The organism is Pseudonocardia oroxyli, assembly GCF_900102195.1.
Lineage (GTDB): Bacteria > Actinomycetota > Actinomycetes > Mycobacteriales > Pseudonocardiaceae > Pseudonocardia > Pseudonocardia oroxyli.
Window position 1 is genome coordinate 1 of record NZ_FNBE01000024.1, and the last position, 45270, is coordinate 45270.

At 67.4% G+C, this 45270-nt stretch carries 42 protein-coding genes and 1 pseudogene; 14 read left to right on the top strand and 29 right to left on the bottom strand.

Going from position 1 to position 45270, the window contains the following annotated elements:
- From BLS43_RS27270 to BLS43_RS27395, 25 genes are all read right to left on the bottom strand, one after another.
- Positions 1-266, bottom strand: a 266-nt coding sequence (locus BLS43_RS27270) for a transposase (RefSeq protein WP_143030262.1), incomplete at its 3' end; no start/stop codon positions are given.
- A gap of 66 nt (positions 267-332) precedes the next feature.
- Positions 333-1250, bottom strand: a complete 918-nt coding sequence (locus tag BLS43_RS27275) for an NAD-dependent epimerase/dehydratase family protein (RefSeq protein ID WP_093089618.1) — start codon at positions 1248-1250, stop codon at positions 333-335.
- A 10-nt stretch (positions 1251-1260) separates the two neighbouring features.
- Complete coding sequence (locus BLS43_RS27280) at positions 1261-2115, bottom strand: helix-turn-helix domain-containing protein (protein WP_245707869.1); 855 nt, start codon at positions 2113-2115, stop codon at positions 1261-1263.
- 79 nt (positions 2116-2194) lie between these two features.
- Complete coding sequence (locus BLS43_RS27285; RefSeq protein WP_245707871.1) at positions 2195-2572, bottom strand: 2-keto-4-pentenoate hydratase; 378 nt, start codon at positions 2570-2572, stop codon at positions 2195-2197.
- An 851-nt stretch (positions 2573-3423) separates the two neighbouring features.
- On the bottom strand, positions 3424-4764 hold the full coding sequence (locus tag BLS43_RS27290) for an FAD-dependent oxidoreductase (RefSeq protein WP_093089584.1): 1341 nt from the start codon (positions 4762-4764) through the stop codon (positions 3424-3426).
- Positions 4761-6317 (bottom strand): phenylacetic acid degradation bifunctional protein PaaZ, encoded by a 1557-nt coding sequence (paaZ, locus tag BLS43_RS27295; RefSeq protein WP_093089585.1) that lies wholly within the window; start codon positions 6315-6317, stop codon positions 4761-4763. The genes BLS43_RS27290 and paaZ overlap by 4 nt, the downstream gene beginning before the upstream one ends.
- A 9-nt stretch (positions 6318-6326) precedes the next feature.
- A complete protein-coding gene (gene fdxA, locus BLS43_RS27300; protein ID WP_093089586.1) occupies positions 6327-6668 on the bottom strand; it encodes a ferredoxin in 342 nt (113 codons plus the stop codon).
- A 27-nt stretch (positions 6669-6695) separates the two neighbouring features.
- Entirely contained in the window at positions 6696-8108 is a 1413-nt protein-coding gene (boxB, locus tag BLS43_RS27305) for a benzoyl-CoA 2,3-epoxidase subunit BoxB (protein ID WP_093089587.1), read from the bottom strand.
- A 1-nt stretch (position 8109) separates the two neighbouring features.
- Positions 8110-9834 carry a 2,3-epoxybenzoyl-CoA dihydrolase gene (gene boxC, locus BLS43_RS27310; protein ID WP_093089588.1) on the bottom strand — a complete coding sequence of 575 codons (1725 nt, stop codon included), beginning with the start codon at positions 9832-9834 and terminating at the stop codon, positions 8110-8112.
- Positions 9835-9996: 162 nt separating this feature from the next.
- On the bottom strand, positions 9997-10473 hold the full coding sequence (locus tag BLS43_RS27315) for a MaoC family dehydratase (protein WP_342741211.1): 477 nt from the start codon (positions 10471-10473) through the stop codon (positions 9997-9999).
- Positions 10458-11291 (bottom strand): ABC transporter permease, encoded by an 834-nt coding sequence (locus BLS43_RS27320; RefSeq protein ID WP_176921585.1) that lies wholly within the window; start codon positions 11289-11291, stop codon positions 10458-10460. The genes BLS43_RS27315 and BLS43_RS27320 overlap by 16 nt, the downstream gene beginning before the upstream one ends.
- Positions 11288-12145 (bottom strand): ABC transporter ATP-binding protein, encoded by an 858-nt coding sequence (locus BLS43_RS27325; protein ID WP_093089589.1) that lies wholly within the window; start codon positions 12143-12145, stop codon positions 11288-11290. Before BLS43_RS27325 ends, BLS43_RS27320 begins: the two co-directional genes overlap by 4 nt.
- A gap of 73 nt (positions 12146-12218) precedes the next feature.
- Entirely contained in the window at positions 12219-14306 is a 2088-nt protein-coding gene (locus tag BLS43_RS27330) for an acetate--CoA ligase family protein (RefSeq protein ID WP_176921586.1), read from the bottom strand.
- On the bottom strand, positions 14303-14734 hold the full coding sequence (locus BLS43_RS27335) for a Zn-ribbon domain-containing OB-fold protein (RefSeq protein ID WP_093089591.1): 432 nt from the start codon (positions 14732-14734) through the stop codon (positions 14303-14305). Before BLS43_RS27335 ends, BLS43_RS27330 begins: the two co-directional genes overlap by 4 nt.
- Positions 14731-15885, bottom strand: a complete 1155-nt coding sequence (locus BLS43_RS27340; protein ID WP_093089592.1) for a thiolase C-terminal domain-containing protein — start codon at positions 15883-15885, stop codon at positions 14731-14733. Before BLS43_RS27340 ends, BLS43_RS27335 begins: the two co-directional genes overlap by 4 nt.
- Positions 15878-16804: an SDR family oxidoreductase gene (locus tag BLS43_RS27345; protein WP_093089621.1), complete on the bottom strand. Its 927-nt coding sequence runs from the start codon at positions 16802-16804 to the stop codon at positions 15878-15880. The genes BLS43_RS27340 and BLS43_RS27345 overlap by 8 nt, the downstream gene beginning before the upstream one ends.
- Before the next feature lie 14 nt (positions 16805-16818).
- Positions 16819-17967, bottom strand: coding sequence for an acyl-CoA dehydrogenase family protein (locus tag BLS43_RS27350; RefSeq protein WP_093089593.1), 1149 nt, complete (start codon positions 17965-17967; stop codon positions 16819-16821).
- Between the two features lie 54 nt (positions 17968-18021).
- Complete coding sequence (locus BLS43_RS27355; protein WP_093089594.1) at positions 18022-19110, bottom strand: ABC transporter substrate-binding protein; 1089 nt, start codon at positions 19108-19110, stop codon at positions 18022-18024.
- 182 nt (positions 19111-19292) lie between these two features.
- Positions 19293-20165: an ABC transporter substrate-binding protein gene (locus BLS43_RS27360; protein ID WP_176921587.1), complete on the bottom strand. Its 873-nt coding sequence runs from the start codon at positions 20163-20165 to the stop codon at positions 19293-19295.
- Between the two features lie 26 nt (positions 20166-20191).
- Positions 20192-20479 carry an acyl-CoA dehydrogenase family protein gene (locus tag BLS43_RS27365; RefSeq protein WP_093089596.1) on the bottom strand — a complete coding sequence of 96 codons (288 nt, stop codon included), beginning with the start codon at positions 20477-20479 and terminating at the stop codon, positions 20192-20194.
- A 585-nt stretch (positions 20480-21064) separates the two neighbouring features.
- Positions 21065-21508 carry an amidase family protein gene (locus BLS43_RS30305; protein WP_176921588.1) on the bottom strand — a complete coding sequence of 148 codons (444 nt, stop codon included), beginning with the start codon at positions 21506-21508 and terminating at the stop codon, positions 21065-21067.
- Between the two features lie 194 nt (positions 21509-21702).
- Positions 21703-22566 carry an enoyl-CoA hydratase/isomerase family protein gene (locus tag BLS43_RS27380; protein ID WP_093089598.1) on the bottom strand — a complete coding sequence of 288 codons (864 nt, stop codon included), beginning with the start codon at positions 22564-22566 and terminating at the stop codon, positions 21703-21705.
- Entirely contained in the window at positions 22566-24161 is a 1596-nt protein-coding gene (locus tag BLS43_RS27385) for a class I adenylate-forming enzyme family protein (protein WP_093089599.1), read from the bottom strand. The genes BLS43_RS27380 and BLS43_RS27385 overlap by 1 nt, the downstream gene beginning before the upstream one ends.
- Entirely contained in the window at positions 24158-24994 is an 837-nt protein-coding gene (locus tag BLS43_RS27390) for an enoyl-CoA hydratase-related protein (RefSeq protein ID WP_093089600.1), read from the bottom strand. Before BLS43_RS27390 ends, BLS43_RS27385 begins: the two co-directional genes overlap by 4 nt.
- 1 nt (position 24995) lies before the next feature.
- Positions 24996-26030, bottom strand: coding sequence for an NAD(P)H-dependent flavin oxidoreductase (locus BLS43_RS27395; protein WP_093089601.1), 1035 nt, complete (start codon positions 26028-26030; stop codon positions 24996-24998).
- Positions 26031-26145: 115 nt separating this feature from the next.
- Here BLS43_RS27395 and BLS43_RS27400 point away from each other — a divergent pair, with 115 nt between their 5' ends.
- From BLS43_RS27400 to BLS43_RS30315, 5 genes are all read left to right on the top strand, one after another.
- Positions 26146-26712: a MarR family winged helix-turn-helix transcriptional regulator gene (locus BLS43_RS27400; protein WP_176921589.1), complete on the top strand. Its 567-nt coding sequence runs from the start codon at positions 26146-26148 to the stop codon at positions 26710-26712.
- A gap of 48 nt (positions 26713-26760) precedes the next feature.
- Complete coding sequence (locus BLS43_RS27405; RefSeq protein ID WP_093089603.1) at positions 26761-27936, top strand: CaiB/BaiF CoA transferase family protein; 1176 nt, start codon at positions 26761-26763, stop codon at positions 27934-27936.
- Positions 27936-28943 carry a CoA transferase gene (locus BLS43_RS27410; protein ID WP_093089604.1) on the top strand — a complete coding sequence of 336 codons (1008 nt, stop codon included), beginning with the start codon at positions 27936-27938 and terminating at the stop codon, positions 28941-28943. Before BLS43_RS27405 ends, BLS43_RS27410 begins: the two co-directional genes overlap by 1 nt.
- 629 nt (positions 28944-29572) lie before the next feature.
- On the top strand, positions 29573-29713 hold the full coding sequence (locus BLS43_RS30310) for a hypothetical protein (RefSeq protein ID WP_176921591.1): 141 nt from the start codon (positions 29573-29575) through the stop codon (positions 29711-29713).
- 167 nt (positions 29714-29880) lie between these two features.
- Positions 29881-30618, top strand: a complete 738-nt coding sequence (locus BLS43_RS30315; RefSeq protein ID WP_176921592.1) for an NAD(P)/FAD-dependent oxidoreductase — start codon at positions 29881-29883, stop codon at positions 30616-30618.
- Between the two features lie 44 nt (positions 30619-30662).
- Here BLS43_RS30315 and BLS43_RS31790 read toward each other — a convergent pair whose 3' ends face one another.
- Positions 30663-30887 carry a transposase gene (locus BLS43_RS31790; protein ID WP_425438583.1) on the bottom strand — a complete coding sequence of 75 codons (225 nt, stop codon included), beginning with the start codon at positions 30885-30887 and terminating at the stop codon, positions 30663-30665.
- Between the two features lie 226 nt (positions 30888-31113).
- On the opposite strand from BLS43_RS31790, the gene BLS43_RS27435 reads away from it, so the two are divergent.
- From BLS43_RS27435 to BLS43_RS27475, 9 genes are all read left to right on the top strand, one after another.
- The gene (locus BLS43_RS27435; protein ID WP_143030259.1) at positions 31114-32304 is read left to right on the top strand and encodes an ABC transporter substrate-binding protein; all 1191 of its coding nucleotides are present in this window, start codon (positions 31114-31116) and stop codon (positions 32302-32304) included.
- A gap of 74 nt (positions 32305-32378) precedes the next feature.
- Positions 32379-32957, top strand: coding sequence for a VOC family protein (locus tag BLS43_RS27440; protein WP_093089609.1), 579 nt, complete (start codon positions 32379-32381; stop codon positions 32955-32957).
- 114 nt (positions 32958-33071) lie between these two features.
- Positions 33072-33935: a branched-chain amino acid ABC transporter permease gene (locus BLS43_RS27445; protein ID WP_093089610.1), complete on the top strand. Its 864-nt coding sequence runs from the start codon at positions 33072-33074 to the stop codon at positions 33933-33935.
- A 2-nt stretch (positions 33936-33937) separates the two neighbouring features.
- A complete protein-coding gene (locus tag BLS43_RS27450) occupies positions 33938-35770 on the top strand; it encodes a branched-chain amino acid ABC transporter ATP-binding protein/permease (protein WP_093089611.1) in 1833 nt (610 codons plus the stop codon).
- Positions 35755-36480 (top strand): ABC transporter ATP-binding protein, encoded by a 726-nt coding sequence (locus BLS43_RS27455; protein ID WP_093089612.1) that lies wholly within the window; start codon positions 35755-35757, stop codon positions 36478-36480. Before BLS43_RS27450 ends, BLS43_RS27455 begins: the two co-directional genes overlap by 16 nt.
- Before the next feature lie 387 nt (positions 36481-36867).
- A complete protein-coding gene (locus BLS43_RS27460; protein ID WP_245707874.1) occupies positions 36868-37641 on the top strand; it encodes an SDR family NAD(P)-dependent oxidoreductase in 774 nt (257 codons plus the stop codon).
- 52 nt (positions 37642-37693) lie between these two features.
- A complete protein-coding gene (locus tag BLS43_RS27465) occupies positions 37694-39310 on the top strand; it encodes an FAD-dependent oxidoreductase (RefSeq protein WP_143030260.1) in 1617 nt (538 codons plus the stop codon).
- A gap of 580 nt (positions 39311-39890) precedes the next feature.
- Positions 39891-40736: an SMP-30/gluconolactonase/LRE family protein gene (locus BLS43_RS27470; protein ID WP_093089615.1), complete on the top strand. Its 846-nt coding sequence runs from the start codon at positions 39891-39893 to the stop codon at positions 40734-40736.
- Between the two features lie 383 nt (positions 40737-41119).
- Positions 41120-42928, top strand: a complete 1809-nt coding sequence (locus BLS43_RS27475) for a flavin-containing monooxygenase (RefSeq protein ID WP_093089616.1) — start codon at positions 41120-41122, stop codon at positions 42926-42928.
- Positions 42929-43238: 310 nt separating this feature from the next.
- Here the strand turns inward: BLS43_RS27475 and BLS43_RS27480 are convergent, their stop codons facing one another.
- From BLS43_RS27480 to BLS43_RS27485, 3 genes and pseudogenes are all read right to left on the bottom strand, one after another.
- On the bottom strand, positions 43239-43469 hold the full coding sequence (locus tag BLS43_RS27480; protein WP_425438582.1) for a hypothetical protein: 231 nt from the start codon (positions 43467-43469) through the stop codon (positions 43239-43241).
- A gap of 48 nt (positions 43470-43517) precedes the next feature.
- A complete protein-coding gene (locus tag BLS43_RS30320; protein ID WP_176921594.1) occupies positions 43518-43691 on the bottom strand; it encodes a hypothetical protein in 174 nt (57 codons plus the stop codon).
- 636 nt (positions 43692-44327) lie between these two features.
- Positions 44328-45123, bottom strand: a pseudogene (locus BLS43_RS27485) (IS3 family transposase); the annotation flags it as partial.
- Between the last annotated feature and the right edge of the window lie 147 nt (positions 45124-45270).

Below are 45270 nucleotides of genomic sequence, written 5' to 3' on the forward strand. Positions count from 1 at the left end.
CACCGCAGATCGAACGTGAGTGCCTCGACCGCCTCACGGTCCGAAAGACCGTGCAGGGTCTGCAACACCAGCACCGAGGCCACCACCTCGACCGGCACCGACGGCCGACCCCGACCCGCGGCGAACAGGTCGGCGAACAACTCGTCCGGAAACAACTCCCGGCGGTGCGCGGCCAGGAACGCGAACATCCCACCCGAAGGGAGCAGATGCCCAGCCACGGACTCGACATCGAGCAACTCACGCTGCGGATCAGACCGTCCCTGCACCCCGACAGCCTCCCAGCCGGGCGAGATCAACACCCGATCCCACGCCAGCGGATTTTCAGCAGTCTCCTAGGCGTCGTGGTCGCGCAGCCACGCGACGTAGTCCCGAACAGCCCGCTCGACGTCGTACTCCGGTACGAAACCCGTGTCCTGCTGGAGCCGGGTGATGTCGAGGTGGCCACCGGGCGCCCCGCCCGGGGGCAGGCTCAGGTCCGCGCCGGGGACGGCCCGGTTGATCGCGTCGACCACCTCGGCGTAGCGCACGAGACTGCCGCTGGAGATGTTGTAGACCGAGTGGCTCAGCCGCTCGGCCGCCATGAGCAGCGCGATCGCGCGGCCGCAGTCCTTCACGTAGCAGAGGTCGGTGGCGTCGTCGGCGCGCGCGGGCGGCCGCGGCGGGGTGAGATCGGGATCCTCACCGCGAACGGCCGCCGTGAGCAGCCGGGGCAGCGCGAAGAACGGGTTGTCGCCCACCCCCAACGGTCCCCAGATCGTGCCGATCCGCAGATTCACCGCACCCGGTCCGGCCAGCGTGGTCCACAGCTCCGCGGTCCGCTTGAACACCGGGATCTGATGGGCCGCGACGGTCGGCAGCGGGGAGTCCTCCTGCCACGGGGTGTCGGGGACGCCCGCGTACGCGGCGATGGTGCTCGCCACCGCGAACCGCCCCACCCCCCAGGCTCGGGCGGCGGCGAGGGCGTTGAGGAGTGCGCTCGACTCGGCTCGCAGGTACTCGACGGGATCGGGGGTGTCCCAGGGCGCGGCGGCGAGATGCACGACGCCACTGATCGCATGCCGCTTCCCTAGATCGAGGAACGCCTCGGCGTCGGTGGTGTCCAGCGACTCGACGACGACGTCCTCCTCCGGGAGGAAGTCGGGCAGCCGGGTGGTGCGGTGCGCGGTGACCACGACCGACTCGCCGAGATCGAGCAGCGCCCGTGCGGTGTGCGAGCCGATCGAACCGAGCCCGCCGGTCACGAGGATCATGGCCGCGACGCTAGGCGGGGCGGGCGGGCGGCTCTTGTACGGAACGGCCATGACCCGGTCGATGTCCCCGCCGCCGCAGCATCGGCAGGTAGGCGGCCGTGTGATCGTGGTCGTCCGCTCCGCCGCAGGCCTCCCGGTACTGAGCGAGGAAGACCCCCGGCGTCACGCAGGCGAGCCTGCGGCACTCCCGGGTCAGGTGCGCCTGGTCGTGGTAGCCCACCTCGACCGCCCAGCCCGCCAGGTCGCCGGGCTCGCCCCGGTCGACGGCCGCCTGGACGCGCGCGGTGAAACCGCGGAAGCGCAGCAGCCGCTGCAGTTCCTTCGGTCCCACCCCGGCCGCGGCGTGACACCGCCGCCGGAGCTGGCGGTCCGAGATCCCCCAGCCTGCCGGGAGGACACCCGCCCGCCAGGGCATCAACCGCCTGACGACCTCGTCCACCAGAGGATCGGTCTCCTCGCCCCTCCTCGCGAGGAAGCCCTGCAGCCGGTCGAGCGCCACCTGCGGCGAGGGCGCGCCGCCGAGCAGATCGGTGAGCCGAGCCTCGTCACCCCAGAGCAGGCCGGTCGTCAGGTCTTCGTCGACCAACTCCCCGGCGGGCAGCCCCGCGAGCCCGCCGAGCGCCCCGGGCCGCACCCGCACCCCGACGACGACGCCGCCCGCGGGGATGACCCGGTGCGTCGCCGAGGTCAGCGGCCCGAGCAGCCGGGGCGCCTCCCCGAGGACACACCGCAGCTCGGCCCCGCCGTGCGGCACGTACCGCTGTCGGATCGGCGCGTCGCCCACCTGCTGGACCCACACCGACGAGACCAACGGGGCGAGGGCGGGCGAGGGCGCCCGCTCCAGGAAGGACGATCCGCCGGCCACACCCCTCATGATGGCTCACGAGGAGGCCTGCCGCGCGTGAGTACGACACGTGGCGACGAGCTGCCGACTCACCGGATGCTCAGCGGCAGCCGAGCTCCAGGGAGCCGAGGCGGTCGATGGTGGCGGTGACGACGTCGCCGGGGCCGACCGGGACGGCGGCGGTGAGCCCGCCGGAGAGGACGACCTGTCCGGCGGTGAGGCCTTCGCCGTCGGTGGCGAGTCGCCGGACGAGCCAGGCGACGGCTGCGGCGGGGTGTCCGAGGGAGGCGGCGCCTGCGGCGGTGGCCACGACCTGTCCGTTCTTCTCGAACACGACACCGACCAGGCGCAGGTCGATGCCCTCGACGGGAACGGGGGCGCCGACGACGAACCGGGCGGCGGAGGTGTTGTCGGCGACGACGTCGGCGGTGGTGAACCGGTAGTCGAGGAAGCGGGAGTCGAGGACCTCGATGCCCACGGACTCCCTGAGACGGGAGCGACGCTAGGAGGCGGCGGGGCGATCGGCAGTCCGCTCTCCGCTCGACTCGGTCCAGTTCTCGCACGGACCGACGAGTGAGCGGAGCGCGCCGCCGACGTCCGCGGCGAGACCGCGCGAAGCGGATGACGGACGGCGCGAATCGGCTGTCCCGCCCCCGCCACCGGCTTAGGATGTCCCGGAACTCCGGCGACCGGCCCGGTGACCGGGGCCGAGTTCGTCACGGTGTCGTGATCAGCGCGGGAGGACCGTGAGGTGACAGACCGGACCCGAACCGGACGGGCCTGCTCGCCGAGCCGGAGCCCCCGACGGGCACGCTGGTGCGCACGAGCGACGTCGACGAGGCCAGCGCGGCCATCTCGCGCGCCTATGCACCCAACACGCTGCAGATCGCCGGCCGCCCGAGCCGGTTCGAGATGCGGCGGTGGACCGCCGGCATGCCCGGGGTGGAGTTCGGTTACGTCGAGCTCGGCACCGACGTCCGGCTCTACGCTCCCCCGCCGCGCTACCACGTCGTCGTCCTCGCCGGCGTCGGGCACGTTCGCGTCGGCCAACGAGGTCCACGGCCCGGTACTTGCGCGGCCCCTTGTGCCGGCCGATCTCGCGGCCGGCCCGCGCGATCTGGGAGATCGACTCCCCACGCGACCAGCGGGCCTACAGCTGCTGCCTGTCCTCGTCCGACATCCCCGGACGACCCGGCTTCGCCACCGCCCGCACCTCCACCATGATCATCTATCACGGTGTTGCGCTGACCGGTTGAGTCCAAGGCGGCCCGTTTGAGGATCGTTCTCCAGCTCCGACTCAAGGTCGGAGTCCGCCCGAGCGGGGGAAGGTCACCCTGTGTCCATGCCGAATCTCTGTGGACCCGCGTGAATGAGCATCGACGTGAGGTCGTGAACCTTCACCCGGCCTCGGCCGGAGTCGTGGCCCAGCGTGCCTTCGTAGGCTTCGAGCCGGAGCCAGCCATCCCAGTCGGTCACCTGTATCTCGCGCTCGGCCAGCAATGACAGGAGACCGCCCCCACGGGATCGCGCATCCGCCGGAAGGTCATCCAAGACCGCCGCAGCCGTCTCCGCGCCGTCCGGACGGTTGCTTCCGATGACGCCGACCGGTCCGCGCTTGAGCCAACCCGCGACGTAGACCCCCGGCACCGACGCACCGTCCGCGAGGACCCGGCCCGCGTCGTTCGGCACGGTCCCGGTGGCCTCGTCGAAGGGCAGGCCCGGCACGGCGGCACCGCGGAAACCGACGGCGGTGACCACCAGGTCGACTGGCAGAACGGCCTGCTCCCCCGTCGCGACGAGGCGCTCCTCGTGCGGGGCGGTGTGCTCGACCACGATCCGCTCGACGCGCCCGTCCCCCGCGATCTCCCGCGGCGCGACGCCGAAGTGGAGGTGCAGTCGCCGTGACCGGTTCCTGGGCGGAGTCTCGACGAAGGACTGGAAGATCTCCAGGTTCTGCCGGACCCTCTTGTCGGTGGCGCTGTCCGGCTCCGGGACCGGGACACCGCCGGTGTGCAGGACGACATCGACGTCCGCGAGCTCGGTGAGCTGGAACAGCTCGGCGGGGGTGAACTTCGCCTCCGCGGGTCCACGCCGCACGAGAACATGGACGTCGCAAACCCGGCTGCCCGCCAGCGCGTCGAACACCCTGGCGGGCACGTCCGTGTCGCGCAGCTCGCCGGCCGTCCGGCTCAGCACCCTGGCGACGTCGAGCGCGACGTTCCCCGCGCCGACGACCGCGACACTGCGCGCCTTCAGGTCGTAGTGGGTCACCGCCACGTCCGGATGACCGTTGTACCAGCGCACGAACTCGCCCGCGCCGAGGACACCGGGCAGATCCTCGCCGGGCACACCCAGCCGCCGGTCGTGCTCGGTTCCGGAGGCGTATACCACGGCATCGTAGAGCTCGACGAGCTCGGCGTGGGACACGTCGCGCCCGACCTCGACGTTGCCGAGGTAGCGGATCTCGTCGCGGGCGAAGGGCTTGGCCAGCACCTTGGAGACGATCTTCATCTTCGCATGGTCCGGCGCCACCCCGTAGCGGACCAGCCCGAACGGCGTCGGCAACCGGTCGATCACGTCGATCGCCATGGGAACCTTCGAGGCGACGAGCCCGGCGACCGTGTAGAGCCCGGACGGACCGGACCCGACGACGGCGACCCGGGGGCTCACCGTCCGCCTCCGCGAACTGCGGCGAGCGCGGCGGGAGAACCCTGCACCGCGATCCGCTGTAGGTGGTGGTGGACGGACTCCAGCCCGCCCAGCTCCGCGCCACCGCCCGCCCGCCCGGGACCGCCGTGCAGCAGCCCCGGCAACGGTGGGCCGTGGCCGGTCGACTCGGGCGCGGAGTCCGTGTCCAACACGAGCACCCGGCCGTGCCACGGAGCGAGCCCACGCACCATCCGGGCGGCGAGCTCGGCGTCCGCCGTCACGAGCGACGCCGCCAGGCTGCCCCGGCCACGGGCCGCCAGCGCCACAGCGTGGTCGGTGTCCCGGTAGCCGAGGACGGTGCTGACCGGGCCGAACGCCTCGATCGAGTGCGCCTCCGGGGCCTCGGAATCGGCGGCGTGCAGCAACACCGGGGCCATGAAGGCACCCCGCTCAGGGTCCGCATCCACCGGATCGACCTTGTTCGGGTCCCCGAATGCGATCGAGGCGGACCGGGTCAGCCCTTCCACTGCCGCCCGTACATCCGTCCGCTGAGCCAGCCCGGCCAGCGCACCCATGGTGACGCTCTCACTGGTCGGCGCGCCGACGACCACCTTCGCAAGTGCGGCCGACACAGCCTCCAGCACGGGGTCCACCAGGTGCTCCGGGACCAACGCACGGCGGATGGCCGTACATTTCTGGCCGGCCTTGACTGTCATCTCCGTGACGAGCTGGTCGGTGAACAGCCCGAACTCGGCGCTGCCCGGCGACACGTCCTCACCCAGCACCGAACAGTTGAGCGAGTCCGCCTCGGCCGTGAATCGCACGGCCTCGCGCAGCACCGCCGGGGTGGCCCGCAGCCGCTCCGCGGTCGCGGCCGATCCGGTGAACGCCACCGAGTCCTGCGGACCGAGGTGGTCCAGCAGGTCACCGGCCGACCCGCACACCAGCTGGAGCGCGCCCTCCGGAAGCAGGCCCGACTCGATGATCTTGCGGACGACCAGCTCGGCGAGATATGCCGTGGGGGTCGCAGGCTTGACGATGGACGGCACTCCCGCCAGCAACGCCGGCGCCAGCTTCTCCAACATCCCCCAGACCGGGAAGTTGTAGGCGTTGATCTGCACCGCCGCACCCAGCCGTGGAACGGCGAGGTGCTGCCCGACGAAGCCGCCCGCCCGCGACAGTGACTGGGGGTCGTCCACAACCAGCACCGAGTCGTCCCCGAGCTCCCGCGCGCCCAACGCCGCGTACGCCGACAGGACACCGATGCCCCCGTCGACGTCGAACTTCGAGTCGAACAGGGTGGCTCCGGTGCGGTGCGAGAGCGCGTAGAACTCCGGGCGGTGCTCGCGCAGCGCCCCTGCCAGCGCCTTCAGCAACGCAGCCCGCTGCGCGAAGGTGGTGGCCCGCAGCGCGGGGCCACCCACTTCCCTCGCGTGCTCGGCGACGGCAGCCATGTCCAGCCCCGCGCTGGACACACTCACGATCTCCTCACCGGTGACGGCGTCGACCACCGGGACGCCGTCCGCGCCGGCGGTCCACCGTCCACGCGCGTACGACTCGAGTGCAGTACCCATCGGTGCCTCTCAGCCTTCCTTCCGGTAGGAGGCGATGAAGTCCGTGTCGATCCCCACCGGCCCGAGGTCGTTCGCGCCACCGGGCAGGCCCAGCGGCGCGTCACGCCCCGGGAGGACGTCCTCGAAGAAGCGGAGACCGTCCGCGACGAACTCCTCCTGACCCGCGGGCACCGCACGGTCCTGAGAGATGGCCTCTACCGGGCACGCCGGCTCACAGGCCCCGCAGTCGATGCACTCGAGCGGGTTGATGTACAGCTTGCGGCTGCCCTCGTAGATGCAGTCGACAGGACACTCGTCCATGCACGACCGGTCCATGATGTCGACGCACGCCGCGGCGATCACGTAAGGCATGACGGCTCTGTCCTTCCTCGGATGACCTCAGGAGAGGTGGACGTACTCGTACTCGAACGGCTTGCCGTTGATGCCGGTGGTCGGCGGTGCGATCCAGCCGGCGATCTTCCCGGGCTCGTACACCGGCCGCATCAGGCTCTGCACGTGCGCCTTGTCCGCGGCGGACGGCAGCCAGCAGTCCTCCTCGGCCTTCCACGCGTCCGGCCCGACGACCCCACCGGACGGGGTCACGTGGTGTTCGGAGAACAGCCCCACCTGCCGGTTGAACCCGACATGCGGCAGCGAGAGCCTGGTGTCCAGCCCCGCCCTCTCGATCACTCGGTTCCAGCGCGTCAGACCGTTCTCGCAGTCCTTGACGTACTCGTTGCGCAGGTCGAGGTTCAGGGCGAGCAACGCGGACACCTCATCCGAGGCGATCCGCCCGTCCCGCACGGAGGCGATGGAGAGAGCGCCCTCGGTCAGCTGGTGGTCGTCCTTGCGGCGCTCCTCCTGCCAGCGGCCCTTGAGCCCGGCGGTGAAGTAGTTGGCCGCGTTCGTGGACCGCTCGGAGCCGAACAGGTCCAGCGACACCGAGTAGTGGAAGTTCACGTACTTCTGGATCACGTCCAGCGGCACCCCGCCGTGCGGGGCGATGTCCGCCGTGTCGTGCTCGCGCATCAGCTCACAGGTCCGCGTGACCACCCGGTCGATACCGGTGGTGCCCACGAACATGTGGTGCGCCTCCTCCTTCAACATGAACTCACACGTCCGGCTCAACGGATCGAACGCCGACTCCTTCAGCGTCCCGAGCTGGTACTTGCCATCCCGGTCGGTGAAATAGGTGAACATGAAGAACGACAACCAGTCCGGCGTCTCCTCGTTGAACGCCCCCAGGATCCGCGGGCTGTCCAGGTCACCGGAGTTACGCTGCAGCAGCGCCTCCGCCTCCTCGCGGCCGTTGCGCCCGAAGTAGGCGTGCAGCAGGTACACCATCGCCCACAGGTGCCGACCCTCCTCCACATTGACCTGAAACAGGTTGCGCAGGTCATAGAGCGACGGCGCGGTCTCCCCCAACCGCCGCTGCTGCTCCACCGACGCCGGCTCGGTGTCACCCTGGATCACGATCAGCCGCTGCAGATCCGCCCGGTACTCCCCGGGCACCTGCTGCCAGACCGGCTCGCCCTTCTGCTCCCCGAACGCGATCCGCCGGTCGTCTCCCCGCTCGGCCAGGAACACACCCCAGCGGTACTCCTCCATCGCGACGTGCCCGAACTGCGCCCAGCCCTCCTTACCCACGTCCACGGCCGTGCGCAGGTACACGTCCTGCGTCGGGACGGCCGGGCCCATGGTCTTCCACCAGCTCAGGAAGTTCGGCTGCCAGGACTCCAGCGCCCGCTGCAGCCTGCGGTCGCTCGCCAGGTCGACGTTGTTGGGGATCTTCTCGCTGTAGTCGATCGACATGTCAGACCCTCTTCCGGTCGAACTCGGCCTTGCGTCCCGTGCCGTACCTGCGCAGCGCACCCGCCTCACCGGAGGCGTTGGGCCGCACGAAGATCCAGTTCTGCCAGGCGGTGAGCCGGGAGAAGATCCGCGACTCCATCGTCTCCGGCCCGACGAACCGGTGGTTGGCCTCCATCCCGGTCAACGCGTCCGGGGAGAGCGAGGCCCGCTCCTCCAGCATGATCCGGATCTCGTCCTCCCAGTCGATGTCGTCCGGGGCGTCGGTGACCAGACCCAGCTCCAACGCCTCGGCGGCGGGGATTGCGCGACCGCTCTCGCGGACCAGCCAGGCGAGGTGGTCCGCGTCGCCGTAGAAGCGGCTCTCCACCCGGCCGATGCCGTTCGACATGGGGTAGCCGGCCAGGTTGCTCTCGGTCAGCACGATCGTCGCAGGGGTCTGTCCCTCCTCAACGGTGCCGTCGAGCATGTACTGGCGGTCACTCGCGAACGCCAGCTCCAACAGCACACCGGCGAAACACGAGCCAGGCTCGATCAACGTGATCAGGCTGCGCGAGGTCACGTCGAGCCGCTTGAGGACCCGCTTGAGGTACAGGTCGATCTCGTTGACGAGCCAGTCGTCGCGGTGAGCCGCCAGCAATGCCTCGTAGCCCAGGACGCGCGCGCTGTCGCCCTCGGTGCGGATGAGCCAGGTGCCGAGTTCGAGCTCGTTGGCACGCAGCCGCAGGACCAGGTCGTCGAGCTCACGGGTCATCGCGAGGGTCCAGAACGTGTCCCCCGCCTCGTGGATCGCGTCCAGCGACTCGGGGGCGTCGGTCTCCGGACCCCGGACGGTGACGTTCACCAGACCGGCCGGACGGTCGAACGTCGCCGTCACGTAGCGGTAGGCGATGCTGTCCGCGGACATGGTCGGGGACAGCGGTGTGAGCGCGATCCCCTGTGTGGTGCCCTGCGCGGTGCGCGCCCGAGTCGACGCTGCCGCGACCTCCGCGGCGCGCTCGGCGATGGTCTCCGCCCACACGCGCTTGGGGATCGCCTCGTCGACGAGCTTCCACTCCACCGCCTGCTTGCCGCGGATCCCCTCCGGCTTCGTCGCGAAGACGTCTGCCCGGTCCTTGCGCACCCGACGCTTGTCGATCACCCGGGTCAACCCACCCGTCCCGGGCAGCACGCCCAGCAGCGGCACCTCGGGCAGCGACACGGCCGAGGAGTTGTCGTCGATCAGCAGGATCTGCTCGCAGGCCAGCGCCAGCTCGTACCCGCCGCCCGCCGCCGTGCCGTTGACCGCCGCGATCCACGTCTGGCCCGAGTTCTCGGTCGCGTCCTCGATCCCGTTGCGGGTCTCATTCGTGAACTTGCAGAAGTTGACCTTCCACGGATGCGTACTCTGAGCCAACATCCGGATGTTCGCGCCCGCGCAGAACATCCGGTCCTTCCCGCTGGTCACCACGATCGCGCGCACCTCGGGGTACTCGAATCGCAGCCGCTGGGACGCGTCGTAGAGCTCGATGTCCACGCCGAGGTCGTAGCTGTTCATCTTCAGCGCGTAGCCGGGCACAAGCCCACCCGCCTCGTCGATGTCCAGGGTCAGCGTCGCGACCTCGCCGTCGACCGCCAGCCGCCAGTGTCGGTAGCGCTCTGGCGCCGTGTCGAAGGTGACCGCCGGCGAGGTCGCCGATGGCAGGCGCTCCTCCTCGACCTGACGGACAGCATCGGCCGTGACAGACATGTTCCAGACCTCCCGTGGTGGTGTGCCTCTCCGATGTTCTACGAAATTGTGTCGTTGCGTCAAGTTGCTGTCGCATATTTGTTTCGTGACCCGAGACATGCCGGAAACGGCGAAGCCGGGTGCGGTCGGTTCGACCACACCCGGCTCCCTCTCCCGGGGCCATCAGACGTAACGGCGAGACACCATCGTCGCCACGCACGCGGGCTTCCGTTGTCCCTCGACCTCGACGGTCAGCACGGTCTCGATGTGGACTCCACCGCTGATCTCGCGCACACTCGCGATCCGAGCCCCGCCCCGCACGCGCCCGCCCACCGGAACCGGTGCCGGGAAGCGGACCCTCTCGACCCCGTAGTTCACGCCCATCCGAAAGCCCTCGAACGCCACGAGGTCCGCCATGAACAGAGGCGACAGCGACAGAGTCAGGAAGCCGTGCGCGACGGTCACCCCGTACGGCCCGTCGGCGGCGCGGGCGGGGTCGACGTGGATCCATTGCCGGTCGCCCGTCGCCTCGGCGAAGGCGTCGACGCGCTGCTGGTCGACCAGGACCCAGTTCGACCAGCCGAGATCGCGACCCGCCATCTCCAGCGCAGCGGCGGGTCCCGCCACCACGACCGGCGTGGTCGTCAGCGCTTCCGCCACGGCACCAGCACCCCCTCCAGTCCCTTGACGAGGAGCGCGAACAGGAATCCCAGCAGCGAGATGACGACGAGCCCGACATACATGTTCTCGACCTGGAAGGTCTGCCACGAGTTCCAGATCAGGAAGCCGAGGCCGCTCTTGGCGCCCAGCATCTCGGCCACCACGAGCAACATCAATGCCATCCCGAACGCCAGGTTGAACCCGGTGAGGATGAGCGGCAGCGCACCGGGGAAGGCGATGGTCCGAAACACCTGCCACCGGCGCGCGCCGAAGTTGGTCCCGACGTCGTGGTAGATGGGTGCGATCTCCCGGACGCCCGCCACCGTGTTCACGGCGATCGGGTAGAACACCCCGACTGCCACCACAGCGATCTTCGATGCTTCGCCCAGCCCGAAGACCAGGAGGAAGAGCGGGAAGATCGCGCTCTTGGGCACCGGGTAGGTGGCGGCGATGATCGGGTCGAGCGCCGCGCGCAGCTTGCGGGACAGGCCCATGGCCAATCCCAGCAGAAGAGCGGGAACGCCACCGATCAGGATGGCGATGAGCAGGCGGCGCACGCTGACCCACGTGTGCTCGACCAGCTCCCCGGAGGCGAGCATCTCCACCCCGCGAACAACGATCGCGCTGGGCGCCGGGAAGAACCGGGTGTCGATGATCCCGACCTGGGCCAGCGCCTCCCACAGCACGAGCACAAGAACCGGCGTCGCCACGGCCAGGAAGCGGTCGCTGCCCAACCACGCCGTCCGCGACCGGCGCGGCCGGACCGGAGGCGGCGCACCCGCGTCCTCGGTCCTGGGGCCGGCGTCCAGCGCGGTCACGACCTGCCCCGCAGACTGGCGAGCTGCTCGCGTTCCTGGGCCTCGAGCACCTCGGAACGCAGCGAGCCCCAGATCTCGTGGATGAGCTCGCCGTACTCGGGCTGTGCGCGCAGCTCGAGTACCTCGCGCGGTCGCTCGAACGGCACGTCGACGATCTTCTTGACCCGACCGGGCCGGGAGGTCATCACCATGACCCGGTCTCCCATCGTCACCGCCTCGTCGACACTGTGGGTGATGAACACGACCGTCTTCTTCGTCTCGTCCCAGATGCGCAGGAGCTCGTCCTGCAACAGCGTCTTGTTCTGCTCGTCGAGGGCGGAGAACGGCTCGTCCATCAGGAGGATGTCCGGGTCGTTGGAGAACGCCCTGGCGATCGAGACCCGCTGGCGCATGCCTCCGGACAGCTCGTGCGGGTAGGAGCGTGCGAACCGGGTGAGCCCGGTCTTGTCGAGGTAGTGGCCCACGATCTCGCGGATCTCCGCCTTGGGCCTGCGGCGCATGGTGAGGCCGTAGGCGGCGTTGTCCCACACCGTCATCCACGGGAAGATCGAGTCACCTTGGAAGATCATCGAGTGGGCCGGCAGGTCTCCTCCAGGCTCCGCGATGTCGATCACGCCACCGGACGGCGTCTCCAGGCCCGCCAACATCCGCAGCAGCGTGGTCTTGCCACATCCGCTGGGGCCGACGATGACGAAGAACTCCCCGGTGCGGATCTGGAGGTCCAGCCGATCCACGGCAGTGACCTCAGATCCGCGCCGGGTGAACGTCTTGACGAGCTCCCGGACGTGGATCCGTTCCGACGGAGAGGTGGGCGCGGGCGGTGGCAGGTCAGCGGTGACCGTCTTGTTGGCCATGGTGGTTCATCTCCTACTCGACGGGCACAGCCGTCTCGTATGTGGACCCGATTGGCTCGGGGACAGGTGTCGATCAGCGCCGCAGACTGACCACGGCGTCGAGTGCGCGGACCTCCCCCGAGTCGGTGACCACGAGGGGGTTCACGTCGAGCTCACGCACGTGCTCGCGAGCAGCCCATGCGAAGTCGCCGATGCCCGACACGACCCGGGCGACTTCCGTGAGCACGTCGGGCCGGTCCGCCCCGACGTGTGACCTGCAGAGGTTCTCCACCTCGGCGGTGGTCGTCGGCAGCAGGCGGAACTCGACGTCCGCGAGCTCCTCGACGCGCGACCCGCCCCGCCCGACGGCCAGCACCGGACCGAACGTGTCGTCGTCGTAGACCCCGACGAGCAGCTCGCGTTCCGGCCGCACCATCTCGGAGACCAGGACACCGTCGAGCACCGCGGTCGGAGCCGCGGCTCGGACCGCGGCCAGGATCTCGCCGTACGCGGCAGTCAGCTCCGCCGCGTCCGCGACATCCAGGCGCACGCCACCGACCGCGGCCTTGTGGGCGAGATCGGGAGAGACGATCTTGACGGCCACCGGGTAGCCGACCTCGTCCGCCGCCGCGAGCGCCTCGTCCAGGGTGTGGGCGTGGCGCTCCCGCGGCAGCGGCAGCCCGTGCTCGGCGAGCAAGGCCTTCGACGCGGCCTCGTCGAGTAGGCCGTCCACGGTTCCGAGGTCGACCACGACACCCGCATCCGGCACCGCCGCGACCGGCCGGGACACCAGGTCGGCGCCGCGCAGGGCGCGGACGCAGGCCTCGATGTCGTCGAAGCAGGGGACGCCACCCGCGGACCGCAGCCGGGCCACGAACTCGGCGTTGTCCGAGCCGCTGAACCACGCGACGTACAGCGGGATGCCTGCCACCTCGGCCGCGGCGAGCAGATCGTCGGCCGTGCTCTCCGCCGACGCTCGGAAGCGGGACGCCAGGGGAACGACAAGAGCGTCGACCCCCGGGTCGGCACCCACCACCTCGGCCACGAGCGCGAACACGTCGAGCCTGCGCTGGGTCGCGCCCGCGGTGTCCACCGGGTTGGAGATCGCCCCGAACGGCAGTTCCAGGGCCGCCAGGCCGTCCTGGGTGGCCCCGGCGAGCACCGGGACCTCCAGGCCTGCTCGGACCAGAGCGTCCGCGGTGACGGCGCCGAGCCCGCCCGAGATGCTGACCACGCAGACCCGGCGCACCGGCCTCCCGATCTCGGTGCCCAGGAACACCATCGGGGTCTCGACGAGCTCGTTCAGGCTGTCCACCTGAACCGCCCCGGCCTGGAGCAGGGCCCCTCGGTACAGCGCCGGGGTACCCGCGAGCTTCGCGGTGTGGCTCAGCGCGGCCCGCGCACCCACCTCGGTCTCGCCGACCTTGAACACGACCACGGGCTTCCCCGCCAGCCGCGCGGTCCGGCATGCCTCGGCGAGCGCCCGTCCGTCATGCGCACCTTCCAGGTAGAGGGCGATCACCTCGACGCGCGGCTCCGCGGCCAGCGCGGTGATGACGTCGGCCGCCGTGGTGACGCTCTCGTTGCCGGTGGACACGATGTGCGAGATCCCGACACCGCGGTCCGAGGCCCGCACGGCCAGGCTGCCCGCGATCGCCCCGCTCTGGCTGACGATCGCGAGTCCCCCGGGCCGGAGGTCGGTGCTCTCGAGGATGGCGAAGTTGCCTGCCCACGCCCCGTTCAGGATGTTGACGACACCCAGGCTGTTCGGACCGCCGACAGCCAGGCCGTACTCGTCGGCGACCTCGCGCAGCGCGGCCTCGTTCGCGTCGCCCTCGGGTGTCCCGGCCTCCCCGAAACCCGAGCTGAGCACCACGAACGCCTTGATCCCGCGCTCGGCACACCCGCGGACCGCAGTCACGGCCGCGGCAGCGGGCAGGGCGATCACGGCGACGTCGTGCGGCTCGAGCTCGGCGATCGACCGGGTGGCCCGGATGCCGTCGATCTCGTCGCCGCTCGGGTGCACGACGGAGATGCGGCCCGCGAAACCGCCGCGCCGCAGGTTCTGCAGCACGGCGTACCCGCCGACCTTGCTCTTGCCGGGCGCCGGGCGGCTGACCCCGACCAGGACGATCGACGACGGGTCGAGCAGGGCCTCGAGCGCCCCGTCGGTCCCCGTCACGACGGCCTCCAGAACGGGACCGAGAGACCCTCCGCGACCCGGACCCCGTAGACCTCGACCTCGAGGCCGATGTGCACCTCGTCGACCGGGACGTCGGTGATGGAGCCCATCAGCCGGACACCCTCCTCGGTCTCGACGATGGCGACGACGTAGGGCAGCCGCTCCTTGAAGTAGGGCACCCCCATCTGGCGGATCACGGTGAACGTGTGGACCGTCCCGCGGCCGGATGCGGGGGCGAAGTCGGGCCGGTTGTCCGGCGGGTACATCTCCGGCGGGCGAGGGTAGTGCTGCCACGTCCCGTCGGGGAAGCGCTGCAGGACGAACTCGCCGCGGTCGAGCGCGGCGAAGAAGGGCCGGGAGACCCCGTCCACCTCCGGTACCGGAAGGCCGGTGTCGATCGCGTCGACGACGTCCACGGCGGTACTCATCGAACGGGCTCCTTTCCGAGCAGTGTGACCCCGATGCAGGACAGCCAGCCCCCGGAGCCGGCCGCGATGGCGACCGAGCAGTCCGGCACCTGGAGCCTCGCCTTGCCGCGCAGCTGGCGCACGGACTCGGTGAGCAGGAAGATCCCGCGCAGGCCAGGGTGGCACGACGACAGGCCGCCACCGTCGGTGTTGACCGGCAGGCTCCCTCCGTACCGGATGTTGCCGTCCTGTACGAAACCTCCGGACTCCCCGGGCTTGCAGAAGCCGAGCCCCTCCAACAGCATCAGCACCGTGATGGTGAAGCTGTCGTAGATCATCGCCATGTCCACGTCGGCCGGGGTCAGTCCGGCCTCGCGGAAGGCGTCCCTACCCGCCTGCACTGCACCCGAGCTGGTGAAGTCCGGCATCTGGACCGGGTTCCAGTGGGTCTGCGCCGTGCCGGTGCCGAGGATGTGCACCGGCTGGGAGGGCAGGTCCTTCGCCCGCTCGCGGGTCGTCATCACGACGGCGCCGCCGCCGTCGCTGATCACGCAGCAGTCGAGCTTGTGCAGCGGGTCCGCGATCATCCGCGAACCGAGCACGTCGTCGACCGTGATGGGGTCTCGGTACATCGCCTCGGGGTTCGAGGCAGCGTGGTGGCGCATGTCGACCGCGACCTGGGCCATCGCCTCCGGTGTGGTCCCGTAGACGTGCTGGTGGCGCTGGGCGATGAGGGCGTAGGAGCCGACGGTCGTGTTGCCGTAGGGGGCCTCGTACTGGCCCCAGGTGGCGGGCTCGCCCGCGGTGGCAGGGCCGGTGCCCAGGCTGCGCCCGGCCCGGCTCAGCAGGTCCGAGCCGTAGGTGATCAGGACGGTGTCGGTGTAGCCCGCGCGGATCGCCGCCGCCGCGTGCTGGACGTGGTACTCGAAGGACGAGCCGCCGGTCCATGCGCCCGAGAGATAGCGGTAGTTGAGTCCGAGGAACTCGGCCATGTCGGGCAAGCGCTCGTTCGCGCAGAAGTAACCGTCCACGTCCGCCATGGTCAGTCCGGCGTCCTCGAGGGCGCGCCCGGCAGCGAGCGCGTGGTGCTGGCGCTGGCTCAGATGTGGGGCCTTGCCGAGCTCGGATTCGCCGATTCCGACGATCACAGGCTCGCGGTCGTGTTCAGGCATTCGTGCGCTCCACCTTCAGCTCCGCCTTCTCCGTGCCGCGCACGGGAACCGGCTCGGGCGCCTTCGCCAGCAGGGACCTGACGATCGGGCCGATCTCGTCCTCGGTCAGGTCTCGCTCGACCTGCTCCTCGACGTCGAAGCGCCAGCCGCCGACCACCGACACGCGCCCCCCGGTCAGGGAGAAGACGCGGCCGGTCACGTCCGAGGAGTCCTCGTCCGCCAGCCATGCCACCACGCGTGACACGTGCACCGGGTCGAACCGGTCGAATCCGCTGTCCTCGCCCATCTGGGAGGCGAACAGCTTCTCGGTCATGCGGGACCGCGCGATGGGGGCGACCGCGTTGACCGTCACTCCGTAGCGTCCCAGCTCCGCGGCGAGCGCCAGGGTGAGCCCGGCGATGCCCGCCTTGGCGGCCACGTAGTTGGCCTGGCCGATGTTGCCGAACAGACCGGCGCCGCTGGTGGTGTTGATCAGCCGCCCGCTGCTGTCCTGTCCGCTCTTGGACAGGGCACGCCAGTGGTCCGCTGCTCGCCGGGACAAGCAGAAGGTGCCCCGCAGGTGCACGGCGATCACCGAGTCCCAGTCCTCCGGGGTCATGTTCACGAACATCTTGTCGCGCAGGTTGCCGGCGTTGTTCACGACGGCGTCCAGACGCCCGAAGGTGTCGACCGCGCTCGCGACCATTCGGCCCGCGGCCTCCCAGTCCGAGACGTCGCTGGTGTCGCCCAACGCCTGCCCGCCCGCTGCGCGCACCTCGGCGGCGACTCCATCGGCCACCGACTCGCCCTCGTCGGTCGTGCCGAAGTCGTTCACGACGACCGCGAACCCGCGGCGGCCCAGCTCGAGAGCGTGGCTGCGGCCGATGCCGCGCCCGGCACCGGTCACGATCGCGACCCGGCGGCTCATGTTCTCTGCCATGCCCTGCTTCTCCCTCACAGCGCCAGCGACTTGGCGATGATCAGCTTCATGATCTCGCTGGAGCCGCCGTAGATTCTGGTCACCCGCGCGTCGGCGTAGAGCCGGGTGATCTCGTACTCGAGCATGTAGCCGTAGCCGCCGTGTAGTTGCACGCAGCGGTCGACGATGCGGCCCTGCGCCTCGGAACAGAACAGTTTGACCTTCGCCGCGTCGGCGGCCTCGAGACGTCCCGCCAGCAGCTCCTCGACGGCCCGGTCCAGCAGGACCTGGGCGGCCTCGAACTCGGTCTCGGACTCCGCCAGCATGAACTTGGTGTTCTGGAACCGGGAAAGGCTGCCTCCGAACACCTCGCGCTGGCGCACATAGTCGATGGTCCGGTCGATCGCGGCCCGTGCCTGCACCACCGCGTTGACGGCGATCTGCAGCCGCTCGACGCCGAGGTTGGATGTGAGGTACTCGAAGGCCCGCCCCTCGTCGCCCAGCCGATTGGCCACGGGCACCCGTACATCGTCGAAGAACAGCTCCGCGGTGTCGGTGGCACGGACGCCGAGCTTCTCGAGCTTGCGGCCCCGGCTGAAGCCCGGGGTGCCGTCCTCCACCACGATCAGCGAGAGCCCCGCCCGGCGGTTGTCCGCCTCCGTCGAGGTCCGGGCGGCGACGATCACCAGACCTGCGTTGATACCGCCGGTGATGAAGGTCTTGGCGCCGTTGAGGACGTAGTGATCGCCGTCGCGCACGGCGGTCGTCCGGATGCCCGCCAGGTCGGAGCCCGTCCCCGGCTCCGACATGGCGATCGAGGTCATCGTCTCACCGGAGGCGATGCCCGGCAGCCAGCGAGCCGCCTGCTCGGCGGTGCACAGCCGCAGGTAGTACGGCGTGGTCACGAAGAGATGGACCGGAATGCCCCCGAGCGGGGCTCCCAGCTTCGCCGCCTCCTCCATGAGCACGTAGGGGAAGCGGAAGTCGTCCACCCCGCCACCGCCGTACTCGGTCGGGACCGCAGTGCCGAGCAGCCCTTGCTCGCCGGCCCGGCGGTACGCCTCCTTCGGCACCAGACCCGCGGCGGTCCACTCGTCCGCATGGGGGGCGAACTCCTTCTCGAGGAAGGAACGGGCGAGGGACCGGAAGTCCTCGTGGTCCTGCTCGAAGAGAGGTCTGTGCATCGTGCGTCTCCTCCGCCCGGTGGCACCGGGCCTTTCCGTGGTGGTTCGGGGCGTTCAGCCTTTGGTGTACGGCCCGAGACCCTGTGCCGCCCGCTGGACGAACGACAGGTCGAGGGAGTCCTGCAGGTTCATGGCGGGGTTCGTCAGCCAACCGCCCTGGCGGAAGAAGTCGAGATCCTTCTGCAGACTGGCGCTGTTCGGCTCACCCGACGGATCGACCCCGTTGACGACGATCGCGCGCAGGGTGTCCGCGGGGACCTGGGTCCGCTCGGCGAGTACCTCGATCACCTTCGGCGCGTTCGGCCCGCTCAGCTTGCCGTCGGGCCCGATCGCGTCGTTGTAGGCCCGCACCCCGCGCAGATACGCGCGCATGAACCGGTCGGCCACCTCCGGCTGCTCGGCGGCGAACCGCTCTCCGTAGAGGACGACGCTGGTCTGCTGCTCGGGATACATCGAGTCGGACTCGGGGAGTCGCACGGCGGCACCGCTGTTGAGCGCGGCGGTGACGAAGGGCTCGGTGGTGACGCTCGCGGCGACGCTCCCGTTCTCCAGGGCTGCCATATGCTGGGAGCCCGTGAGGTAGGTCCTGTTGACGTCCTGGAGCGTCAGCCCGGCCTGAGCCAGCCCAGCGTTCAGGAAGGCCGAGGTCGACGAGCTCTCCGCGTAGTCGGCGACCGGGCGCCCCGCGAGGTCGGCGGGCTTCGTGACCTGCCCGCTGTCGTAGAGTGACTTCGCGACCAGGATCGCCATGTAGCTGGCCTGGTCCTGGATCCGGCCCTTGTCCGCGACGATCCGGACCTGGACCCCGCGGTCGATCGCGTTGTACAGCGCGGCCGTGGCTCCCGACGCCCCCACCTGCAGGTCGCCGGTACCCAGCGGGGCGATCATGTCGCTCGCCGAGGCGAAGTTGGTCAGATCGACCTTGATCTGCTCCTCGGAGAAGTAGCCGAGCGCATCCGCCAGGTAGAAGGGGGCGTCACTCACCGCTCCACTGATCCCGACCCCCACGGTGGCCTGCTCGCCCCCGGTGTCGCCAGACGAGCAGGCCGCGACCAGGGACACCGCCAGGATCCCCGCGGCGACCGCACCGATCCTGCCGAACAGTCCCGACGGTCGGGGACCGCTCCGGTGGATCATTCTCATGACATCACTCCCCAGCACTCCGTCGTGTCGGAAGACGTGCCCTGCCTGCACACGGGTAGGGCCGCAAGCCGCTGCCCAGGCACCCACTCCATGTGCTTCGTGGCACGAAACATCCCCACCTTCGCGCGTCGGATATGGCGTGTCAAGAGTGGTATCGGCTGCGACTCGGCGTCACCGAGCCCTCACCGCGAGGCGGGAGGGCTATAGGGTCCCAGCTCCGCGCTCGCCTTCTGGGCGAAGCCGAGGTCGATGCAGTCGTCGAGGGAGACCCCCGGGTTCGTCAGCCAGCCACCCGCCGCGTAGAAGCGGATGTCGCGCTCGATCCCCTCCCGGTTCATCGCTCCGTCCGGGTCGACGCCGTTGACGGTGATCCTGCGCAGGACATCCTCCGTGGCACCGGTCCGCTGCGCGAGGATCGGCACGACCTGGCTCGCAGCGGGACCGGTGAGTCGCCCGTCGGGGCCGACGGCGTCGCTGTAGGTGCGCGCAGCACGCAGGTAGGCCACCATGAAGCGCTGTGCGGCGTCCGCGTCCTCGCTGATGAACCGCTCGCCGTAGAGGAGGACGCTCGTCTGCTGGTTCGGGTACATGTCGTCCGACTCGGGCAGCCGGACGGCGATGCCCTGGTCGATCGCTGCGGTGCCGTAGGGCTCCGGCGTCACGCTGGCCACCACACTGCCGTTCTGCAACGCCGCCGGGTGCTGGGCACCGGTGATGTAAGTGCGGTTGACGTCCGCGATCGTGAGCCCCACCTTCTCCAGCCCCGCGTTGAGGAAGGCCGAGGTCGTCGAGCTCTCCTGGTAGTCGGCCACGGGCCGACCGCGCAGGTCTGCCATGGAACGGATCTCACCGGAGTCCCAGAGGCGCTTGTCCACCAGGATCGACTCGTAGCTTCGGCCGGGGATCACCCGACCCTTGTCGGCGACCATCCGAACCCCGACCCCGCGATCGATCGCGTTGTAAAAGGCGGCGGTCGCCCCGGAGGCGCCGACCTGGAGGTCGCCGGTGCCGAGCGGCGCGATCATGTCGCTGGAGGCCTTACCGTCCAGCGCCATTGCCGGCACGACATCGCCAGTCCCTCTCATGTCGCCTGGTCGCGACGTGTCCCGCCGCGATGGTGGGTGGCGATCGCCCTGGCGATCCCCATCCTCTGCATCTCCGAGCTTCCTTCGTAGATCTCCAACACCCGCTGGTCCCGGTACAGACGTTCGACCGGATGGGGCTTCGCGTAGCCTTCGGCGCCCAGCACCCGGACGGCGGCATCGACCGCGCGGTGCGCGACCTCGGTTACATAGACTTTCCCCATCGAGGACGCGGTCCGGTCGGGGCCGGAGCCCCGGTCGGACCGGGCGGCCTCCCACGTCATCATCCGAGAACCCGAGCCGGCAGGCGCAGCGAGCCGGCCAGCCCCGTCCACGCAGTGAGCACCGACCCCGCCCTGTCCACCCCGTCCGAGCACTGGATCACTCGGTACCGGATACGGCCCCCTCCGTCGTGGAGGAAGGCGAGCGTGGCACAGCCGGGAGAACAGCACGTCGACGTCGGTGAACCACTCCAGGCCGCACTCTGGCGGGCCCGCTCCCGCTGCGAGTTGACGAGATCACGAACGGGCATGGGCTCCGCGCCAGGATGGCTCTGCACCGTCTGGGCCCGCAGCGTGGTGGTGATTCCGCGAAGACATCGTCGAGCGGGACCGCCGGAGCCGTACGGGAGACGATCGCGCCCGCGTCGGCGAGCCGGTCCGCCGCCCGCCGGACTGCGACGACGACCACGGGAGCCGTCGTCGTGACCGGGTGTTCGTCGAGGACGGCGACCCGCAGTCCCCGCGGAACGTCCGAACGGGCGCGAGGCAGCGCGACCGACCACGCCGCCCCGTCCCCACCCGACGGGCCCGCGAGCACGTCCATCAACAGGCCCAGGTCAGCCGCGATGTGCCCGATCGGCCCGAACGCGTTCATGTCGGGCCCGGGTCGAACGCCGTCAGCCCGGTCGCGACCGCCACGGCCGAGGCGCCCGAGGAGCCGCCCGAGGTGCGGGTGTGATCCCAGGGGTTGCGGGTCACACCGAAGACGGGGTTGTGGGTCTCGAGATCAGCCGACCACATCGAGCAGTTGATCTTCCCGACCAGCACCGCGCCCGCCTCGCGCAGCCGCCGCACCGCGGGCGCGTCCTCGACCGGGACGTGGGTACGCAGCTCCGGAGCTCCGGCGGTGCTCGGGATCCCCGCCGTCTCGATCGCGTCCTTCACGGTGAACGGCACACCGTGCAGCGAGCCGACCGGCCTACTGCTCGCGAGCTCCCCGTCTCGACGGGCGGCCTCGTCCAGTGCTCGGTCGGCAGCCACGGTGACCACGGCGTTCTCGGACGCCCGCGCGATCCGGTCGAGGGTGATCCGCACGAGCTCGCGGCTCGAGACCTCGCACGGACGCGACCGGTTCCGCCACCGTCGCCCGACGGCCTGCGCTGCGGAGTGCGACCAGCCCGACCACCGCGCACAGGCTGATGACCGAGAGGACGATGACGAAGGCGTCCTTGCTTCCCAGGACACCCAGGAGCGCCACCGATCACGGGACCGAGCGGTGGTGGTGGTGTTCAGTCCGAGGTGTAGTGACGCTGTCGGCTGGCGAACGCCTCGCGCGTCCCCGTCCGTGCCCGCTCCTTGAGGAAGTTGAACTCGTCGTCCTCGAAGCGCAGATTGGTACCGAGCGTGTGCCCGACGTACCCGCGCGCGAACTGGTCGCTGCCGCCGAGGGAGTCCATCGCCATCTGCCACATCGCCCGTCCCGTGACCAGCGCGTCCCGCGGATGCTGGGCGATCCGGTGTACCCAGTCCTCGACGGTGCCTTCCAGCTCGGGGAATGGGACGGACCTGTTCACCAGGCCCATGTCCCGCGCCGTCGGGCCGTCGAAGTCGTCCCCGAGGAGCAGCAGCTCGCGGGCCCTCTTGGGTCCGTACTGCAGGATCTGCGAGTTGAGGTGCCAGGTGTTGCCCGCGAGGCCGAGCCGCTGCTCGGCGTGGCTGAACCGTGTGTCGTCCGCGGCGACCGCGAGGTCGACCAGCTCGACGAGGTACAGCCCTGCCCCCGTGCACACGCCGTGGACCTGGGCGATCACCGGCTTGAGCGCGTACTGGAAGGCCTTGTAGTTCTCGCCCAGCCTGCGGTCTCTGGCGAGTCGCTTGCGCTGGCTGGGGCGGCGCGGGCGACTCCCGTCCTTCCCCGGTTCGAGACCGTAGGACGAGGCGGCGTCGTTGTAGTCGTGGCCAGAGCAGAAGGACTTCCCGCTGCCCTTGAGGACGATCACCTTGATCTCGTCGTCGTCCTCCAGGCTGTGCAGGGCCTCCACCAGGATGTCCAGGTCGCCGAACCGCAGTGCGTTGTGCTTCTCCGGCCGGTTCATGACCAGCCGCCCCACGGCGCCGTCCCGTTCAACCAGGATCGGGTCGAGGTCACCCATCAGACGTCTCCCTCGGTGTCGGTGGGCCACTGCTCGCGCACCGCGCGGCGCAGGACCTTCCCAGATGCGTTGGTGGGCAGCGGGCCCACGGTGAACCACCAGCGGCTCGGCACCTCGTGGCGGGCCAAGGTGCGGGCGGCGTGCTCGGCGAGATCCCGCTCGGTCGCCGACGCACCGGGCTGCAGCACCACGGCCGCCGCCACGACCTCGCCCAGGTCCGGGTCCGGCAGGGGCACCACGGCGACCTCGGCGACGTCCGGGTGGGACGCGACGCCCTCCTCGACGTGGACGGCGGCGATGTTCTCCCCGCCGCGGATGATGATGTCCTTGCTCCGACCGGTCACGTAGAGCCAGCCCTCGTCGTCCAGGCGGCCCAGATCGCCGGTGGAGATCCAGCCGTCCGCATCGGTCAATGGGGTCGGATCCCCCAGATAACCGTCGGTCATGGCGGGCGTCCGCGCGCGGATCTCACCGGACCCGTCCGGTCCGGCGCCGTCGATACGCAGCTCGACGACCGGCAGCGCTCTCCCTACTGCGCCCGGCCGGGCGGAAAGCTCACGACCCGAGCCTGCGGCGAGGATGCCGCCCGCCTCGGTGAGCCCGTAGAGGCTGCCGACTCGCGACCGCACGCCGGAGAACCGAGACCCGACACGCTCGCGGAGCTGCGGTGAGATCGCGGCACCACCCATGGGCACCGACGACACGCTGCTGGTGTCGTAGCCGTCGAAGCCGGGATGGTCGAGGACCCGCGAGACCATCGTGGGGATCGCCCCCCAGACACGGACGCGCTCGGTCTGGATCATCTCCAGCACCTCGGCGGGGTCGAACTTCCCCCGGAGCAGCGCGATGCGTCCGCCCGAGATCATCGTGGTGATGCTGACCTGGATCCCGGCCAGATGGAACAGCGGGGCGGTGAGCAGCCCAACAGTGCCCGGGTGGTCCTCGGACAGCTCATCAGGCAGCCGTCCGGTCAGCGTGAGGACGTTCTGGATGTTCGCCACGACCGAGCGGTGCGACATGAGCACGCCCTTGGGGATGCCTGTGGTTCCGGAGCTGAACATGACCAGCGCAGGTGCGTCCTCGACGGGCCGGGCGAGGACGAGCTCAGCCGGCTCCGGGCGGTCGACCACGGCGCGCACCTCGCCGAACCCGACGGTGGGAACCGACGGGAGCTCCCGGTCGGTCACCGCCAGCGTCGGCTCGAGCGCCGCCACGATCGCCGCCACCTCGGCGTCGCTCCACCACGCGTTACCCAGGGCCGCGACCGCGCCGATCGACTGCACAGCCCAGAAGGTGACCAGCCAGTCGATGCTGTTGAAACCCGACAGGAACACGGTGTCCCCGGACTTCAGCCCGCGGTCCCGCAGCAAGCCGGCCACTCGGGCCACCGCGTGCTCGTTGTCGGGACCGGTGAACCGGCGCTCACCCTGCACGAACAGTTCGCGGTCCCCCCACCGGCGCCGTTCCAGGAGCAGCTCGCCCACCGAGCGCGGGCGCTGTCGGTAGACGAGGCAGGAGTGCCCGTGCACCGTGGCCCGCTCGACCTCGCGCCCCCAGCGCCGCTCCGCGACCCCCGTCGCCTCCGTCGCCGTCACGCCTGCTCCCGACCGGGGCGGAAGCTCGGCTCGCGCCGCCCGAGGAACGCCGCCACGCCCTCCTTGTAGTCCGGTTCACGCATCATCGTCCCGATCAGCCGCTTGCTCTCCTCGACCGCGGCCCGCGCGTCGGGGCTCAGCGCGTCGGCCCAGATCTGCCGCTTGGCCGAGGTGACCGAGGCGGGCGAGACCGCGGCGAGACGGTGGGCATAGGTGCGCACCGCGGCGTCGAACTCCTCCGCCGGGAACACGCCGTTCAGGAAGCCCATCCGGTCGAACTCCTCGGCGCGCACCACGCGGCCGGTGAACAGGACGTCAGTGGTGTGCGTCATGCCGATCAGCCTCGGCAGGATCCACGACAGCCCGTACTCGGCGGGGAGGCCGAGCTTCGGCGCCGCCGTGGTGAACTTCGCCCCGGCGACCGCGAAGCGCAGGTCGCAGAACGCAGCGAGGGCCACGGCGATGCCCGCACACGCACCGTTGACCGCGGCGATCATGGGCTTACGCAGGCCCAGCTGCCACGCGAGGTCCGAGTCGAACTCCGGGCGGACCCCGTAGCCGGGGTTCGCGGGCTCGGCGGACAGCCCCGGGTCGTAGTGTTCCCTGCCGACGTAGCCACTCAGGGCCTTGGGGTCGGCCCCGATGCAGAACGTGGTTCCGGTGCCGGTGAGCACGATCACGCGGACCATCGGGTCGTTCTCCAGCTGCGCGCAGATCCAGCGGAACTCGTCGTGCATCCGGCCGGTCCATGAGTTGCGTCGCTCGGGCCGGTGCAACCACACCGTCGCCACCCCGGCGTCGTCGACCTCGTAGCGGGTCACCTTCAGTTCCATGTCACCACTCCCCCGACGACGGCCGAGGCGCACCGAGCGCAGCGGCAGCGTCGTTCACCATCTGCTCGACCAGCTCCGCGGCCGAGACGGTCTCGGTGATCCCGCTCGCGACCTGCCCCATCAGGACGAGCCCACGCTCGACGTCGCCCTCGATCTGCGCCAGCCGCATGGCCGAGATCTTCTCGGCGGCGTGCGCCGTTCCGGCGGCCTGCGCGGCGGCGATGTCGTCCGCGCCCTTGTTGTGCAGCACCCGGCACGGACCGAACACCCCGTCGATCACCATGTCCTGGCTCTCCCCCGCGGCGAGCACAGCCTCCCGGTAGCCGGCGCTCCACTGGGTGTTCTCCGTGGTCACGGCGAACCGGGTACCCAGAGCCACAGCGTCCGCACCCAGGCACAAGGCGGCCGCGAGACCACGGCCGTCACGGACCCCGCCGGTCAGGACCACCGGAACGTCCACCGCGTCGGCGATGTTGGGCACGAGAACGAAGGTGTGCATCCGACTCGTCGGCGCGTGACCGCCCATCTCGAATCCCGCGGCGATCACCGCGTCCACTCCGGCGGCAGCGGCCTTGCGCGCGTGGCGCGTGGAGCCGACCTTGTGCTGGTGCAGCAGACCCTCGTCGTGCAGGCGGGCGGTCAGTCCCTCGGGGAACCCGGCCGAGGTCGTCACCACCCGGAGCTGCCGCTCGATCGCGTTGTCCGCCCGACGAGCCTGGAGCACGGTGTCCAGATACCGCAGGGCGGAGGCCGCCACACCGCCACGACGCTGCCCGATCGGGATGTTCACCGCGAAGGGTTGCGAGGTCTGGGCGGCACACTCCTCGACGCTGCGTCGCAGCTCGACAGCGGCCTCGTCGAGGTTTCCGACGGCGCCGGGCACACTCACCGTGCCCAGGCCACCGGCCTCGGACACCGCCGCCGCGAGTCGCGTGGTCCGGAACGGACCCATGCCCTCCTGGACGACGGGATGTCGGACGCCGATCAGCCGCGTGTAGCGGTTCTCGAGCGGGCAGGTCACGACCCGTACCGCCATGTCGACGCATGATGCTTCGTTGCACGAACCACATGTGGACTGTCACCGATCAGTCGACCTCTGTCAAGGTGCCCGGAGCCCGTCTGACTGCTTCGTCCCCCTATACGCTCTCACCATGAGCGCGGACCCCGACCCCGACCTCGATCGCGAGCTGATCAGCCTCGTCGTCGAGCGGAACCCCGCGACGCTCACCACCGAGCAGGTCGCCGCCGCAAGCCGCATTCCGCTGACCATGATCGGAAGCCGACTGCGGGAGACGACGGGGCCTGCAGCCCTGACCGCACCTCAAAGCCTCGTCCTCAGCCAGCTGACGGCGGTCGAGTCGCTGCCAATCACGGACCTGGCCAACGCCGATGGACGAGCGGTGTCGACGATGACGGAGATCGTCGGCCGCCTCAGCAGAGCGGGCTTGGTGCGCAAGCACAACGGCACCGAGGATCGTCGACAAGTACTGGTGAGCATCACGGAGGAGGGCAGGCGAGCCCTCGCGGAGAGTCGCATCCTTCGCAATGAGTGGCTGACCCGCAGGATCACCGAACTCGGCGAGCACGAGCGGGTGGCGCTCGCAGCTGCGCTGCCTGCGTTGTGGCGAATCGCCGGCGCAGACCCCGAGATCTGGCCCCGCGTGCCACCCCGCTCGGACCGCGTGAGGCGCACCCGCCGCTCAACGCAGGCGGACTAACCCATCCCGCCCTTGACAGGGTAGACACCGGCCTCGCACTATCGAAAAATGTTTGGGGCACCGAAACACTTTCCTGGGGGCGGCGCCGTAGCCGACCTCGACTGGCTTGCGGGCCTTCGTGTGATCGAGGTGACGACCGGAGTGGCGGCTCCCCTGACCGGTCGGATACTCGCCGAGCTGGGCGCTGACGTGATCAAGGTCGAGTCTCGCGCGAAGCTCGACGTCAACCGGGTCCGCGTGCCAAATGCCGCGACCGCCGGCATCGCCGACGAGGAGACCCTGCGGCTGGAGGGATTCGGCCTGCTGCACGAGGCCAGCGCGAGCAAGCGCAGCATCCGGCTGGACCTCAAGAACCCCCGGGGCAAGGACCTCTTCCTGCGGCTCCTCGACACCGCGGACGCCTTCGTCCAGAACTTCGCGCCCGGCTGGCTCGAGCGGCTCGGGCTGTCGGTCGGCGGCCTGCTCGACCGCAACCCGCGCCTGATCGTGGTGTCCGCGACCGGCTACGGCCAGGAGGGGCCGCTGAGCAGCCAGCGCGCCTACGCACCGATCATGAGCTCGCTCGCCGGGATCGAAGGGCTGATCGGCTACGAGGACGGGGATGTCGTCGGCGCCTCGGCGACCGCCTTGGCCGATCTGAACTGCTCCTTCTACGGCGCGTACCTGGCCCTCGCCGCCCTCCACGGGAGGACCGAGACCGGGGGCGGACGTCACCTCGACCTTTCCCAGACCGAGGCCTGCGCCGCACTCGTCGGGGAAGCCATGATCGAGTATGCCCGCGCGGGCAAGTCCCCGGGACCGGTCGGCAACGCCACTCCGCGGGGTGACCGTGAGGTGGTCCCCAGCGCGGACGGCGGCTGGGTCGTGATCGAGGGCCTCGCCAAGGACTCCGACGAGTACCGCGATCTGCTCGCTGCGGGTCGGCCGCGCGAGGACCTCGTCTCCTCTCTCCGGGCGCGCGGGATCCGCGCCACGCCGGTCCTGAGCCCCGACGAGGTCGTCGCCGACGAAGGCTTCCGGGAGCGCGGCATGTTCCAGCAGGTCGAGCATCCGGTACTGGGCCCGCTCACCACCTCCAGCATCCCCTGGCATCTGGACGGGGCGGTCCCCCGCGTCCGCAGCTCCTCCCCGTTGTTCGGCCACGACACCGCAGCGGTGATGGCCGAGCTCGGCCTCAGTCCGGCGGAGATCGCGACGCTCGAGACCGACAAGGTGCTCTACTGATGTACGACTCGATGGCAGGCGTGACCGTGGTCGAGGTCGCGGGCACGCGGACGGCTCGATTCGCGGGCAAGCTCCTGGCCGACGTCGGGGCGACGGTGGTGCGGGTGTCGGGCTCGGAGCCCGACCCCTACTTCGATCTGCGTAAGGCCTCCACGCGGTCCACCGTGACCGAGCTGCTCGCCGGGGCCGACGTGCTCGTCACCGACCTGCCCGACTCCGAGCTCGCCGAGCTCGACCTCGACCCGGCCGAGCTGCGTGTCCGCTACCCGCGGCTAGTCGTGACGCTGCTGTCCGCGCTCGGCCGCACCGGGTCTCGGGCCGGGCTGGACGCCGGCGAGGCCGCCATGCAGGCCGCCTCCGGTTTCCTCCACCTCACCGGCTACCCGGACCGCGAGCCGCTGCTCGTCCCGTACGGACTCGGCGAGCTGCAGCTGGGGATCAGCGGCGCGGGTGCGAGCGCCGCCGCGGTGTGGCGGGCTCGCGCCGCAGGAACCGGGGCTCTCGTCGAGATCAGCGGTGCGGAGGTCCTCGCCTCCTACGTCCGGATCTACGGCGCCGTCGGGAACTACTACGACATCGCGCTCGTCCGGGACGGCCGACGCGCACCCGGCTCGGGTGGGCGCTGGCCGTTCGGCCTGTTCCCCTGCAAGGACGGGTACGTCGCCTTGATCGCACGGACGGCGCCCGAGTGGGACCGGTTCCTCGAGATGCTGGGGAGCCCGGGCTGGGCGAAGGAACCCCGGTACACGGATGTGCGGGCCATGGCCATCGACTATCCGGACGAGGTCGACGCCTTGGTGCAGCCGTGGCTGAACGCGCGCACCCGAGACGAGCTGCTCGCCCTCGCCCAGGAGTACAAGGTCCCGATGGCGCCGGTCCGCCGTATCGACGAGCTGACCGCGGACATTCAGATGGGGTACCGCGGGTTCTTCGAGAGCGTCCCGCTCGACGGCGGCGAGGCCGACATCCCCGGACGGCCGTGGGTGGAGACACTCGCTCCGCACTGACCGACGGCCGGCGAGAGGAGAGGCGGGCGCGGACGCAGATCCGCGCCCGCCTGTGCGTGCCAAGGCGCTCGCTTCACCCCGAACACAACCCATCATGCGAGACCTCGGCATCGGACCAGCAGAGTCCGGGCTGATCAGCAGCTCGTTCTTCCTTCTGTTCAGCCTGAGCACGATCCTCGTCGGGTTCCTGGCCGCGCGAGTCTCGTCGCGCTGGGTGCTCGCGGCGATGGCCTTCATGTGGGCCCTGACCCGGGCCCCGTCTTCCTCTCGGGTGTCACGGTGCTGACGAGCACGCGGATCCTCCTGGGCGTGGCGAAGGGCCCGAGTCTCCGATCGCCACGGCCGCCGCGCACTCATGTTTCCCCGGGAACGGCGCGGGCTCGCCACCCGCCTGGATCAGCTCGGGTACAGCGATCGCCAAGATCGCGGCCGCACCACTGCTCATCTTGGTCATGATCGCCCACGGATGGCGGTGGGGGTTCCTGCCCCTCGCCATCGTGAGCGTGGCCTGGGGCGTCGCGTGGCTGCTGGTCGGAAGGCGGCCTCGGGTACTCACGGGTCAGCGCCGGATTCCTCTCCGCACTCCCCAGCGTCTCTTCGCTGGTGTTCATGGTCGTCACGGGTGGGCGGTGGTCGACGAGATCCGCGATCAGGGCGACCGAGCGGTCTCGAACGCCGACGACGTCTCGGATCGGGATGCTGCGGGGCGGCTGATCGGGCCGACGATGTCCGCGTCGGGCATTCACGGCAACGCGTGCTCGGCCCGGTGATCACGGGCCTGATCGAGAAGGCCGCCCCGACGCAGACATCCAGGGCTCCCCCGAGAGCCGATCGGGCAACGTGTTTGCCTCCCCGAGAGAGCACCGCCCGGACCGCGACGACCGAAGGCACCCACTCTGTCCGACGCCCTGGCGCCCCGCTCACTCCTACCCTCGCCATGCTCGCCGCCGCCTACCTCGCCGTCACCCGCGCCCGCGAGAACAACGTCGAAGCCGAAAGAGGGGGACCCAGCGCCGGTCGGCGCACGCTGATCCGGTTGTCGGCCAACGAGATCCCCGCCTCCTCGCCGCACTCGCCTTCGACCCACACGCCTGCCTCGACCACGTCACGCACTGGTCGCACTGGCGCCGCGAACGCCAACAACAGGCCCGCGACAGTCACTACCGCAGACGCGGCGAGCGACCACCCGACTGATCAACTGCTGTTGCAGTACCAGCACCGACTGATGTGCAAGCTGCCCGGCTTCCACTACCAGTACCTGAGCGCGTTCAACCGGGACAACGTCACCCTGGTCGACACCGCGGGAACCGGCGTCGAGCGCATCACCCCGGCCGGGGTGGTCGCCGCGGGCCGGGAGTACGAGATCGACTGTCTCGTCTTCGCCACGGGGTTCGACGTCGGGCGCGGGTGCATCCGGTCCTCCGGCATCGACGTCACCGGAGCCGACGGCGCGGACCTCGCCCAGACCTGGGCGGGCGGCATGCGCACCCTGCACGACTTCCTCGCCCACCGGTTCCCCAACCTGCTTCTGCATGGGCGCCACCCACTCCCTGCTGGCAAAGGCCGAGCACATCGGCTACGTCGTCAGCACCCTGCTCAAGGACGGCCACACCCGGGTCGAGGCCACCCTGGAGGCCCAGCAGCGGTGGGGTCGAGCTCATCGACTCCTTCGTGACCCCGGAGTCCTAGAGTTCCAGCGCCAGTGCATCCCGAGCCACTTCAACAACGAGGGCAAGGCGGGCGACCCCAACGCCCTCCACGCCGGGCGCTACCCGGACGTCGAGGGCTACCAGCGAATCCTCGAGGAATGGCGGTGCTGGCTGGGATGGGTGCGGTGCCGGCGAGCATGGCGAACGCGCCGTCGTCTCGGCAGCACCCCCGATGTGACCAGGCGGCGAGGATGGTGGCGGCGGTCATCGGCCCAACCCCGGGTGGCGGGAGCAGTTCCGGAGGTCAGGACCGTGCGGTGGCCCGGATCGCCCACTCACGCGATCACGACATCCGGCGCAATTCGGGACGTCTTGTTGGTCGCCGGACCGCCCACGTCCGTGCGCCGGTCGTCCGGAGTCGGTGTGACGCTTGACTCACAGCGCACACATGAAATACGGTTTCATACCACGACGGATCTGGCTGTGTGGTCCCAGCGGTTCCGAGGTCTTGAGGAGACAACGTGGTGATCCAAAGGGCTGTTGGCGCAGCACTGCTGTGCGCGGTGCTAGCGATGTCAGGATGTGCGTCGTCTGGTACGTCCGATTCCAGCGGGGATGCCGATGACTTCGTGCTCTACGCGAGCATGGCGTTGACCGGACCGATCGCCGGGCCCGTCGGGGCTCAAGCCGCTGGCTTGAAGGCTGGGGTCAGCGCCGTCAACAAGGATGGCGGAATTGACGGACGTCAGATCAGGCTGGTGCTCAACGATGATGGAGGCGACCCGGGACGGGCCACCACCCTACTGCAGGAGCAGCTGGACAAAGGTCCGATCGACCTCGCGATCCCGGGTTCTATCAGCAACGTCGCTCTAGCTGCAGTTCCCATCCTCACTCGGGAGAAGATTCTTTCCACTGGGTTCCACGCCGCCCTCCAAGACGCTGCAAAATACCCCTACGAATTCAATTTCTCTCCCCCGATGCCGACTCAGACTCAGGGTCTGGTCGATGAGATCGTTGCGCGAGGCTTCAAGAAGGTCGCGCTGTTGCACGCCAACGACGCGACGGGCAACCTCGTGGCGGACTCTTACGAGCGGCAGCTTGCCGGCGCCGGCCTGTCGCTGACGACCGAAGGATACGCACTTGCCGACGTAGATATGACAGCACAGCTGCAGGCTTTGCAGGCTAAGAATCCGGACGTCTTCATCTTCCAAGGCTTTGGCCCGCTGGCTGGGTACATCCTGAAGGACCGCACCAAGCTAGGCTGGGATATTCCTACTTACGGCAACACCGAGGTTGGCTCGATCGACCTCACTGCAGTGAGCTCGCCCGCGGATTGGAAGAACTTCCAAGTGCTCGCGATGTACTCGGGCTCCGCGGCCGTCCCGCGCACCGCTGGTTACACCCAGATGACGGATGCTCTCAAGGAGGCGGGGGTAACGATTAACCAGGCCCTTCCGCAATACGCTGCCTTCTGGGACATTCCGCACTTCGTCAAGAGGGTGTGGGAATCAGCCGACAGTAAGAACCCAGACGCGTTGGTCAAGGCTTGGCTTCAGCTCGACGAAAAGGCAACTCCTGACTCGCCCTTCGTCTTTATGTCTCGCCTTAGGTTCAGCCCCGAAAGCCATAGTATCGACATTTCACCCGAGGAAGCGGTGCGCATTCTCACGCCGGGTCCGCTTGTGGACGGCCAGATGCAGGGAAGACCCTGATCGGAATCAGTGCGCGCGCCTTGCGCCATGTCTTCGACCCGCTTGGAATTCGACGCGCCCGCCCATATTTGAAAGTGAAGGACTACATGTTCCGCGAAATTCGTCAAATGGCTTACATGTGCACCTCAGAGACTTTCGACGCGACCCTCCGCTACTGGCAGGAGGCCGCCGGGGCGGGCCCCTTTTGGACCATCGAGGCCAGGCCGGAAAATCAGATATATCGCGGAAAACCAACCGCCGGAGCCATCGAAGCGGCAATTGGCTATGTAGGCAATCAGCAGGTGGAGATCATTCGCCCGTTGAACGACGCACCGTCCCCATGGACGGACGCACTGCAGTCGGCATCGGATGTGCCTCCGGCAGGGCTGTTCCACCACTTCTTGCTCGAAACCGATGATTTTGACCGGGCTGTCGCTGACTTGCTCGCGGCCGGCGCGCGTGACGGGCTCACCGCCGAGGTAGTCGGCGGACGCCGAGTGGCGTATGTCGACGCGCAGGCAACCTTCGGCTGCTGGGTCGAGGTCATGCAGTGGCAGCCCTTCAGCCCGGTGGTCGCAAGCCTCATGCGCGACCGGAGCCGCGACTGGGACGGAACCAACCCCCGACGCTCATACCTGGAGGTCATTGAAGAGGCACAGGCTCGAACCTCGTAGAGACTACCACCGGCGTCGTCGGACGAAGACACCTCTATCACATCCTAAGCGTCAGCGAGGAACTGTGCCGAAGACTCTATTGACTTATCGGTTGCGAGCGCCGGGCCGCGACCGATGACGACGCTCTGGGCCGGCCTAGTCGTCGGCGCCATCTATGCTCTCGTGGCGGTCGGGTACAACATCGTGTATATCGCGTCCGGCGTCTTCAACTTTGCGCAGGCGCAGTTCGTCATGGTCGGCGCTTTTACCGCGTCGGTCGCCGCCACCACAATTGGACTACCGCTATGGGCGGCAATCATCGGGGCAGCGATCGTTGGTGGAATAATCGGTGCGCTCGAGGAGATCCTCGCGATCCGCTGGTTACGTGGACGCGGCGCGCACAACGAGTTGGTCACAACATTGGGCGTCGCGACGTTGCTGTCGGGGCTGGCGCTGGCAATCTGGGGTTCGTTACCACGCCCACTCGGATACTTCGAAAATGCACGTGTCTTGGATCTGCTTGGTGGCCGTGTTGTCGTCACCGACCTCCTTACTATTGTTGCAGTCATCACTGTCACAATCATCGTCGGCCAGGTCTCCAATCGTACGATGTTGGGTCTTGCAAGTCTGGCGACGTCCGAAGACCGAGAGGCCGGCGCTCTGCGAGGCATCAATGCAGGTGCGATGACAGTCGGTGCATTCGTCATCGCAGGCGGCCTCGTCGCAGCGCTCGGTCCTCTGATCGCTTCGAAGACTTACGTGATCTACAACGTCGGCGACCTCCTCGCCGTCAAGGCATTCGTCGCCCTCGCCGTCGGAGGCATCGGCAGCTACCGCGGTGCGCTTCTGGGAGGTCTTGGCGTTGGCGTGGTCGAGATCTTCGCAGCTCGGTACCTTGGAACGGCCTGGCAAAATATCGCAATCTTCGTGCTGCTGCTACTCATCCTGATGTTCATCCCTAAAGGGCTCTTTGCCCGGCGCGTGGCAAGGGCAATCTGATCATGTGGATTCAGCTTCACACCTACCGGCGTTTTCCCTTCTGGACCCTACCGCTTGCCGTCGGCATCGTGGTGATGTTTCTCCCGTACTTGGGCGCATCCCGAGGAATGCTTCGGTTAATCATCTCCATTGCGCTACTCTCCATGCTCGTTGTCGGACTGAACATCGCTTTTGGATTCGCTGGCGAACTGGCTCTCGGTCAAGTCGCCATCTATTCCGCTGGAGCCTATTGTACGGGCTATTTCGCAGTCGAAGGACTTGGACTGCCGGTGACGTTCATGGTCGCCGTCCTCGCTGCTATCGCGCTCGGCATCATCACAGGCGTCCCCGGACTCCGGCTAGCATCATGGTCCCTGGGAATGGTGACCTTCTTCATGGTGCTGTTGGTACCGGATATCGTGCAGTTGCTTAGCCCATTTACGGGAGGCTCGGCTGGACTCGCTGGAATCCCACCTCCCTCTCTCTTCGGTCATGATTTTGACACTGAAAGCCTATATATCCTGGTCATCGCTGTGACGATCGTTGTCATCGCCCTATTGCGCAACTACATTGTTTCGCGGCATGGCACCGCGCTGAAGGTCATAAAGCAGAGCCCTGACCTGGCCCGCTCGCTCGGATACTCCGTCCCGCGGATGAAACTGACTGCCTACGTGATCAGCGCGTTTCCCGCCGGGGCCGCGGGCTGTTTGTTCGCTTACGATCATTCCGTGGTCACGCCGGAGTCGTTCAGCTTCTCGTTGACCGTTGCGATCCTGGCTGCGTCGATCATTGGTGGATCATCCAGCATCTACGGGGCCGTGTTCGGTGCTACAGTGATGGTTATCGGGCCGCTGCGCGCCGGCGTATTTCAGGAGTTCGCGCTCGTCTTCTTCGGTCTCTTGTTGGTTGTCGGAGGTCTGTTCTTGACGAACGGCGCAGCTAATCTCCTAGATAAGGCTTTCCGACGTATATTTGTCAAGAATGACCTCATGCCGGATGTCCGAGAAGCCCTGCAGAACCCCAAGACGCTACCGCAGCTGACAGGGTGCAGACTGCGCGTCAGTGGTCTAAATAAGAATTTCAACGGCAATCAAGCACTGAAGAACGTGCACTTCGTCGCGGAGCCGGGGCAAATCATCGCCCTCATTGGGCCAAACGGCTCAGGAAAGACGACCCTGCTGAACGCGATCAGCGGTTTCGTTAGGCCCGACAGCGGCGAGATTCGAGTTGGAGACAGCCCCTTGACGCGGCTGTCTGCCCATCACATCGCTAGAAGAGGCGTTGCACGCACTTTTCAAACGCCTCTTATCCCTAGGGGACTGACGGTGGCGGAGGTTGTCGCCAGCGCGCGCTACCGATCTGAGGCTACCTCCGTAATCAGTGGGATGCTGACGCTCCCTGATACCCGAGGTGCCATCCGCCGCGACCGGGACACAGCCATTTCGCTCCTCTCTGTCATGGGCGTTGTAGAGCTGGCAGACGTCCTCGCAGACGACCTGCCGCTGGGAACCCGTCGAATTGTCGAGGTGGCTCGGGCACTCGCGTCCAGCCCATCATTGTTACTGCTAGACGAGCCCGCGTCGGGTTTGGACGAGGTGGAGGTGCACGTCCTTGCCGACGTAGTCCGTCGGCTCCGTGATGCAGGCGCCACAATCGTGATTGTGGAGCACAACTTCGAGATGATCACGAGCGTCGCCGATCGAATAGATGTGCTGCACCTGGGACACGTCATCGCCAGTGGCAGTGCGAACCAGGTGCGCAACAACCCGGCGGTGATCGAAAGCTATCTCGGGAGAGCTGCCCGCCAGCGAGCCGAGAACGATCGAGGATCGGACCGGTCATGGAACCCGCGTTGAGAATAGAGAATCTGACAACCGGATACGGGCAGCTCCGTATCGTTCGCGGGCTCTCACTCACCTGTGCCTCTGGCGAGCTCACCGTCCTCCTCGGCCGAAATGGGGCTGGGAAGACCACCACTCTCGCCGCGGTCGCAGGCCTTCTCCCCATCATGGGTGGAGTGGTGTCGCTCGATGGGACGCCCCAAACCGGGAGCGTAGTAGAACGGATCCGTTCCGGCCTCGGACTCGTACAGGACGGGAAACGGATTTTTCGCTCGCGGACAGTCGAAGAGAACCTTCGACTGGGCGGATTCATTGTCCGACGTCAACGCGGTGCGATCTCCGACGGATTGGAGCGCGCCTACAGCAGATTCCCAGTCCTGAAGGAGAAGCGGAAGCAGTCGGCGGGTGCCCTGAGCGGTGGCCAACAGCAGATGCTGGCTATTGCACAGGCTTTGATGCCCCAACCCCGGGTTCTGATGTTGGATGAGCCGTCGGCCGGACTCGCGCCATCAATTGTCGAACAGGTCTTCGACGAGATGAAGGAGTTGACCAAGCAAGGACTATGCGTGCTTCTTGTGGAGCAGCTCGTAGATTATTCCCTAGCGGTAGCCGACAACGTCGCAGTTCTTGATCGAGGTCACATTACCATCAATAGAGAGGTGGCAAGTCTGGGAAGCTGGGATCAATTGCGGGAGAGCTACCTTGGAGCGGACCTAGAGGAGTAGGTGCCAGTCAACTGCGCAGCGTGGACCGCCACTTAGAAGAGCGACACATCCGGAGTGGCGGAGCGCCCCTCCGCGCCTTTTCCCTACATGTCTTGAGGCGACCTCCATTTCGACGTGGCCTTGCATCATCCTCAGTCCAGGGAGTAGTACTTGACTAATGATCGATCGGTCTTCGAAGTTGCAAGATGGTCTCGCCGTGCATATCGGCCGAAATGAGGCCGACGAGCGCTTCACGCTTGGCCGTCATCGGTTGCCTGACGAATTCGGTGATCTGGAGAATAGGCGACCAGGGGTTCGCTAGCTGACGCTTGTCGTCCGACGGGGACACAGCTAGATGGGGCTTGCGAGTCGGGAAGAGGTTGAGGACGACTCTCATCAATCGGGCCGGTGAACTGCTATCTAGGAGTTAGTTTGTATTCGAGCTATCGGGGCAAGGTCTGTTGGATCGCAGGAGGCGCCTCAGGTATTGGTGGCGCAACAGTCGCTACCCTCGCGCGTAGCGGAGCCAAAATCGCTATCGCGGACGTGGCGCGAGATGCTGGGAAGCAGCTAGCTGAAGAGCTGCAAGCGGCTGGCAGTGAAGCGATGTTCGTCGCCACCGACGTGCTTGACGATGTATCGGTACGTCAAAGCCTCTTGGCGACGGAGGCGGCCTTTGGTGGCCTGGACGTTGTGGTGAATTCGGCCGGCGTGATCAGTGACGGCCGAGATGATGACTTCGAGCGCAATGTCGACATGTTCCTGCTTGGCGTGTGGCGGGCAATCAGAGAAGCCCTTCCGATCCTGGAGCGCACACACGGTGGTTCGATAGTCAACGTTGCCTCGATAGCTGGTGTGACGGGATCAATCGGTCAGGATGGGTACGGATCAGCGAAGCACGGCGTGGTTGGCCTGACCAAAACAGTCGCGCTTGCCCACGCTCGAAGCGGTATCCGTTGCAATGCTGTATGTCCTGGGTATGTGAGAACTGGAATGACAGAGCACATTGCTTTAGACGAAGACGAGACCACGGCCCTGATCGTAGAGAAGCTTCGAGTTCCCTTGGGTCGATGGGGGCAACCGAACGAGATTGCAGCCGCCGTGGCGTTCCTCGGATCTGAAGAGGCGTCATTTGTGACTGGGGCCGTGTTGGTCGTTGATGGCGGTCTGACCGCACGATAACAGGTACTCGGGCGTTGGGCAGGTGAAGACCAATGGCGAAGAGAGAAGTAGCATGACGAACATCGAATTCTGCGACGTTCTGATCATCGGCTCGGGTGCCGGAGGGCTCTCAGCGGCGATTACAGCGGGGCATGCTGGCGCGCAGGTCATCGTGGTCGAGGCGGCCGACAAGGTCGGTGGAACGTTCGCATATTCTGGCGGGCAGGTCTGGGTCGGAATGACAGATCTCGAAGTTGAGGCTGGCGTAGATGACTCGGTTGCGGATGTTCGCGCATATCTTCAATGGCTCTCGCAGGGCCAGGCGGACGACGAGATGAGGGAGACTTTCGTTACTCGTGGGCCTGAGGTGTTTCGCTTCCTGCGCAACCAGGGTATCAATCTTCGACTGATTCGCGGACTTCCGGACTATTACTACCCGGAAGCGGAGGGGTCGAAGGCCGAAGGGCGCTGGTACGAGATCGAACCCTGGGACCAGTCACAACTTGGCCCGCTCATTGATCTCGTGGCGACCTCGCCCTACGGTGGCGGCGTTGTGTCTAGTCAGGATCGCATCGACACTGGCGGAACGGCAATGACGCCTGAACTGGCGGAACGGCGGCAACGTCATATTGAGAAGGGTGAGCGTTGCGCGGGACCGGGCCTTGCTGCCTCGATGACGAAGGTTGCAGTGGACAACGGCGTGACGTTCTACCCATCTACTCGCGCAGTTCGGTTGACCATCCAGGACGGAAAGGTGACAGGAGCAATCGTGCGCGATACCAGCGGAGAGCGTACGGTGCACGCACGTAACGGTGTCATCATCGCGACCGGCGCCTATGACTGGTCCGAAGAATGGATGCATCGACTCGACCAGCTCGTGGATGTCAAGACGATGTCCCCGCCAACGATTCGAGGAGACCACTTCGAGCTGACCGCGCCGCTCGATGCTGCCATCGAGGTTGTTCGCCGACCAGTTACGTCGGCGGTCTACTTCGGCACACGCACACCGGGAGACGAGGTCCACGGCTCTCAAGCGTATCGCTACTACACGCCTGGTCTCCCTCGGAATATTGTAGTCAACGACGCCGGACGGCGCTTCGCTGACGATGCATTCCACCCCGGTATTGCAGAGGGTTGGCTTGAGGGGTCTGCGAACTGGCCAGCTTGGGTGATCGTAGACCAGAAATATATTGATACGTACGGAATTGGCGCCGTCCCCGCCGGGGGGGAGATCCCGGAAGGAATGTGCTCGCGTGGGGCGACAATTGAGGAAACTGCGCTAGCGGCTGGAATAGATCCCGCAGGATTGTCTGGCGAGGTCGCGCGCTGGAATGGGTTCTGTGCTGACGGCAAGGACAGTGACTTCGGGCGTGGAGCTCGACCTTACGCGTTGGCCTTGAACGGTGATCCGCGTTCGGAAAATCGGAACATGGGGCCGATTACCGAAGCCCCGTTCTATGCGTTCCCGCTGGTACGAGTTGCCGTCAACTCTCCTGCCGGCGGGCTCGTCACCGGGCCGACTGGCCAGGTCCGCTCGACTTCGGGTAGCGGAATTCCCGGTCTTTACGCGGCGGGCACTGCCGTGGCGCAGCGCGATATTGGAGCGAGCTATAACAGCGGGATGGGCAACCAGCGCGGACTGCTCTATGGGTACTTGGCCGCGCTGGAGCTGACGGCAGATGGCGCGTAGGGCGCTGGCAGTCCGGGAATGCGAACAATCAGTGGAGGTGTCGATGGATCGTGCATCAGTGTGTAGATGTTCTCTGTGTTGGCGTTTCCAGCGTTCGTCACCGCTCAGTGCTCTGCGGTGAGTTCAATCCTGCACGCATCGGGCCGCGAAGATCGACGGCACCGATATCTCGGGCTTGTGTGGTCCGCGCGAGGCCGGCAACGGCACCTCCTAGCGAACAGTTTCACTCTTTCTGGGAGCACTCGGTATAGGCGTGCGGTCTTGGCCGCGCTCGCCGCGGAGTGGCTCGCGGTCTAGACGTCAGGGAGAGCACCCAGTCCTCCGCGTGAAGGAGTCGCTGCGGTTGATTCGCTGCGGGGTAGTCGACTAGACGGTTGACGACGCGCCCACCTTCTCCGCAGCCTGACGTGCGGTGGCAACCCGGAAGGCGATGACCGACACCGCATTGGCTGATTTCGCGCGAGAGCTCTGATGGCTAGAGAGCCGGGGTGCCAGGGGCGCGACCAGGAGAATCGCGTGAAGAATGCCTTAAAGGGTATGTTTGTGGCACGTGATATGACCGCCAATTGGGGGAGCACACATGGAAGATCTGACGGATCAGAGTCGGGTGCTGTGCACAGACTTGGTCTACGGTGAGGGGCCGCGATGGTATGACGGCAAGCTGTGGTTTGCAGATACGTTCGCCGATCGCATCTGCACGATGGACGAGTCCGGAACCCTGCTCGAAGTGATCGAGTTTCCCCAGCCTTCTGGTCTGGGTTTTCTACCCGACGGTTCTCTGATTGCCACCGCTTCTCAGCAACTTATGGTCTATCGGTTTGATGGCGGCAATCTTGAACCGTACTGCGACCTCAGTCGTGAGGGCGCCATCATGATCAACGACATGGTCGTCGCCGGGAACGGTGATGCTTACGTAGGCAGGTACTTCCCGGGCGATCCGTATCCTAAGGGAGAGTTGGTTCGGATCCCGAATGGTGGTGGAACTGTAGAGACTGTGACCGAGACCCTGGCTACTCCTAACGGGATCGGGATCCTCCCCGGCGATCGCGTCCTCGTTGTCAATCTCAGTGGCGGAGAGGCAATCCTGGCATTCGACATTGAGGCGAATGGAAAGCTGTCGGGTCAGCGCGAGTGGGCCCGTATCCCCGGCGCGAGCCCGGATGGGCTCGCAGTGGATAGCGAGGGTGCGATCTGGATCGGGAGCTTCACCTCCGCGGAGTTTCTCCGAGTGCGGGAAGGTGGAGAAGTCACCCACCGTGTCGCGACACCCAGGAGATGGGCCGTTGCTCCGATGCTTGGCGGGCAGGACCGCAGGACGCTCTTCATGATCAGCGCGGACACTGATCTCGATAGGTATCTTGCCGGCAAGTCGGCCGGAGTAATTGAGGCAGTCTCGGTTGCGGTGGGCGGTGCTGGGCGCCCTTGAATGGTGTGGAGCCGTTGATGTACTACGGGTTCGCGTCCTGTGGGTCCAGTGGCGGCCTGGCGTGACGACTCCTATGTCTTACAGAACACTGGCAGAGAGTGCGGCTCGCGCAATGTGCGACGTCTGAACCAGGTCCTGTGGCCGCTACTGCCGTTCGCTCATTGCGACGAGCGGAGAACGTCGCCTCCTGAGAGCAGCTGGGTTCAGATCGGTGCGGTCGTGTTGTGCATGTCAAGAGTTGCAGAACCCGCTGGGCCCATACGTCTCCGAACCTTCGAACTGACGTGGATAGCAACCGTAGACGTTCCACGTTCGGGTGAGCCGCGTCGAAGGTAGCGCGCCGGAATGTTCCAAGACCTAACTAACGAAAGGACTGCACGTTGATGATCTCTACGTCTCTTGACTCGAAGGTGGCGGCTTGGTTTTCGGCCTTCGAGCGCGCTCTGGATTCACGCGATGAGAAGCAGTTGGGCGATCTCTTCGCCGATCCATCCTATCTTCGCGATAACGGCGCCCTTACGTGGGACTACCGCCAGTTTCACGGTCGCGATTCTGTGATCGCCGCACTGCTGTCGGTTGTAGATGACATTCAACCGTCCAACTTCGCCCTCTCAGCGCAGTGGCCGGCCGCAAGCATATTGGGCGAAGGCCAGGGGGCAGTTGTTGAGGGTTACCATGGATTCCAGACCGCTGCTGGCGCTGCCATCGCTGTGGTCAATGGTGTTCTAGACGATTCGGCGCCGTCCGGCCTCAGGGTCATTACGCTCTATACTCGCTTGCAGTCGCTCCGCGATGCTCCCGAGCCTGAGCTGCGGCACCCCCGAGGCGACGGATTCTCTCCCCGCCATTCTGGTGAGACGTATTCCGAGAACCGTGCCGCCCGCCGCGAGTTTGTGAACGCGCAGCCTGAAGTCCTCGTGGTGGGCGCTGGTCACAACGGCTTGGTTGCCGCTGCGGAACTTGGTCGGTTGGGACTGAGCACCCTGGTCATCGACAGGAACCACGCAGTGGGGGACAACTGGCGCAACCGCTACGAATCTCTGACGCTGCACAACCCCGTCGAGATGAACGGCTTTCCGTATCTTCCGTTTCCGAAGCACTACCCCGAGTACCTGCCTAAGGATCTCGTCGCAGACTGGCTAGAGATCTATGCTCGCTATCTGGACCTGGATGTCTGGACTGGGACCGAATTTTTCGGTGCCGACTATGACGACCAGACTGGGCAATGGTCGGCTAGAGTGCGGCGTGCCGACGGACACGAGCGGGTGCTTCACCCTAAGCACATCGTTCTTGCGACCGGTGGCATTGGCGGCAAGCCCTCCGTCCCAGATCTTCCGGGTCTGGGCTCGTTCGCGGGAAAAGTTCTTCACTCTTCGGAGTACACCAAGGCAGCCCAGTACGGCATTGAGAGAGCAATCATCGTCGGAGCGGCCACTAGTGCTCATGACATTGCTCTTGACATGTCTGACAACGGGGTGGAGGCTACGATGATTCAGCGTGGGCCGATCGTGGTGAATCACGTGGCGACGGCTAACCTAGCGGTGGCTGGGTTCCTCAACCCAGAGATTCCGACCAAGGTGAACGATATCCGTTTTGCGGTTGGCATGATAAATCCACTGCGTGAGGCGGCATCCAGAGAGTATCACGCCTATGCGAAGGCTCTTGACGGAGATCTTCTCAAGGGCCTTGCCGCCGCGGGTATGCGTTTGGGCGACGGATTCAATGGGCTGGGTTGGCTAGATCTATTTCTCCGAACGGGAGGTGGCTACTACCTGAACAAGGGAGCCTCCGAGAGGATCATTGACGGCGGGATCAAGGTTCTCCAGTTGGACCGAATGGTCGAATTCGTAGCGAACGGCGCCAAGCTCGACGATGGCACCATCCTTGAGGCCGACATGGTTGTGCTGGCCACCGGTTACCACAACCGCAAGGTCGAGGTTTCGGAATGGTTCGGCTCGGACGTCGCTGAGCGGGTGGGCGACATCGCTCGCCTCGACAGCCAGGGTGAGTGGGCAAACCTGTGGGGACAGACCGCGCAGCGTGGCCTGTGGTTCAACGGTGGAGGATTTAACATGACCCGTTCGAACTCGTTTGTCCTGGCTATGCTCATCAAGGCAGACATCGAAGGGCTTATCACCGACAGGTTCCGTCGCGCACCTGCGAACAGCCAGTCAATCACCGTAGGAGCCTAAGGTCCACCGAAACGTGAGTGTCGAGATTCGACTAAGCGCGCCCGGAGAGTAGGACGTTTCAGAAGGGTTCAGTCAAGCGAGCATCGATTTGACGGCTTGCCGCGTCGTTGGCCATCACGCGCAACAACTCGGTGAGTCGTGGGCGGAGAGTAGCGGCCTCTTTGTGATGCTCGGGTTCGGAGAGTGTCTGATATTCCGGGAGCGGAAATACACTGGATACTTGGACACTGCGCCTGTGCCAACCTGCTGGACTGGCGCGTCAGCGGGTGTGCGGCGTGGCGTGACCTCGAATGAGACCCTGTCAACCTGATCACGCGTTCGTGATCATGAGGGTCTGAACCGCGGTGATGAGCTTGTCCGCGGTGTTCGGGCTGGACCGGATCTTGCGCAGCTCTCGCCAGTTCCTGAGTTCTGCGTTGGCGCGCTCGCCTGGCCCGCGGCGGCGGGCGTGGGCCTCGTTGGCACGCTTCTGGAAGCCGGAGAGCGTTCGGAACCTCCCGGTGTCGGGGTCCTTGCGCCGTCGTCGCTGCGGGACCGCCACGGTGGGTCCCGCGTCTTGCTAGTGGTCTCGGGCGTAGTTCGTCGGGGGTCATGCCGCGAAGGTGAGCGTGTCGGATTGCTGGTGTGGGTTGATCCGGTTGCGCAGGACGCGGAGGTCGTGGCGGGTGAAGGTCCAGTCGAACGGAGCCGCGGTCGGCCGCGATCGCGGCGTTGCAGGCACCACCGGCGGCGGCGAGCACGATCCGGGCCCGAAGACGATCACGGTGCTCGGTGCGGGCGTTGCGGGTCCGCGCGCTCAACACCGTCTTCTCGGCGGTGGTGAGTGTGATGACGAACGGGCTGGTAACCGACATCGGGCAGTTCTCAACCCCCGATGCCGCCCCAGCGCCTGCGACACACCGTGATCACCCGCCCGTGCGGTAGACGGACCATCGAGCAGGCCGGCCGACGAGGGGTGAGCTGTCACGATGGGTCGTGTGGCGCCCCGCTTCCCCGAGTCGACGAGAGCTCCCTGCGGCAACAGCTCGCCGCTCGAGCCCGGCAACGATGGCCGGAGATCACCGAGCTGCGGATGCGTCACCACGGGGTCTTCACCTACGTCGAGGCCACCACCGCCGAGACGACCCCGCCCGCGACGATGCCGCTGTGCCGGTTGCGGGACTGTAAGAACATCGGTGTAACTCCGATCAAAGAGTGTGGACCCGATGACCGAGTTCGCTGCTGAACTGCCTGTGGCCCTCGACGCGTTGACTGGCGACCAGGCGTCGCGGCCCTTGCCCGTCAAGGCACCTGGACTCGACGGGCTCGATGAGCAGTTGATCGGCCAGCTGGCAGGGCGAGCCCGCCCCAGCGCCGCTCGCTCTGACCGGCGAGGGTGGGCTACTGAAGCGCACCGGGTTCAGTGGAGGCCGGGTTCTCCCGAGCGTTGCTCGTCTCGGGTCTGTGGGTGAGCGTAGTAGTTGTTCTCGAACTCGACCGGCGGGATGTTGCCGATCATGGAATGCAGCCGGTTGGTGTTGAACCAGTGCACCCAGGAGGCGGTGACCAGCTCGAGGTCCTCCACGGTGCCCAGCGGCCCGTCTCGGCGGACGCACTCGGACTTGTAAAGCCCGATCAGCGACTCGGCCATGGCGTTGTCGTAGGAGTCCCCGACCGACCCGATCGACGCGACCGCGCCCGCTTCGGCGAGCCGGTCACCGTAGCGGATGGCCGTGTACTGAGACCCGGCATCCGAGTGATGAATCAACCCGTCCAGCCGTCCATCACGGGTCTGGCCAGCGCGTTCCCGGGTCCACAACGCCATCTCCAGAGCGTCGAGCGGGAGCTCGGTGGGCATCCGGGACGCACACCGCCACCCCACCACCCGCCGCGAGTACACATCGGACACGAACGCCGTGAACACCGTCCCCGACCACGTCGGGACGTAGGTCATGTCCACCACCCACAGCTGGTTCGGCCGTGTCGCGGTGAAGTCCCGATCCACCAGATCCGGAGCCCGGACCGCCTGCTCGTCGGGGCGGGTGGTGATCACCGGCTGCCCACGGCACACCCCGCACAGCCCCAGCGAGCGCATCAGCCGCTCCACCGTGCACCGCTCCACCGTGCACCGCTCCACCGTGCACCGCGCCACCGGCCCGCCCCACCCGGCCTGTGACGCCATCGCAGCGCAGCTGGTGCCACATCTTGCGGGCCCCGTAGAGCCCGCGGCCCTTGTCCCGGTCGAAGAACGTGGCCTCGATCGTCTCCACCAGCGCCGCATCCTGCAGCGCTCGCCGCGACGGCGGGCGGTCCTTGAGGGCGTAGTAGCCCGACGAGGCGACCGCGACACCCCGCACGCGCAG

Bases quoted from the DNA above. Each gene is read 5' to 3' on its own strand.
- BLS43_RS27275 (WP_093089618.1), bottom strand. From the start codon at position 1,250: ATGATCCTCGTGACCGGCGGGCTCGGTTCGATCGGCTCGCACACCGCA.
- paaZ (WP_093089585.1), bottom strand. From the start codon at position 6,317: ATGGGTACTGCACTCGAGTCGTACGCGCGTGGACGGTGGACCGCCGGC.
- fdxA (WP_093089586.1), bottom strand. From the start codon at position 6,668: ATGCCTTACGTGATCGCCGCGGCGTGCGTCGACATCATGGACCGGTCG.
- boxB (WP_093089587.1), bottom strand. From the start codon at position 8,108: ATGTCGATCGACTACAGCGAGAAGATCCCCAACAACGTCGACCTGGCG.
- boxC (WP_093089588.1), bottom strand. From the start codon at position 9,834: ATGTCTGTCACGGCCGATGCTGTCCGTCAGGTCGAGGAGGAGCGCCTG.
- BLS43_RS27325 (WP_093089589.1), bottom strand. From the start codon at position 12,145: ATGGCCAACAAGACGGTCACCGCTGACCTGCCACCGCCCGCGCCCACC.
- BLS43_RS27335 (WP_093089591.1), bottom strand. From the start codon at position 14,734: ATGAGTACCGCCGTGGACGTCGTCGACGCGATCGACACCGGCCTTCCG.
- BLS43_RS27340 (WP_093089592.1), bottom strand. From the start codon at position 15,885: ATGCCTGAACACGACCGCGAGCCTGTGATCGTCGGAATCGGCGAATCC.
- BLS43_RS27345 (WP_093089621.1), bottom strand. From the start codon at position 16,804: ATGGCAGAGAACATGAGCCGCCGGGTCGCGATCGTGACCGGTGCCGGG.
- BLS43_RS27350 (WP_093089593.1), bottom strand. From the start codon at position 17,967: ATGCACAGACCTCTCTTCGAGCAGGACCACGAGGACTTCCGGTCCCTC.
- BLS43_RS27355 (WP_093089594.1), bottom strand. From the start codon at position 19,110: ATGAGAATGATCCACCGGAGCGGTCCCCGACCGTCGGGACTGTTCGGC.
- BLS43_RS27360 (WP_176921587.1), bottom strand. From the start codon at position 20,165: ATGGCGCTGGACGGTAAGGCCTCCAGCGACATGATCGCGCCGCTCGGC.
- BLS43_RS27365 (WP_093089596.1), bottom strand. From the start codon at position 20,479: ATGATGACGTGGGAGGCCGCCCGGTCCGACCGGGGCTCCGGCCCCGAC.
- BLS43_RS27380 (WP_093089598.1), bottom strand. From the start codon at position 22,566: ATGGGTGACCTCGACCCGATCCTGGTTGAACGGGACGGCGCCGTGGGG.
- BLS43_RS27390 (WP_093089600.1), bottom strand. From the start codon at position 24,994: ATGGAACTGAAGGTGACCCGCTACGAGGTCGACGACGCCGGGGTGGCG.
- BLS43_RS27395 (WP_093089601.1), bottom strand. From the start codon at position 26,030: ATGGCGGTACGGGTCGTGACCTGCCCGCTCGAGAACCGCTACACGCGG.
- BLS43_RS27400 (WP_176921589.1), top strand. From the start codon at position 26,146: ATGAGCGCGGACCCCGACCCCGACCTCGATCGCGAGCTGATCAGCCTC.
- BLS43_RS27405 (WP_093089603.1), top strand. From the start codon at position 26,761: ATGTTTGGGGCACCGAAACACTTTCCTGGGGGCGGCGCCGTAGCCGAC.
- BLS43_RS27410 (WP_093089604.1), top strand. From the start codon at position 27,936: ATGTACGACTCGATGGCAGGCGTGACCGTGGTCGAGGTCGCGGGCACG.
- BLS43_RS30315 (WP_176921592.1), top strand. From the start codon at position 29,881: ATGCTCGCCGCCGCCTACCTCGCCGTCACCCGCGCCCGCGAGAACAAC.
- BLS43_RS27445 (WP_093089610.1), top strand. From the start codon at position 33,072: ATGACGACGCTCTGGGCCGGCCTAGTCGTCGGCGCCATCTATGCTCTC.
- BLS43_RS27450 (WP_093089611.1), top strand. From the start codon at position 33,938: ATGTGGATTCAGCTTCACACCTACCGGCGTTTTCCCTTCTGGACCCTA.
- BLS43_RS27455 (WP_093089612.1), top strand. From the start codon at position 35,755: ATGGAACCCGCGTTGAGAATAGAGAATCTGACAACCGGATACGGGCAG.
- BLS43_RS27465 (WP_143030260.1), top strand. From the start codon at position 37,694: ATGACGAACATCGAATTCTGCGACGTTCTGATCATCGGCTCGGGTGCC.
- BLS43_RS27470 (WP_093089615.1), top strand. From the start codon at position 39,891: ATGGAAGATCTGACGGATCAGAGTCGGGTGCTGTGCACAGACTTGGTC.
- BLS43_RS27475 (WP_093089616.1), top strand. From the start codon at position 41,120: ATGATCTCTACGTCTCTTGACTCGAAGGTGGCGGCTTGGTTTTCGGCC.